General features: G+C 63.1%; 58 protein-coding genes and 4 pseudogenes (2 of these 62 running past the window's edge). 28 read left to right on the forward strand and 34 right to left on the reverse strand.

The genetic code is table 11. From position 1 onward, the window contains the following. The 4 genes and pseudogenes from OJF58_RS16735 to msrA form a co-directional block, all read right to left on the reverse strand. Window positions 1–1,531, reverse strand: partial view of a glycoside hydrolase family 15 protein gene (locus OJF58_RS16735; RefSeq protein ID WP_300778856.1) — the 5' portion only. It extends 320 nt beyond the left edge of the window; the window shows 1,531 of its 1,851 coding nt (coding positions 1–1,531); the start codon lies at window positions 1,529–1,531; the stop codon falls past the left edge of the window. Beyond that, the gene (locus OJF58_RS16740) at window positions 1,515–1,856 is read right to left on the reverse strand and encodes a JAB domain-containing protein (RefSeq protein WP_300778857.1); all 342 of its coding nucleotides are present in this window, start codon (window positions 1,854–1,856) and stop codon (window positions 1,515–1,517) included. Before OJF58_RS16740 ends, OJF58_RS16735 begins: the two co-directional genes overlap by 17 nt. Before the next feature lie 14 nt (window positions 1,857–1,870). Beyond that, window positions 1,871–2,359 (reverse strand): TlpA family protein disulfide reductase, encoded by a 489-nt coding sequence (locus OJF58_RS16745; protein ID WP_300778858.1) that lies wholly within the window; start codon window positions 2,357–2,359, stop codon window positions 1,871–1,873. Between the two features lie 49 nt (window positions 2,360–2,408). Next, window positions 2,409–2,789, reverse strand: a pseudogene (gene msrA, locus OJF58_RS16750) (peptide-methionine (S)-S-oxide reductase MsrA); the annotation flags it as partial. On the opposite strand from msrA, the pseudogene OJF58_RS16755 reads away from it, so the two are divergent. Continuing rightward, window positions 2,767–3,546, forward strand: a pseudogene (locus OJF58_RS16755) (NADP-dependent oxidoreductase); the annotation flags it as partial. The pseudogenes msrA and OJF58_RS16755 sit on opposite strands and share 23 nt — an antisense overlap. 147 nt (window positions 3,547–3,693) lie before the next feature. On the opposite strand, the pseudogene OJF58_RS16760 reads toward OJF58_RS16755, so the two are convergent. Both OJF58_RS16760 and OJF58_RS16765 read right to left on the reverse strand, forming a co-directional pair. Beyond that, window positions 3,694–3,861: pseudogene (locus tag OJF58_RS16760) on the reverse strand (JAB domain-containing protein); the annotation flags it as partial. Window positions 3,862–3,970: 109 nt separating this feature from the next. Then, window positions 3,971–4,195 (reverse strand): helix-turn-helix domain-containing protein, encoded by a 225-nt coding sequence (locus OJF58_RS16765; RefSeq protein WP_300778859.1) that lies wholly within the window; start codon window positions 4,193–4,195, stop codon window positions 3,971–3,973. A gap of 275 nt (window positions 4,196–4,470) precedes the next feature. On the opposite strand from OJF58_RS16765, the gene OJF58_RS16770 reads away from it, so the two are divergent. After that, the gene (locus OJF58_RS16770; RefSeq protein ID WP_300778860.1) at window positions 4,471–4,956 is read left to right on the forward strand and encodes a hypothetical protein; all 486 of its coding nucleotides are present in this window, start codon (window positions 4,471–4,473) and stop codon (window positions 4,954–4,956) included. 46 nt (window positions 4,957–5,002) lie between these two features. Here OJF58_RS16770 and OJF58_RS16775 read toward each other — a convergent pair whose 3' ends face one another. Genes OJF58_RS16775 through OJF58_RS16790 form a run of 4 tightly spaced genes read right to left on the reverse strand, consistent with a single transcriptional unit; the run spans window position 5,003 to window position 7,053 of the window. Next, window positions 5,003–5,536, reverse strand: a complete 534-nt coding sequence (locus tag OJF58_RS16775) for an AAA family ATPase (RefSeq protein ID WP_300778861.1) — start codon at window positions 5,534–5,536, stop codon at window positions 5,003–5,005. Window positions 5,537–5,551: 15 nt separating this feature from the next. Next, window positions 5,552–6,019: an SRPBCC domain-containing protein gene (locus OJF58_RS16780; protein WP_366526778.1), complete on the reverse strand. Its 468-nt coding sequence runs from the start codon at window positions 6,017–6,019 to the stop codon at window positions 5,552–5,554. Beyond that, window positions 6,016–6,327 carry a metalloregulator ArsR/SmtB family transcription factor gene (locus OJF58_RS16785; RefSeq protein WP_300778862.1) on the reverse strand — a complete coding sequence of 104 codons (312 nt, stop codon included), beginning with the start codon at window positions 6,325–6,327 and terminating at the stop codon, window positions 6,016–6,018. The genes OJF58_RS16780 and OJF58_RS16785 overlap by 4 nt, the downstream gene beginning before the upstream one ends. A 6-nt stretch (window positions 6,328–6,333) precedes the next feature. Then, window positions 6,334–7,053 carry an SDR family NAD(P)-dependent oxidoreductase gene (locus OJF58_RS16790; protein WP_300778863.1) on the reverse strand — a complete coding sequence of 240 codons (720 nt, stop codon included), beginning with the start codon at window positions 7,051–7,053 and terminating at the stop codon, window positions 6,334–6,336. 1,208 nt (window positions 7,054–8,261) lie between these two features. Between OJF58_RS16790 and OJF58_RS16795 the strand changes: the two genes are divergently transcribed. The 5 genes from OJF58_RS16795 (at window position 8,262) to OJF58_RS16815 (ending at window position 11,800) form a co-directional block, all read left to right on the forward strand. After that, a complete protein-coding gene (locus OJF58_RS16795; RefSeq protein WP_300778864.1) occupies window positions 8,262–8,615 on the forward strand; it encodes a metalloregulator ArsR/SmtB family transcription factor in 354 nt (117 codons plus the stop codon). Between the two features lie 119 nt (window positions 8,616–8,734). Beyond that, window positions 8,735–9,235 carry an SRPBCC family protein gene (locus tag OJF58_RS16800; RefSeq protein ID WP_300778865.1) on the forward strand — a complete coding sequence of 167 codons (501 nt, stop codon included), beginning with the start codon at window positions 8,735–8,737 and terminating at the stop codon, window positions 9,233–9,235. A gap of 129 nt (window positions 9,236–9,364) precedes the next feature. Beyond that, complete coding sequence (locus OJF58_RS16805) at window positions 9,365–9,931, forward strand: dihydrofolate reductase family protein (RefSeq protein ID WP_300778866.1); 567 nt, start codon at window positions 9,365–9,367, stop codon at window positions 9,929–9,931. 16 nt (window positions 9,932–9,947) lie between these two features. Then, window positions 9,948–10,847 (forward strand): LysR family transcriptional regulator, encoded by a 900-nt coding sequence (locus OJF58_RS16810; protein WP_300778867.1) that lies wholly within the window; start codon window positions 9,948–9,950, stop codon window positions 10,845–10,847. Further along, window positions 10,844–11,800: a LysR family transcriptional regulator gene (locus OJF58_RS16815; protein ID WP_300778868.1), complete on the forward strand. Its 957-nt coding sequence runs from the start codon at window positions 10,844–10,846 to the stop codon at window positions 11,798–11,800. The genes OJF58_RS16810 and OJF58_RS16815 overlap by 4 nt, the downstream gene beginning before the upstream one ends. Before the next feature lie 265 nt (window positions 11,801–12,065). On the opposite strand, the gene OJF58_RS16820 is transcribed toward OJF58_RS16815, so the two are convergent. The 5 genes from OJF58_RS16820 to OJF58_RS16840 form a co-directional block, all read right to left on the reverse strand. Next, window positions 12,066–12,857 (reverse strand): phosphodiesterase, encoded by a 792-nt coding sequence (locus tag OJF58_RS16820; RefSeq protein WP_300778869.1) that lies wholly within the window; start codon window positions 12,855–12,857, stop codon window positions 12,066–12,068. A 177-nt stretch (window positions 12,858–13,034) separates the two neighbouring features. Beyond that, complete coding sequence (locus tag OJF58_RS16825) at window positions 13,035–13,448, reverse strand: DoxX family protein (protein WP_300778870.1); 414 nt, start codon at window positions 13,446–13,448, stop codon at window positions 13,035–13,037. 45 nt (window positions 13,449–13,493) lie between these two features. Next, complete coding sequence (locus OJF58_RS16830) at window positions 13,494–13,982, reverse strand: SRPBCC domain-containing protein (RefSeq protein ID WP_300778871.1); 489 nt, start codon at window positions 13,980–13,982, stop codon at window positions 13,494–13,496. Between the two features lie 46 nt (window positions 13,983–14,028). Then, window positions 14,029–14,364 (reverse strand): metalloregulator ArsR/SmtB family transcription factor, encoded by a 336-nt coding sequence (locus OJF58_RS16835; RefSeq protein WP_300778872.1) that lies wholly within the window; start codon window positions 14,362–14,364, stop codon window positions 14,029–14,031. A 211-nt stretch (window positions 14,365–14,575) separates the two neighbouring features. Continuing rightward, window positions 14,576–15,295: a class I SAM-dependent methyltransferase gene (locus OJF58_RS16840; RefSeq protein ID WP_300778873.1), complete on the reverse strand. Its 720-nt coding sequence runs from the start codon at window positions 15,293–15,295 to the stop codon at window positions 14,576–14,578. A 145-nt stretch (window positions 15,296–15,440) separates the two neighbouring features. Here OJF58_RS16840 and OJF58_RS16845 point away from each other — a divergent pair, with 145 nt between their 5' ends. Continuing rightward, on the forward strand, window positions 15,441–15,860 hold the full coding sequence (locus tag OJF58_RS16845) for a hypothetical protein (RefSeq protein ID WP_300778874.1): 420 nt from the start codon (window positions 15,441–15,443) through the stop codon (window positions 15,858–15,860). Window positions 15,861–15,911: 51 nt separating this feature from the next. On the opposite strand, the gene OJF58_RS16850 is transcribed toward OJF58_RS16845, so the two are convergent. From OJF58_RS16850 to OJF58_RS16890, 9 genes and pseudogenes are all read right to left on the reverse strand, one after another. Further along, a complete protein-coding gene (locus OJF58_RS16850) occupies window positions 15,912–16,145 on the reverse strand; it encodes a DUF2274 domain-containing protein (protein WP_300778875.1) in 234 nt (77 codons plus the stop codon). 2 nt (window positions 16,146–16,147) lie between these two features. Next, window positions 16,148–17,350 (reverse strand): TrbI/VirB10 family protein, encoded by a 1,203-nt coding sequence (locus OJF58_RS16855; protein ID WP_300778876.1) that lies wholly within the window; start codon window positions 17,348–17,350, stop codon window positions 16,148–16,150. Then, window positions 17,350–18,327 carry a P-type conjugative transfer protein TrbG gene (gene trbG, locus OJF58_RS16860; protein WP_300778877.1) on the reverse strand — a complete coding sequence of 326 codons (978 nt, stop codon included), beginning with the start codon at window positions 18,325–18,327 and terminating at the stop codon, window positions 17,350–17,352. Before trbG ends, OJF58_RS16855 begins: the two co-directional genes overlap by 1 nt. Continuing rightward, window positions 18,327–19,007, reverse strand: a complete 681-nt coding sequence (gene trbF / locus OJF58_RS16865) for a conjugal transfer protein TrbF (protein WP_300778878.1) — start codon at window positions 19,005–19,007, stop codon at window positions 18,327–18,329. The genes trbG and trbF overlap by 1 nt, the downstream gene beginning before the upstream one ends. Continuing rightward, window positions 19,007–20,359 (reverse strand): P-type conjugative transfer protein TrbL, encoded by a 1,353-nt coding sequence (trbL, locus tag OJF58_RS16870; protein WP_300778879.1) that lies wholly within the window; start codon window positions 20,357–20,359, stop codon window positions 19,007–19,009. Before trbL ends, trbF begins: the two co-directional genes overlap by 1 nt. 4 nt (window positions 20,360–20,363) lie before the next feature. Continuing rightward, complete coding sequence (gene trbK-alt / locus OJF58_RS16875) at window positions 20,364–20,690, reverse strand: putative entry exclusion protein TrbK-alt (protein ID WP_300778880.1); 327 nt, start codon at window positions 20,688–20,690, stop codon at window positions 20,364–20,366. A gap of 10 nt (window positions 20,691–20,700) precedes the next feature. Continuing rightward, window positions 20,701–21,465 carry a P-type conjugative transfer protein TrbJ gene (trbJ, locus tag OJF58_RS16880; protein ID WP_300778881.1) on the reverse strand — a complete coding sequence of 255 codons (765 nt, stop codon included), beginning with the start codon at window positions 21,463–21,465 and terminating at the stop codon, window positions 20,701–20,703. Next, a pseudogene (locus tag OJF58_RS16885) lies at window positions 21,462–22,433 on the reverse strand (ArdC-like ssDNA-binding domain-containing protein); the annotation flags it as partial. The gene trbJ and the pseudogene OJF58_RS16885, both read right to left, overlap by 4 nt. Window positions 22,434–22,672: 239 nt before the next feature. Further along, window positions 22,673–23,179: an SOS response-associated peptidase gene (locus OJF58_RS16890; RefSeq protein ID WP_300778882.1), complete on the reverse strand. Its 507-nt coding sequence runs from the start codon at window positions 23,177–23,179 to the stop codon at window positions 22,673–22,675. Between the two features lie 61 nt (window positions 23,180–23,240). Here OJF58_RS16890 and OJF58_RS16895 point away from each other — a divergent pair, with 61 nt between their 5' ends. Further along, a complete protein-coding gene (locus tag OJF58_RS16895; protein ID WP_300778883.1) occupies window positions 23,241–23,831 on the forward strand; it encodes an SOS response-associated peptidase in 591 nt (196 codons plus the stop codon). 24 nt (window positions 23,832–23,855) lie between these two features. Here the strand turns inward: OJF58_RS16895 and ligD are convergent, their stop codons facing one another. The 4 genes from ligD to OJF58_RS16915 all read right to left on the reverse strand — a co-directional run bounded on the left by ligD (window position 23,856) and on the right by OJF58_RS16915 (window position 30,417). Then, window positions 23,856–24,863, reverse strand: coding sequence for a non-homologous end-joining DNA ligase (gene ligD, locus OJF58_RS16900; protein WP_300778884.1), 1,008 nt, complete (start codon window positions 24,861–24,863; stop codon window positions 23,856–23,858). Window positions 24,864–24,960: 97 nt separating this feature from the next. Then, a complete protein-coding gene (locus OJF58_RS16905; protein ID WP_300778885.1) occupies window positions 24,961–28,230 on the reverse strand; it encodes an error-prone DNA polymerase in 3,270 nt (1,089 codons plus the stop codon). Then, complete coding sequence (locus tag OJF58_RS16910) at window positions 28,227–29,750, reverse strand: DUF6504 family protein (protein WP_300778886.1); 1,524 nt, start codon at window positions 29,748–29,750, stop codon at window positions 28,227–28,229. Before OJF58_RS16910 ends, OJF58_RS16905 begins: the two co-directional genes overlap by 4 nt. After that, window positions 29,665–30,417, reverse strand: a complete 753-nt coding sequence (locus tag OJF58_RS16915) for an ImuA family protein (protein WP_300785302.1) — start codon at window positions 30,415–30,417, stop codon at window positions 29,665–29,667. Before OJF58_RS16915 ends, OJF58_RS16910 begins: the two co-directional genes overlap by 86 nt. A 117-nt stretch (window positions 30,418–30,534) precedes the next feature. On the opposite strand from OJF58_RS16915, the gene OJF58_RS16920 reads away from it, so the two are divergent. The 8 genes from OJF58_RS16920 to OJF58_RS16955 all read left to right on the forward strand — a co-directional run bounded on the left by OJF58_RS16920 (window position 30,535) and on the right by OJF58_RS16955 (window position 39,456). Beyond that, window positions 30,535–30,825, forward strand: a complete 291-nt coding sequence (locus OJF58_RS16920; protein WP_300778887.1) for a CopG family transcriptional regulator — start codon at window positions 30,535–30,537, stop codon at window positions 30,823–30,825. Then, the gene (locus OJF58_RS16925) at window positions 30,822–32,321 is read left to right on the forward strand and encodes a DNA cytosine methyltransferase (RefSeq protein ID WP_300778888.1); all 1,500 of its coding nucleotides are present in this window, start codon (window positions 30,822–30,824) and stop codon (window positions 32,319–32,321) included. Before OJF58_RS16920 ends, OJF58_RS16925 begins: the two co-directional genes overlap by 4 nt. Further along, window positions 32,290–33,948, forward strand: a complete 1,659-nt coding sequence (locus OJF58_RS16930; RefSeq protein ID WP_300778889.1) for a hypothetical protein — start codon at window positions 32,290–32,292, stop codon at window positions 33,946–33,948. Before OJF58_RS16925 ends, OJF58_RS16930 begins: the two co-directional genes overlap by 32 nt. 9 nt (window positions 33,949–33,957) lie before the next feature. Then, on the forward strand, window positions 33,958–35,616 hold the full coding sequence (locus OJF58_RS16935) for a DUF2357 domain-containing protein (protein ID WP_300778890.1): 1,659 nt from the start codon (window positions 33,958–33,960) through the stop codon (window positions 35,614–35,616). Between the two features lies 1 nt (window position 35,617). Further along, on the forward strand, window positions 35,618–36,076 hold the full coding sequence (locus OJF58_RS16940) for a very short patch repair endonuclease (protein ID WP_300778891.1): 459 nt from the start codon (window positions 35,618–35,620) through the stop codon (window positions 36,074–36,076). Next, a complete protein-coding gene (locus OJF58_RS16945; RefSeq protein ID WP_300778892.1) occupies window positions 36,076–36,963 on the forward strand; it encodes a hypothetical protein in 888 nt (295 codons plus the stop codon). The genes OJF58_RS16940 and OJF58_RS16945 overlap by 1 nt, the downstream gene beginning before the upstream one ends. A 73-nt stretch (window positions 36,964–37,036) precedes the next feature. Next, entirely contained in the window at window positions 37,037–38,983 is a 1,947-nt protein-coding gene (locus tag OJF58_RS16950) for a HEAT repeat domain-containing protein (RefSeq protein WP_300778893.1), read from the forward strand. After that, entirely contained in the window at window positions 38,980–39,456 is a 477-nt protein-coding gene (locus OJF58_RS16955; RefSeq protein WP_300778894.1) for a dCMP deaminase family protein, read from the forward strand. The genes OJF58_RS16950 and OJF58_RS16955 overlap by 4 nt, the downstream gene beginning before the upstream one ends. A 327-nt stretch (window positions 39,457–39,783) precedes the next feature. On the opposite strand, the gene OJF58_RS16960 is transcribed toward OJF58_RS16955, so the two are convergent. Both OJF58_RS16960 and OJF58_RS16965 read right to left on the reverse strand, forming a co-directional pair. Beyond that, window positions 39,784–40,659 (reverse strand): ImmA/IrrE family metallo-endopeptidase, encoded by an 876-nt coding sequence (locus OJF58_RS16960; protein ID WP_300778895.1) that lies wholly within the window; start codon window positions 40,657–40,659, stop codon window positions 39,784–39,786. After that, window positions 40,656–41,012: a helix-turn-helix transcriptional regulator gene (locus OJF58_RS16965; protein WP_300778896.1), complete on the reverse strand. Its 357-nt coding sequence runs from the start codon at window positions 41,010–41,012 to the stop codon at window positions 40,656–40,658. The genes OJF58_RS16960 and OJF58_RS16965 overlap by 4 nt, the downstream gene beginning before the upstream one ends. A gap of 143 nt (window positions 41,013–41,155) precedes the next feature. On the opposite strand from OJF58_RS16965, the gene OJF58_RS16970 reads away from it, so the two are divergent. Genes OJF58_RS16970 through OJF58_RS16980 form a run of 3 tightly spaced genes read left to right on the forward strand, consistent with a single transcriptional unit; the run spans window position 41,156 to window position 43,962 of the window. Further along, entirely contained in the window at window positions 41,156–42,445 is a 1,290-nt protein-coding gene (locus OJF58_RS16970; protein ID WP_300778897.1) for a nucleotidyltransferase, read from the forward strand. Further along, entirely contained in the window at window positions 42,435–42,935 is a 501-nt protein-coding gene (locus OJF58_RS16975; RefSeq protein ID WP_300778898.1) for a hypothetical protein, read from the forward strand. Before OJF58_RS16970 ends, OJF58_RS16975 begins: the two co-directional genes overlap by 11 nt. Beyond that, window positions 42,925–43,962 (forward strand): CBASS cGAMP-activated phospholipase, encoded by a 1,038-nt coding sequence (locus OJF58_RS16980; RefSeq protein ID WP_300778899.1) that lies wholly within the window; start codon window positions 42,925–42,927, stop codon window positions 43,960–43,962. Before OJF58_RS16975 ends, OJF58_RS16980 begins: the two co-directional genes overlap by 11 nt. Here OJF58_RS16980 and OJF58_RS16985 read toward each other — a convergent pair. The 4 genes from OJF58_RS16985 to map form a co-directional block, all read right to left on the reverse strand. Beyond that, the gene (locus tag OJF58_RS16985) at window positions 43,935–44,333 is read right to left on the reverse strand and encodes a hypothetical protein (RefSeq protein ID WP_300778900.1); all 399 of its coding nucleotides are present in this window, start codon (window positions 44,331–44,333) and stop codon (window positions 43,935–43,937) included. The two genes, OJF58_RS16980 and OJF58_RS16985, sit on opposite strands and share 28 nt — an antisense overlap. Next, window positions 44,330–45,580 carry a site-specific integrase gene (locus OJF58_RS16990; RefSeq protein WP_300778901.1) on the reverse strand — a complete coding sequence of 417 codons (1,251 nt, stop codon included), beginning with the start codon at window positions 45,578–45,580 and terminating at the stop codon, window positions 44,330–44,332. The genes OJF58_RS16985 and OJF58_RS16990 overlap by 4 nt, the downstream gene beginning before the upstream one ends. A gap of 146 nt (window positions 45,581–45,726) precedes the next feature. Then, on the reverse strand, window positions 45,727–46,578 hold the full coding sequence (gene radC, locus OJF58_RS16995; RefSeq protein ID WP_300778902.1) for a DNA repair protein RadC: 852 nt from the start codon (window positions 46,576–46,578) through the stop codon (window positions 45,727–45,729). 3 nt (window positions 46,579–46,581) lie between these two features. After that, window positions 46,582–47,463, reverse strand: coding sequence for a type I methionyl aminopeptidase (gene map / locus OJF58_RS17000; RefSeq protein ID WP_300778903.1), 882 nt, complete (start codon window positions 47,461–47,463; stop codon window positions 46,582–46,584). Window positions 47,464–47,571: 108 nt separating this feature from the next. On the opposite strand from map, the gene OJF58_RS17005 reads away from it, so the two are divergent. From OJF58_RS17005 to OJF58_RS17040, 8 genes are all read left to right on the forward strand, one after another. Then, a complete protein-coding gene (locus OJF58_RS17005; protein ID WP_300778904.1) occupies window positions 47,572–48,345 on the forward strand; it encodes a molybdopterin-binding protein in 774 nt (257 codons plus the stop codon). 3 nt (window positions 48,346–48,348) lie between these two features. Beyond that, window positions 48,349–49,434 (forward strand): AbrB family transcriptional regulator, encoded by a 1,086-nt coding sequence (locus OJF58_RS17010; protein ID WP_300778905.1) that lies wholly within the window; start codon window positions 48,349–48,351, stop codon window positions 49,432–49,434. Window positions 49,435–49,496: 62 nt separating this feature from the next. Then, window positions 49,497–50,885, forward strand: a complete 1,389-nt coding sequence (locus OJF58_RS17015; RefSeq protein WP_300778906.1) for an amidase — start codon at window positions 49,497–49,499, stop codon at window positions 50,883–50,885. 6 nt (window positions 50,886–50,891) lie between these two features. Beyond that, window positions 50,892–51,569: an aspartate/glutamate racemase family protein gene (locus tag OJF58_RS17020; RefSeq protein ID WP_300778907.1), complete on the forward strand. Its 678-nt coding sequence runs from the start codon at window positions 50,892–50,894 to the stop codon at window positions 51,567–51,569. A 75-nt stretch (window positions 51,570–51,644) separates the two neighbouring features. Continuing rightward, entirely contained in the window at window positions 51,645–52,817 is a 1,173-nt protein-coding gene (locus tag OJF58_RS17025; protein WP_300778908.1) for an ABC transporter substrate-binding protein, read from the forward strand. A gap of 26 nt (window positions 52,818–52,843) precedes the next feature. Continuing rightward, window positions 52,844–53,737: a branched-chain amino acid ABC transporter permease gene (locus OJF58_RS17030; protein WP_300778909.1), complete on the forward strand. Its 894-nt coding sequence runs from the start codon at window positions 52,844–52,846 to the stop codon at window positions 53,735–53,737. Next, window positions 53,737–54,465: an ATP-binding cassette domain-containing protein gene (locus OJF58_RS17035; protein WP_300778910.1), complete on the forward strand. Its 729-nt coding sequence runs from the start codon at window positions 53,737–53,739 to the stop codon at window positions 54,463–54,465. The genes OJF58_RS17030 and OJF58_RS17035 overlap by 1 nt, the downstream gene beginning before the upstream one ends. Next, a protein-coding gene (locus OJF58_RS17040; protein ID WP_300778911.1) for an ABC transporter ATP-binding protein crosses the window boundary here: on the forward strand, window positions 54,462–55,154 show its 5' portion. It continues 39 nt past the right edge of the window; only the first 693 of its 732 coding nucleotides appear in the window; it begins with the start codon at window positions 54,462–54,464; the stop codon falls past the right edge of the window. The genes OJF58_RS17035 and OJF58_RS17040 overlap by 4 nt, the downstream gene beginning before the upstream one ends.

Here is a 55,154-nt window from a genome sequence, read left to right on the forward strand (position 1 = left end):
GCAGGCCGTCGAGGCCGTCGTCGGTCTCGTATCGGAGGACGAATTCGTCGTCGATCAGCAGCCTGCTCTCGATCGCCTCGACGGTGCCACGCATGCGCGGATCGTCGGCCGGCAGAAAGCCGACCAGCGGCATCAGGAGCAGGCTGGCATCGAGCTGCTTCGAGCCGAACGCCTGGACGAAGCTGTTCAGTTCGGGATCGAAGCCGTGCCTGCAGATTTCAGCGTGAATTTCGTCGGCAATGCGGCGCCAGCGTCGACCGTCCTCGGCGAAGACCTTCGTCGCGACCTCGTCGGCCGCGCGATCGAAGGCGACCCATGCCATCATCTTCGAATGAACGAAATGTTGCCGGCCGCCGCGCACCTCCCAGATCCCTTCGTCCGGCTGCCGCCATGTGACCGCCAGATGTTCGAGGAACTCCTGTCGGATCGCATAGCCTCGCCTGGGGGGAGCGAGACCGGCCTTGAGGGCCTGGAACATGGCATCGGCGACCTCGCCGAAGACGTCGATCTGCAATTGTTGCGAGGCGTCGTTGCCGATGCGCACCGGTGCCGATCCTTCGTAGCCCGGCAGCCACGGCACGATCCACTCCGGCAATCGCCGTTCGCCTCCGACGCCGTACATGATCTGCGCCTGGCGCGGACTTCCGGCGATGGCCCGCAGGAGCCAGTCGCGCCAGGCCCGTGCTTCCTCGTAGTAGCCGAGATTCATGAGCGCGAGCAGGGTGAAGGTGGCGTCGCGCAGCCAGCAGAAACGATAGTCCCAGTTGCGTGTCCCGCCCAATTGCTCGGGCAGCGACGTGGTGGCGGCAGCGACGATCCCGCCCGTGCGACGGTAGGTCAACGCCTTCAGCGTGATGAGCGAACGCTTGACCGCTTCCGTATAGGGGCCGACCTCGGGGCACCGGTCGCTCCACGCGCGCCAGAAGGCCTCCGTGCGGGCAAGCGCGTCGAACGGATCGACCGCCGGAGGAGGCCGCTCGAACGAAGGGCCATGCGACAGGACAAAAGGAATGGTTTCGCCTGCCCGGACCTCGAATTCGCCCACGGTCTTCAGATCCTCGCCGTGCAGCGACACGGGCGTGCGCAGTGCCAGCCTTTCGGGCCCGGCAATCGCGTCGATGACCCCGTCCTTTAGCCGCGAGACCCAGGGCACGGTCGCGCCGTAGTCGAACCGGACGACGAGCTCGGTGTGAAAACGGACCCGGCCGGCGTGGCCGACGACGAGGCGGACGAGATCGGCCGTGCCGTCCGCCGGTGGCATGAAGTCGACGACCGCGGCGGTGCCGGTCGCGGTCTGGAATTCCGTCTCGAGCACCAGCGTGCCAGGACGATAGCGGCGGCTCGTCCGCAAGGGCGCCTCCTTGGGCGCGATCAGCCAGCGACCGTTCTCCGGCTTGCCGAGCAGGTTGGCGAAGCAGGCCGGCGAATCGAAGCGCGGCCAGCACAGCCAGTCGATCGAGCCGTCGAGACCGACGAGCGCCGCGGTCTCGCAGTCGCCGATCATCGCATACTCTTCAATCCGCAGCGCCATTCCAACCTCTACAGCAAACCGGGGTTCCTGAAGCTCGCGTGACCCTTGCGGCGATCGCGAGATGGTCGTGAATCGAGATCCCGAGCGCCTCGGCCGCACGGCGGATTTCCTTGGTCATCCCGATGTCGTCGCGCGATGGCTCCGGGTCGCCGGAAGGATGATTGTGCACCAGTAGACCGGAAGCCTGAATGTCAAGCAAGGACAAGGGGTTGTGGCTGCGAAACCGCTCGTGCATCGGGCCATAGGCGATCGGGAAACCGAGCTTGTGCTTTTTGACGAGCGCTTCCGTAAGCGCAGATAGCGAGTCCGCAGGCGGCGTGTCCAAACACTCCCTCTGGTTCAGGCGGCAAGTGTCGGAAGTGTCTGGACGAGGCTCTCCGCATCGAGCCGAAACCCGTCGTACACGACGCGGCCATTGGGCGCGATCACAACGAACCAGGGGGTTCCGCCGGAGCGGTATGCCTCCATGATCGCGGGCACAGCGCCCACTGAGGCCGAGCCGGCGACAGCATGTCCGAAGGGAACACGCAGTCCATATCGTCGTTGATTTTCCCGCAGACGATCGAAGGTGTTGACTTCCGACCCCTCGAACACGGTCTGGATGGCTGCCAAGCCAACTCCCTTGTCGCGAAGCTCGTCGGCAAGTGTCACGAATGTGGGAAAGCCATGTGCGTGACAGCCCGCACACCAATCCTGAAAGAAGTACAGGATGGTGAAACCCTGTCCCAACTCGGCCAAGGTCAAGGGGCTACGCTCGTCGCCATTTTCATCGATCCACCGGACATGCTCGAGCGGAGGGGCAGGCAGACCCACAATTCCCGTCTTCATGAAATCCTCCAATGGCGCTCGCGGTGTCGTGCGGCGAGCGGCGAGGTTGCTAGGCGGCAGCATCGGTTCGGTGCGGCAATACCCAGTCCGGACGTGGAAAATGGCAGGTATAGCCGTGCGGAATACGTTCGAGATAGTCCTGGTGCTCGGGCTCGGCCTCCCAGAAGTCACTGACCGGCTCGACCTCGGTGACAACCTTGCCGGGCCATAGTCCCGACGCATCAACGTCTGCGATCGTGTCGAGCGCGACGGCCTTCTGCTGGTCGCTGGTGAAGTAGATCGCCGAACGATAGCTTGTACCCCAGTCATTCCCCTGACGGTTGAGCGTCGTCGGATCGTGAATCTGGAAAAAGAATTCGAGCAATCGGCGATAGGTGGTCTGCAAGGGATCGAAGATGATCTCGATCGCCTCGGCATGGGTGCCGTGGTTGACCGAGACGACGTGGCCCTCGACCTGGACCGATCGCCTCGACCATGACCGAACACCGTCGATTCCCGGCCACGAGCTGGCCGGCGTGGTCACCGCTCTCGGTTACGGCACGACGGGACTGTCGGTAGGACAGCGAGTGTTCGGCCTCGCGGACTGGTATCGCGACGGCACCCTGGCCGAGTATGTGGCGATCGAGGCGCGCAACCTCGCGCCGCTGCCGGGCGAGGTCGACTTCACGGTGGGCGCCAGTCTGCCGATCTCGGGCCTCACCGCATGGCAGGGACTGTTCCAGCACGGCCGCCTTCAGGCAGGGCAGAGCGTCCTCGCGCACGGCGCGGCCGGCGCAGTCGGCTCGATGGTGACGCAGCTCGCACGCGAGTTCCGGGCCTACGTCATCGGCACCGGACGCGCCGCCGATCGTCAGAAGGTGCTCGACTTCGGCGCGCAGGAGTTCGTCGATCTCGGGAACGACGCGCTCGAAGACGTCGGCGGCGTCGATCTGGTGTTCGATGTCATCGGCGGCGACATCCAGAAGCGGTCCGCGGGCCTGATTCGAGCCGGAGGAACACTGGTATCCATCGTCGGGCCGACCGAAGCGCGGCCCGCCGACGGCCTGGCGGTCGACTTCGTTGTCGAGGCCGATCGTGCCCAGCTGAGTGAGATCGTACAGCGGGCGCGTGACGGACGACTGCGGACGAACATCGACAGCATCGCGACCCTCGACGGAGCCGTCGCCGCGTTGAACCCGATCGAGTGACGCAAGGGGAAGCCGATCATCCGCGTTCGTCCATGAGAACCCGGGGAGGGCGCGTGGTTCTGCTATCCCTCGAAAGTCCGATGCCGAGCGCATCTCTTCCGCAATGCCTCGATGACGGACGTTCGTTGGAGGTCCGCGTCGAGAGCGCTACGACAGCAGCCCCAGGCTCCTGAAGCTCGCGTGGCCCTTGCGGCCGATCACGAGATGGTCGTGGATCGAGATCCCGAGCGCCTCGGCGGCACGGCGGATCTCCTTGGTCATCTCGATGTCGTCGCGCGATGGCTTCGGATCGCCGGAAGGGTGATTGTGGAGGAGGCGAGGTCTGCGGACAAGTGATTGATTTGACACACGAATCAGCGCAGCGTGGCCGAACTGGTGCCGATAACTGGGAGAGGTAGCCAGTGCGCCAACGGGAGCATCACGGTCAATCACGCGAGCTCTCCATGAGTCGGTTCGACGCACGACAAGAGACGCGATTCTGTTCGTCCCACTCGTCGAGCTCGGCGATCGGGTAGAGAACGGCCTTTCCGATCTTTATGAAGCCAGGTCCGACTCGCATCGAACGCCAGTTTCTTAACGTACCGACAGAGACTTCGCCACGGTAGCGTTCTGCGACTTCTTCGGGGGTCAGGAATTTGACCGAATCCATGAGCGACTCCGTTCCATTTTAAGGCCACCCGCGACTTGGGGGCTTTGTGCTCCGAGCGGGACCTGGTCACGTGCGCTTCACGGGTGCCCCGCGGCACACGTCCACTCACGCTCGTTCACGAAATGAAATGCCGCGCATTTGGTGGTGGTGGAAGTGGTCTCCGATCGTGGTCGTAAAAATGGATATTAGCGGCGCCAAATCGGTCGGAATGAAAATCGGCCGCGATGAGAACTCGCGTCACTCTCTGGCCAAACGAGCGTCGCATCGGAGTTGCCATGAACGGCAAACCCAGAAGGACGAGCCAAATGCCAACTACCAAGAGGAAGAAGCCCACCCTCAACCTGCCGGAGATACAGCCGGGCAACTGGCGCGGCGAGATTCTTGGTAGCTGCACGCTCAGTTTTGGACAGGTCGTTCAGCCCGGTCCGCCACGGCGGTCGGTCGAGTTCACCTATATGATAATGCCTGGAGCTCTTACCATGCCGGAGGCTCGGTTCACTTGGCCGGGTGTCATTATGATTATGACTCCCACTCCCATGAAAACCGAAGTTCCGGATGCGGGCCGCTTGTTCCGAACCGAGCATTTTCCCTCGCTGAACCTGTCACTTGAGGTCACGCGCGGGCAGTTTTCGGACATGTTACGGATGCTGGAGGCAAAGCGCCTGACGGATTTTCACTTCACTTTGGAGGATGAAGCCGAAGACTCGTGGCCGATCTACAGCTGGGGTATGTCTGCCGCTCTTCTCAATGCAATGAGATAACTTCTCTCCTCACATGGGTGCCCGTTGTCCCGCATAAGCGGAGACCTCACCAAGTCTTCAATTTTAGCCAACACCGCTTCCAGTCCCTGCTCACGGCCCGCGGGGTGCTAATTCGAATAATCTCATCCACTGTTGCGCCAACGGATCTCGCCGTGTCGATTTCATGATTGGATGATTTTCTCAGCAATGGCTCAACCAGCGCAATGAGCTCTCGAACTTTGCTCCGATCTTCTTCGTTGTTGCCATAACCGCCAGAGGAACGTGCCTCGAGCCGTTCCATGACCGTTCCAACCGGAGCGGAGAGGAGAATGATTTTGTCAATCAACGGGAATAGGCGAGCCATGTTTTGCGCGCACCCTCCGATGAACAACGTGCCTTGCGTATGCGCTAAGAGAAGCGCTCTGACCTTCCCTTCGCGCCAGACCCAATCTTTTCCCTTCTGCGGAGTGAGCGTGTCAGAGGCGTCAAAGTCGATCCATTCGGACCACTCCGGCGAATCGAGATCTATGGCCGCGTAGCCTCGTCTCGCAAGTTCCTCTATGACTGCCGATTTTCCGGCCCCGGACATGCCGGTGATCAATACGCGCGCCATAGTTTAGGAGCGTAAGCCGCTGTGCCGATCCACTGAGCCTCCGCTCAGCTCATCGACGATACTCTCAAGGGAATGTAATATCCTCTCCCATCCGAGACTGGGTCCTTTGGCTTCCCCTTCTGATCGAAAGCCCGTTTGCTCTACTTGCACGCGCGTACCGCCCTGGGCAGGAGTAATTGTCCAAGTGACGACCGTCTCGAGACGCCGCCGCTCCGCATTGGGCGCCGTGGTCCATGTATAAGATAACTTCCGTTCTGGCTCGACGCACAAGACCTCACCGTCGACGATGCCGTTCCAGTGCGGTCGTGGCTTACCCCGAAGCTGGAATCGGTTGCCCACGATGGGGCGAAAGTCATTTTCGTAGAGCCATTTGGAAATGAGGCTGGACTCAACGAGCGCGCGCCAGACGTCTGCGAGTGGGTATGCCATTGTCCGTTCGCGAGAAACGGATTGCGAAGTCGGCTCGATCATATGTCCTTCCTTTTCTTAGCATTGCAGGGCTGAAGTCTGTGCTGATGGACAGCATGAACAGCCACCCAGCTGATCATCGGCGCGAGAGCCTGCGGCTTTGCTCGATAATGCGTCTGCCGGCCCTCTTTGCGGTGGCCGACGAGGCCAACTTCTTTGAGGACGCCTAGATGCTTAGAAACTGCTGGCTGGGAGATCCCAGCGTAGTTGGTTAAGGCACGCACATTCTGCTCGCCTATGCAACAAAGGCGCTCGAACAGGGTCCGGCGCGTCGGATCCGATAAAGCGTTGAAGATTTGGTTCAGCGGCAATGGCGCTTATGCCGCCTGTTGAGCGGGATAGAGCGTAAGGATGTTGACGTTGACTCTCTTTGGTTGGGTGACCGCGTAAATGATGGCGGCCGCGACGTCCTGGGCTTCAAGGAGTTCCATGTCGCCAAGACGCTTCTCGACGGCGTCGCGGACATCGGGTCGCATTTGAGAGATGAACTCTGTACTTACGGCACCAGGCTCCACAGAGGTCACTCGGATGCCATCTGTGCAGACTTCACGCCGCAGCGATTCCGCGATCGCGGTGGCCGCGTGTTTAGAGGCCGAATAGACCGTTGAGGGGTGAATGTAACGGCCCGTACCTGACGACAAGATTACAACATGGCCATCACGCTGAGCTTTCATAATCGGCAACGACGCAGCAATAGAATAGAGCAAACCGAAAACGTTGACATCGAACATTTGCCGATACTCGCTGGTCGTAGTGCCTTGAAATGGCGCAGCCACCCCGACGCCCGCGATGGCGAGCAACATGTCCAAGCGTCCAAATTCGTCCACGACCCGGTCAACCGCCGCGGACACCTGCGTCTCTGCAGCAACATCGGTCTGGATAGGCAGCGCCTCGCTACCGTTCTCGCGGATTCGGTCAGCCAACCTGTCGAGGCGATCGAGCCGGCGCGCGATGATCGCTACTCTAGCCCCCTCCGACGCAAGCGCGAGTGCGGTGGCCTCGCCGATCCCCGAGGAGGCACCGGTTACCAAGGCCACCCTTCCGTGAAGTCTGCGTGCCTCCATACTTCGCCAATTCCTCTTTGAACTAGGTAGTGCTTGGATCAGAAGTCCCGAGTCCGACGTGACTCCCGTCGAGCAGGAGGGGACACCTGCGTGCGAGGTCGTGCATGAATGACCGAAATTCCGTCACCCTTTAGCTAGGACTATTTCCGTCCGGTTAGAACGTGCGCGGCGCGCACCAAAGCCTGCGTCGGCTGCAACGAAACTCACGGTCCGAATTTGCTAAGAACCGCGTCTACGCCAGAGGCATGAGCACAGGCAAACCCGTCCTCACTGCCGTTTGGAGCACATCTTACAAATGCCTGATCTGCTTCATCCTTGCCTCGCAGAGATTCGCGCCAAGGCCCATCAGACGCGCAGGGCGTTCGAGTCAGGTTGCTTCGACGTGTCAGTTGCACGACGAGCGTATACCGATTACGCCCCAGACATTGATGTCGATCTCTTCCTGTCGCACTCTCGCAGGCTCTTCCCGGCTCTAAATTGTGGGCTCTGCTCAACTTACTTGCGTGCTGTGCTCCACTGCGGAACCGTCCGGCGCGGTCGCTACAACGCCGAGCACCATACGGTGTTGATAGTCGGCTCGACGGTCATTGATGTCACAGCAGATCAATTCGTAGGCCCTTCTGTATATATTGGGCCGCTAAGGCAGCCGTGGACTTTGCCGTCGCGCTCAAGGGCCATGAGTTTGTTCTCGTCCAAGCAACAGTGATGCCGCGAGAGACGCCTTATGCGATGCACACGATCCTGACGCCAAGCCCAGTCGTTTCCTTCGCGCGCAGCAGTCATCGGGATCAGCGAGCGCCATTCGAGGGTTTCTAAGTGAATGGCTAGGTAGCTCGCGCGGAGAGTTCCTGAGCGAGGCCCATTCACCGGCTCCCGAGCAGCCTGCGATCAGCACGCGGCGACGTGCTGCTCGGGCAGGCGGAGGAAATTGAGCTCCTGGGCGCTGGCGCACGGGTGGGTAAGTCGGCGAGCACTCAATTTGATGTTGTCACAGCCCCACGACGCTCCGGACGACGCCGGCCTATACAGACGCGCCTGACAGAATCACTTAGGAAAAAACCTAAGGCAGTTAGGTCGCGAATGGCGGAATTTGCGAGAAAAATCGAAACATCACTTAGGCCTTGCCCTAAGCGATGCTCGCCCTTAGTATCGCTGCAAATCCTCTAGTGAGAGAGCATTTGATGATCGCCACCGCCGCGCTTGAACCCATCGACACCGTATTCCGGGCGCTGGCGGATCCCACCCGGCGGCGGGTGCTCGAACGCCTGAGCCAAAGCCCGGCCAGTGCGAGCGAGCTTGCTGCGCCGTTTGGCATGGCCCTGCCGTCGTTCGTCGAGCATCTCGGCGTGCTCGAACGATGCGGTTTGGTGAGCTCGCAAAAGGCAGGGCGCGTTCGAATGTATCGCTTAGCCCCGAAACGGCTGCGGCTTGCAGAGGAGTGGCTCGGCCGGCAGCGCGAACTATGGGAGCGACGGCTCGATCAGCTGGATGAGTACGTCATTCAGTTGAAGAACGATCGGAAGAACACGCCATGAGGTGTGCGGACGCGGCGGTCCTGACCAGCCTCATTGGTCCCGAGCGACATCGACCGGTCTCACGCATTTCGGGCGATTGCCGTGATGCTGAAATTCCATCAAGAAGAAGGCTAGTATGTATGAAGAAGTCGGTGCTGCAGAAGCCAGACCCTCAACTCGACCTCGTCCTCGACAGGGTCGTTGAGGTCCCGCGGGAGTTGGTCTGGAAGGCTTGGACCCAACCGGAGCACCTCAAAGCGTGGTACACGCCGAGGCCGTGGCGCACGATACACTGCGAGATCGACCTCCAACCAGGAGGCATTTTCCGAACGGTGATGCAAGCCCCCGAAGGTGGCGCGACAGTCGATAATGTCGGCTGCTACCTTGAGGTCGTTCTTGGCGAGCGGCTTGTTTGGACGGACACCTTGCTTCCGGGTTGGCGCCCGGCGGACGGCACTCGGTTTGGGATGACCGTCGTGCTGGAGCTGCAGTCGATTGGCGAGAGCACCCGCTACGTCGCCACGGCTCTCCATAAAAACGAGAAGGGCCGGCAGCGGCACGAGCAGATGGGCTTTCATAATGGCTGGGCGACAGCGCTCGACCAGCTCATCAAGCACATCAAAGCGACAACTGCGACCTAGGCCGGCGCGGCCGGTCCGGCCCCATGATGTCGGAGCCGGGCTCGGCCATCTTTGGCATCCTCGCATCGGAAAGCGGACGCCGCAGGCAGCGATCACGGGAAACCAAATGCACTTTGAAGGGAGAAGATTGTGAGAAAGCTAATACTCTCGGCTTTTGTAACACTCGACGGGGTTATGGAGGCACCATCGCCTGAGCCGGACCGCTCTTGGAGTGGATGGGTTACACCTTACCAAAGCCCCGAGCAATTCGCTTACAAGTTCAATGAGGTCGAAGAAGCAGAGACATTGCTTCTTGGCCGCGTAACTTATGAGACATTCGCTGCCGCGTGGCCGTCTCGATCCGGGCCGTTCGCAGAGAAGATGAATGCAATGCCAAAGCTCGTCGCATCACGTACGATCAGCGAGCCGCATTGGAACAATAGCCGGGTCATTCAAGGGGACCTAGCGACCGAGATCACCAGCCTCAAGCAGCAGGATGGCGGTCCGATCCTTATCGCCGGCAGCCGGCGTTTGTCCCACGCCTTAGCAGGGGCCAAGCTGATCGACGAGTATCGCCTCATGGTTATGCCCCTTGCTCTTGGGGTCGGAGGCCGGCTGTTTCCTGACGCGGAGCAAAAGATAGAGATGGACCTGGTTGAGACGCAGACATTTCCAATGGGCGTGACAGTTCTAACTTACCATCGAGCGGCAGCCTAAGTCTTCTGGCTGATCGATGGAACTGATCGATCTGCAATACGTGGCGGCAACGGTTGATGCCGGAAATTTCGGCGAGGCCGCGAAGCGGCTTGGCATTTACGCGTCGACTGTAAGTCGCGGCGTCACCCGGGTCGAGGATGAGCTGGGACTCACGATTTTTGAAAGGGGCCGCTTCGGCGTCCGACTGACCGCCGGCGGGAGGGCCATCATGGTCCATGTCCGCCGCGCGCTCGGAGACTTTCATGCAATCAGACGCGCTGCGCAATGTAATGCGAATGGTGAGTTAGGAGAGATCAGGCTTGGCGTGAAGGTGCCGCCCGCTGGGGAACTGATTTGCGAGCTACTTCGAGACTGGCGGGTTGCTCACCCAATGGTCAGTCTCGTGCTCCACGAACTGCACGAGCAGGAAATTGCACCTGCACTGCAGGAGCGTTGGCTCGACGCGGCGCTCGTGCCGCGGCACCTATTATGGCCGAAGGCGGTAGCTGTCCCCATCTATCGCGAGCCGATCGTCGCTGCCTTACCAGTGCGGCACAGGCTTGCCGCCAGCAATTCCGTAACTTGGGATGAGCTCCGCGAAGAAGTAGTGCTCGTTCACGAAAGCGGTGCGGATTCACTTTCGGGAGAATTCATCAGTTCGCTCTTAGGCGCGGGATCATCGCTGCACTCCCACCCGGTGAGCAGGCAAGGCTTGTTGACCCTGGTTTCCGCAGGCTTCGGCGTCACCTTAATCGCGGAAAGTCGGACCGACTTTTCCTGTCCCGGAGTGACCTTCAAACCCGTGGCCGAGAGCGATGCATGGGTGGACGTCGATCTCACTTGGACACCCGACAGGGAAGAAGCGGTGGTCGGCAGATTCGTTGCCTTTCTCCGGGACGAAGCTCGAGCACGGTCTGTGTCTCGAGGCGCCCCGTGACGGTGGAATTGCGCCACCTGAGATATGCGATCGCAGCGGCCGACCATGGCAGCTTTCGGCGCGCGGCGAGGACACTTTCGGTTGAGGAATCTACGCTCAGCCGTCGGATTCGGGACCTCGAGGATGAACTTGGGGCAGCTCTATTCGTGCGACGCGCTAGCGGCGTCCAGCTCACCTACGCGGGGGAACGTTTCCTCGATCACGCCCGTCGTGCCATGGGAGAGGTGACGCATGCCGTGGTCGAAGTTGGCGCTATAGGGCGCGGGGAAGCTGGCGCGGTGCGCGTTGGGATATTCTCGTCACTCGCCTCAGGCTTCTTGGCGGATCTGCTGCGTGAGTACCTGATCAAGCATCCTGACGTGCGGACTGATGTATTCGAAGGAAGTCCGAGCGGACATCTCTCGGCCGTCCGGCATCATCAGACCGACATCGCCTTCCTAACGGGTGAGCAGGAAGTCGATGGTTGTGATCGGCTTCATCTTTGGGACGAGCGGGTTCTCGTTGCGATGCCCCGGCTGCACAGGTTGGCGGACTTTGCCGCGCTCTCATGGGAAGATCTCCACGCCGAGCGGTTCATTGTCAGCGAAGCGGATCCTGGTCCCGAGATCCATGACTACCTCGTGAAGCATTTAGCCGGGCTGGGCCACCATCCTAGTATCGAACGCCATCGTGTAAGCAGAGACAACCTTATGAATTTGGTCTCGATCGGCGGAGGTCTGACGCTGACCAGCGAAGCAACCGTGGGAGCGAACTTTCCAGGGGTTGTTTACAAGCCTCTCGCGGGGGAGCTGTTGCCATTTTGCGCATTTTGGTCGCCGCGAAACGACAATCCGGCTCTTCGCCGCATGCTTAGCCTCGCGAGAATAATGTCGAATCGCTCTGGGGTGCTCCAGCAGCGCAGTCGGCACAAGCCGGCGGCTGGCAATCAGGGGTCGATCCTACCCCATCCGTAAGCGCATTCGCCAAGAGCAAGAGCTGCATCCGCGTTCCGCCGGGAGGCGTCTCCGCCGGTGCATCTTGCTGGTGGCAGTGAAAACTGACGACGTCCGGTACTAGCGACCGAGCCGCCTATTCGTTTAAGCGTGGTCGGGCCGTGGCAATGCCACCCAACAATTTTTGTCGTTCGGCCTCGACATCGGGCTCAGCCCCGCATCGCAGTCGGCGCAGGACGCGCTGGATGCCGCGCGCAAGACTGTTCAGCACAGTGCGGATGGGGCATTAGAACGAATGAGGCCCACTGAACGGTCCGATAAAGCTCAGATGTGAGACAAGTCCGGTTGGCGGCATCCACTGATGAAGCCCGACCGCCGGGGGATCCATCATAAAAGTAAGTTCGGCGCCGGGCGCCAAATCCAGGGTCGCTTGATGCGCGCTGCTGGGGGCAACGCAGACCGTAGTGCCTGCCCAACGAAAGGAGATGGGGCGATGGACATGGCCGCAGAGGATTCGCTCAACGTTTCGGTGGCGTAGCACAATTTCGGCGAGCCGCTCGGCGCCAACGCGCAATCCCATCTCGTCGATGGCGTCGAGGCCGGTCGCAGCAGGAGGATGGTGCATGAACAAGATGACCGGCTTGTCAGCTTGGGCGAGTCGAGCATCGAGCCAGTCCAACCGTTCCTGGCACAGCTCTCCATGGCCGTGGCCTTCTGCTAGGGTATCGAGACCAATCAATTGAAGGGGCAAATGCGACACGAGGTATTGAATATAGCCTGATCGCGGGAGGTACTGATGATGCTGAAATACCTCTCGCAGCGCCTCGCGCTTATCGTGATTGCCCGGAATGATGAATGATGGGATCGAAAGCTGATCCAGCGCTTCGCGAACAAATCGATATTCTTCCTGCGAGCCTGTGTCCGCGAGGTCGCCGGTCAAGACGAGCAGGTCAGGCAAGGGCGAAATTCCGCGTAGGTGGTCGATGGCTCTTCGGAAGTGCCCGCGAGTGTCGACGCGCCCGAACAAAGGCGCGGAGGTCGATGCCACGTGAAGGTCGGTGATCTGAGCGATGATCAATTTGAATCTCCTGACGCGGATAGTCGTCCCAGGAAGCGGCCGTCGCCGGCCTAGCATCGATGATCGGGCATGAGCGGGACTTGGGGAAAGGGAGATGGCGAACGTTCAAGCGGCCGGCCGTATCCGGACGGGCCGCTCGGCGACGCGTCGCCAGCGACGGAAACAGTGAATGCTTAGCTAAGGTAGACCCCGCCACGGCATTAGTTGGCGAACTCGGGGTTCGCGGAAGTAAAGCGCGCCCCAGACGAAAAATCCCATGTAAACGCCGAAGAGTACGTGCGTAATCATTGGATCGCCCACGCGCAGTTTCAGGGCGACGGTCGCGCCAAGCAGCGCTGTTTCCAACACCGCGCCGAGAACCGCGGTGCGAGGGAGCAGAAAGAGCGCAAGGCAGATCAGCTCGATCACGCCCACTGTGAAGTCGAGGTGAGCTGGCCAGCCGAGGCCCGACAGGGTTTGTCGAACCTCGGGCACAGCCACGAGCTTGATCACGGATGAGAAGCCGAGTAGTGCGCTGATTAGGACGGTGAAAATCCATCCGATTAGACGCTGGACCTTCGAATTGATGAGACCGTCGATCGGTGTGTTCATCGATTTCCCCCCTGCCATGCCAAATGCTGGGCTTGGGACTTACAGTCAGACACGTTCAGCAGCTGCGAGGTGCTTCGCTAGGCGATCGAGGCCTTGCGTCACCATGCCCGCAAAGCCCATACGAGCCGCGATATCTCGTTGCTCGAACGACTCAGCCAAGGCCACCAAGTCCCACTTGGTTCGGCCATCGCCGAGATCCTCGAACGATAGAGTTTGAAGCAGGGACGGCGGACCGTTCGGCTGCGTCACCGCGTTACGCCAGGACAGGCGCTTTGGGGGATCGACCTCGGTGTAGACGAAGTCCATCGTAATCTTGGTGCCGTCAGGGAACTGCATGATCTGATGCCATGCGCCACCCACGCGGACGTCCATCTCGCACACGGGGCTGGTGAAACCTTCGCCGCCCCACCATTGCGTTACATGCTTTGGATCCGTCCAAGCCTTCCAAACCACGTCACGCGGCGCATCGAAGACGCGGCTCATCGTGATCACCGGCTTTTCTGTAGAGTTCTGGTCTATTTGCGTCGTCATCATGATGCCTTTCTTAGCTATGGAAAATGGGAGCGGGTCCAATCACCGGTCAGTCGGTCGAGGTCACATGGACTGTCCTCAGATATTCCGTGAGCCTATCGAGGCTGCGGTCCCAGAAGTGCCGGTAGTCCGCCAGCCAATCGTCTGCGGCTTGGAGTGCTGCGGGATTGAAGTGGCATGGGCGAAACTGAGCATCCTTGCGTCGCGAGATGAGGCCAGCGCTCTCCAAGACCTTGAGGTGCTTGGAAACGGCCGCGAGGCTGATGTCGTAGGGCTCGGCCAGTTCTTTGACGGTTGCGTCGCGGGCGGCAAGCCGTGTCAGAACATCGCGTCTCGTTCTGGCGGACAGCGCGAAGAAGATGTTGCTTAGTCGATCGTCCGTCATCGTATCCAACCGATTGGTTGCCAACGTGTTGGTTGAACAGTGACGAATTGCTCACGCCGCGAATAGGCGCGCTGCACGCAACAAAAGGCGCGTGTCACGCAATGAATTGACGCGAAACGGCCGCGCCTCAATATCGGCGCAAGCCGGTGGGCGCCAAGCTTGTCATCGCTGCCCTTGCACCAAAAACTCCACCCAGCTGGGTGTGCGTCTGTTAAGGGCGCTTTCGCCACGCAATCCATGCGTTCCAAAACAGGCTCGAAAAGAAGCTTTCCGGTTGCTCAAAACCTGCCCGGTCAAGTAGGTCAAATACCGCTTCTGAAGAGTGGGGCGGATCGGCACCTTGTAGAATCTTGCCGAGCTTTTGCTTCACTTCTTCGCTCGCCGCGCCATGCATTCGCCAACGTTCTCCCCACGCAGCAAGAAGTAGCGGCTTACTGGCGTAGGCATAGCGATTACCGGCTAGAATTAGAGGAGCGCCCGGCGCGATTCGGTCTGCAATTGCCTTCAGAATGGCGCTCTTCGCGTCATCGCCTGGCAAATGATGCAGCACCCCGAGCATCATGGCGGCGTCAAAATCTTGGTCTCTCGCGAGACTATCTAAGGTCCCGATATGCAGCATGGTTTTGTCGCTTAGCCCGTGCGCCTCAAGCCGTTCCGCGGCGAGCGCGAGCATTGGCTGCGAAGGGTCCACGCCGGTAAATTTCCACGTCGGCTCAATTCGGGAAATCGAAATCACCTCTTGGGCGTTGCCACCTATACCGACGATAAGAATCCGCCGATTTCCGCCAGTTCCAAGCGCAGCAGCCAAGATGCAGGCCGCGAGTTCATGACAAGCGTCATAACCTGCCAGAGCTATTCGACTCTGACTCTCATATTCTGCGGCTCGGGAGGCATCGAACTTTTTCGTGGGCTCGTTCACGTCGTCGTTCATGCCGAAGAACCTCTCCATACTGACCACCGCAAGTCGTTCCCAAGAAGTCGGGAATGGGTAGGCGCGTCAGATGCAATGCAGGGTGCGCCTTGCGCACGAAAGAGAGGCTAGGAAAAACCGGCTCTCTACCTTCCGAGTTCAGAGCATGACAGCACGCCATCTGACCGTCTTGCATTACCCGCCGCGAAAACACTGGCATTGTGTGGAAATTCGAGAGCCGGTCTGGGAAGAGGTCTCGGCTGCGATTCGGCAGATGGACGATGCAGAATTCCCCATCGTCCAATTGAGCTGGAACGATGTAGACTCGTGCTTCGATGACGAGGCGTCGTTCAATATTATCGGTGGCCCCGCTACTGGGTTCGCCTTGTTCGAATTTTTCCCGGGATGGAAGTTTGATGACCCTGGGGGCGGCGACGAGGACGTCCGCCTTTGGCAAAGTGATCAGGGCTATTTCTGCAAACGCAGGAATATCATCGTTGACATTGCCCTCGTGCTAAAACTGAGCAAGGTCTATTTCGAGACCGGCTCCTACGATGAGGTTCGGCACGCTTGCTCGAGCAGGTGATCACCGGCGCGGGCGGTGGCGGGCGGAGTAGATCGCGCTTCGAAAATGGGTTTACGTAGGAGTGGTGCCATGCTGGCGACGCGCTTTCGCGAATCCCCGATCTGTCGCCATGAATCGCTGGATCATGTGAGGAAGGAGCTTCACAGGATCGGAAACTGGCTTGCCTGTCTCCCTTGCCAGGATTTCCGCATACGCGATGAGCTGCCGATGGACGTCTGCGGGAAGTTCGAATGACACTTTGACGGGCTTATCGTCTTCGAGTGCGGCGAGCTTGAGCTTTGTCATCGTTATCCCCGATACGGTTCGAGCACGAGGTCGCGGGTGACGATCACGCGGACTGGAAAGCCGGGCCGGATGGTGAGCGTCGGCGCGACGTTCAACTGTCGGCGGACGATTTCCTGACCGGCATCGTTGATCGTGTCCTGGCCGCCGTTTCGGATAGCCCTAAGCAATCGGTCGTCGTCGTCGACTGCCAGCTCGGCGCCCACGCTGAGCAGCGTGGAGAGGCCGGCGGCCTTGGCGAGGTCCCACCAGTGATAATCGACGCCATCCTCGAGGCCTGCATATCCCGCTGCGTCCGCACCCGGCTGGCGCTCCAGGACGATGGAACGGCCGTTGGGCAAGATCAGACGATTCCACACCAGCAGCACGCGACGCTGGCCGAACTGCACGGCATTATCGTACTGGCCGATGATCCGGGTGCCCTGTGGCACGAGGAGTAGTCGGCCAGTCGGGCTGTCATAGATGTTCTCGGTCACCTGAGCCGTGATCTGTCCGGGAAGGTCGGAGCGAATGCCGGTGATCAATGCGGCGGGGATCACCGCTCCGGCTTGCAGGACGTAGGGCGATGCCGGCGCCATGACGCGATCCGGAGCGACGGTGCGGCGATCGGTGGCGGCATTGAGGAAGGCTAGTTGCCGATCCTGGGCGCGCTCTTGCGCCGTCGGCGTGTTGAACTGGCCGGGAAGCCCGAGGCCGGTCAGGTTCGCGTTGGTGGTGCCGGCGCCAGGTGCGGGTGAGGCGGCAATCGACCGCGCTTCCGCCTGGAAGAAGACCCGGCTCGTGCGCGCGGCCTCCTGCTCGGCGAGTCGACGCTGCTCCGCCGCATCCACGGTTGGCTGGACGGTTGGCGGTACGACCGGTTGTCCGCGATCCTGCGCGCTCAGGATGGGACGGCCCAAGTCGCCCGGCAGCGGCGGCCCCAGGCGCGGGCCAGTATAGTCGCGTGGCAGGCCGGCGAGTCCATCGGCCGTGGGTCTATTCGTGGTGGAGTAGAGTTCCTCGTTCCGAGGTCCGACGCTACGGGTTTGGAGCGCATAGATCAGGGCTCCGCCGAGGCCGATTGAGGCTACCAAACCGATCCCTGCCAAGGCTCTCCGGGATAGCCGGGTGACCCGGGGCGGATCGCCGCGCAGCCGCATGGGCGCTGCGGCGTCACTCGGGTCTTGCTCCGTCTCGGGGCCGCGGCCAGGGTTTTCAGAGTCAGTCATTACGATGGCCTCCCGTCGCTGCGCGAGATCCGGACAGTTTGCTGGTGGTCGCCGCTGCCGAGGCGAAGCTCGGCGGCGCCGAAGAGGCGATCGACGATCAGGATGTTCTGGTAGATGCGGCTGTTGACGATCTGGAGTTCGCCTTCCGAGCCGATGACGAAGACCGGCGGCATCTCGCCCTGGACGATGCCGCGCGGGAACTCGATGTAGACGCGCCGGCCATCGTCATAGATGGCAGTCGGCCGCCACGGTGGATTGTCGCCGCTCAACGCGTAGCGATAGTTGCGCGCAGCGGCGGCAGGAATGACTGGTGTCGCCGGGACACCTTGGCGCTCCGAGGCGGGAAGTTGCGGATAGGCCCACGCGACGGCCGGCATGTACGGATTGGCGCCGGCGCGGAGCTCGAGCATGTAGATGCGGTGGTCCGTGGTGATGACCAGGTTCGTCGTGATGTCGGCGCGTGTCGGCTTCACCAGCACGTGGACGCGACGGGTGATCCCTGATCCGCTTTCGGTGTCGCCGATGATCCACCGCGCGGTATCGCCGGCTGCAATCGGGCCGGCGCCGGTCAGGCTTTCGCCAGGTTCGAGCGCGATGTCCGTGATCTGTCCCGGCGACGTGTAGACCTGATAGAGCGCGCCTTCTGACCACGGATAAATCTGGATGGCGTTGTAGTAGCCTTCCCGGCGCGGTTCGACGCGGGCGGCGGCGTTGGCATTCGCCACCCGAAGCGTCGGAGCGTTCGCGACCGCGCCGCCATGGCTCGGCGACCAGACTGGTGGGACGTGCAGCGGCCGCGGCCGCTCGTCGACGATTGCCGCCGGAACAGCCGGCAATGGCGGGACATCGGAATCATAGCTGATCTGCGGCGGCCTTTGCGTGGCGCATGCGCTCAGCAGCGTTGCCGAAAGAAGTGCGGCAGGGATTGCGGATTTGCGGAAAGCCGCCTTTGCGGCGCAGATGTTCTCTCGGTTCATTACCCCAGCTCCCGCGACCAGTTGATCGCATTGACGTAGATGCCGAGCGGATTAGCCCGCAGCCGCTCCGCGTCTCGCGGCGGTTGCACGACGATGGTGACGATGGCGGTCCAGCGTTCGGTCGATGCGAGCTGGCCATTGTCGTAATGACGCTCGGTCCAGGCCACGCGGAAGCTGTCGGGCGACGCTCGAATGACGCTCGAGACGTCGACCGCGACTTGCTGCTTGCCGACCTTGGTGAAGGGGTCGTTGGCGCGCGCGTAGTCGTTCAGGGCCGCCGCGCCACGGTCGGTCGTGAAGTCGTAAGCACGAAGCCAATTCTGCCGCACGACGATCGGATCGGAGGGGATCGAGCGGACCTGCTCGACGAATCGCGCGAGATGGAAGGCGATCTGCGGATCGGTCGGGCGATAGTCGGCAACCGCGGGCGCGACGGCCTGGGCTTGGCCGAGATTGTCGACCTGCACCACCCACGGCACGATCGACCCGCGCGCCGATTGCCACACCAAGGCGCCGGCGAAGGCGGCTGACAAGGCCAGCGAGCCGAAAGCCATCAGCCGCCAGTTCTTCGCCTGCACGCGCGCCGAGCCAATGCGCTCGTCCCAGACCTGTGCGGCGCGTTGATAGGGAGTCTCGGGCTCGGGTGTCTTGCCGTAGTGCGTGGTGGGTCGCTTGAACATCACTGGTCTCGCTGCGAAAGGTTGACGGAGCTGCCGCCGCCGTGGCTGTCACCGGCGCGGATAGCGTGCGCGGTGGCCATGACGCCGTGATTGAGTTGCTGCGAGCGCTGAATGCGGCGCGCCCAGGCGGGCGGACCTTCTGTCCCAGCGCTGGCGGATGTAGCGGAGTCACCGCCGCCGACCGTGCCCATGGTTGAAGTGCCGCCCGTCGCCTCGAAAGCGGCGCGACCGCCCGCGGAGAAGCTCTCTTTCATGCTGTCTGCCGCTCCGGTGGCGGCGCGGCGAAGCGGTGAGGTGGTTGCGCCGCCAGCGGCACGCGCGACGCCTCCAAGCCCCGATGCGACGCCGGCAGCGCCTGACTGTCCGGCCGCTCCCAGGCTGTAAGCCGTGGCGGCGCCGCCCGCGAGCGTTGCCCCGCCGCGTGCCGCGGCCGCGGTGCCTGAGATCGCGGCTGCGCCACCGCGTAAGGCGAGTCCGCCGGCCGCACCTGCGGCGACCATCGCTCCGCCCGCGGCGACGCCGGTACCGACCGCCGCGCCGGCGCTGAGCTGCGGACCGCCGCTGACCAGGCCATTGGCGATTCCGGGCCCGAAGATTCCGAGGCCCAGGAGCGAGAGCGCCGCCAGGACGACCGCCATGGCATCGTCAATTGTCGGACTGGCGCCCCCAAAGCCGGCCGTAAACTCGGAGAAGAGGGTCGAGCCGATGCCGATGATGACGGCGAGCACCAACACCTTGATGCCAGAGCTGATCACGTTGCCGAGCACGCGCTCGGCCATGAACGCGCTCTGCCCGAAGAGACCGAACGGAATGAGGACGAAGCCCGCCAGAGTCGACAGTTTGAATTCGATCAGGGTGACGAAGAGCTGAACCGCAAGAATGAAGAACGCCAGCAGCACCAGAGCCCAAGCGAGAAAGAGGCAGGCGATCTGGATGAAGTTCTCGAAGAAGGACCAGTAGCCCATGAGGCCGCTGATTGAATCCAGCAGCGGTCGACCGGCATCAAGGCCGGTCTGCGCGACCTTGCCCGGGCGCAAGAGATCGGCCGTCGTGAAGCCGGTCCCGCTGGCCTTCAATCCCAAGCCGGCGAACGACTCGAAGACGATCCGGGCGAGGTTGTTCCAGTTGCCAATTAGGTAGGCGAACACGCCGACGAACAGCGTTTTCTTGACGAGGCGAGCGAGGATGTCGTCGTCGGCGCCCCAACTCCAGAACAGGGCGGCAAGCGTCACGTCGATCACGATCAGCGTGGTCGCAACGAACGCGACTTCCCCGCCGAGGAGCCCGAAGCCGCTATCGATGTAGCGCGTGAAGACCTCGAGGAAATGGTCGATGACGCCCGTGCCGCCCATGATGCTACTCGCCGCTCGGCGGGGCGCTTTCGCCCCGCGGCTCGCCGCTCGATCCGGCTGATCCCGGCAAAGGCGTCGTGCGCGGCATCAGGAACCGTCGGCGGCTTTCTGCCCATGCGCGCAGGCACGCCGGATCGCGCGGGCCGGCCTCGCCGATGCCCTGGCATCGCAACAGCTCGGCCCGCAGCGGGTCGGCCGCGCCCACCTGTGCCGATGGCGCCGGCCGCATTTCGAGCCACTCTTCCTTCCGGGTCAGCTGGATAACCGTCGCGGTAATCGCGACCGCGACGAACGCGACTGCGCCGAACCGGGCGAGGAGTTTGGCGTCCATCGCGCCGCCCTCAGTTGCCGCTGCCCGGGAACATGCGCGCGTTGCCGGGTTGATAGCCGGCGCCGGGCGTCAGGAAGCGCCGGCGCTGTTCGCGTCCTTGGTCGGCCGCAGCCGCGCGCTCGGCATCGGCAAGGGCGCGCGCGCGTCCATCCGCCGCCACGACGGCGGTCAGGTCTGCGAGCTGCTGCGCCTGGAGCGCAAGGATCTGGTTGCCGGCCTGCGTTGCCTGTAGCGCGCCGGTGGCGCCCTGGCTCTGGCCGACCAGGGCCGACATCTCCGTCCGGTTCGTGTCGATATTGCCGACTACACTGGCCTGGACACGCATCGCGTCCTGGAGTCCACCAATCGTGTTCTGCCAGCGCGTGCGCGCATCGGCGATCAACTGCTGGTCGGATGCCGACAGCGAGGCGTTGCCGTAAGTGGTCTGGAAGGCGCGATCGACCTGCTGGACGTCGAAGGCGACGTTCTGCGCCTGGCCGAGGAGCTGCTGCGTGCGCTGGATGGACTGCTGAAGGCGCTGCAACGACGAGTACGGCAAGCTCGCAAGATTGCGGGCCTGGTTGATCAGCATCTGCGCCTCGTTCTGAAGCGAGGTGATCTGGTTGTTGATCTGCTCCAGAGCGCGCGCCGCCTGCAGCACGTTCTGTGCGTAGTTGGTCGGGTCGTAGACGATCCACTGGGCGGAAGCAGGCGCGACTAGGGCGGGCGAAAACGAGAGCGGAAGCGAAAGAGCCGTGGCGGCAAGAAGCGCCACGCGCGAGCGACGGACAATCATGAGGGTGTTTCCATGTTGGTCAGGCTTGGGATGAGGTCGGCGGCCCACGCGACGCCGCGCAGGCGCAGCCATGCCGGCAGAAAGCCGTCGCGGCCGTGCTCAGCGACAATGCGGTCGATGGCGGCTTGATCGGTTTTGGAAGACGCGGCGCACAGAGCGAGCGCGACATCGGAGAGGCCGAGTTCAAAGAGCCGATTGCCGCGCCGCGACTGGCAGTAGTAATCGCGTTTCGGCATGGCGCGGGCGAGGATTTCGATCTGGCGATCGTTCAAGCCGAATCTGCGGTAGATCGCGGTGATCTGCGGCTCGATCGCCCGCTCGTTCGGGAGCAGCAATCGCGTCGGGCAGCTTTCGATGATGGCCGGCGCGATCGGCGAATTGTCGATGTCGGAGAGCGACTGCGTGGCAAAGATGACGCTGGCGTTTTTCTTCCGCAGCGTCTTCAGCCACTCCCGCAATTGTCCGGCGAAGCCTTCGTCGTCGAGCGCCAGCCAGCCTTCGTCGACAATCAGCAAGGTCGGTCGTCCGTCGAGTCGATCCTCGATGCGGTGAAACAGATAGGCGAGCACGGCCGGCGCGGCGCCGGTCCCGATAAGGCCTTCGGTTTCGAAGGCCTGGACGGACGCTTCGCCGAGATGCTCGTGTTCGGCGTCGAGCAGCCGGCCATACGCTCCGCCGACGCAGAACGGCCGTAACGCCTGCTTGAGATCGTTGGATTGCAGGAGCACCGCGAGGCCGGTGATCGTGCGTTCGACCAACCAACTCTGCGCTGGAAAGCCATGTTCGATCACAGCGCCCCAGAGGATCAGCACGTTGATCCCGGAATACTGCCGGCGGGTCGCGGCATTCGCCGGCATGGCGAGCGGCGCCTTCGCCGCCGTGCCCCACGGCTGGACCCACGGCACGCGCCCTGCCTCGAGCTCAGCGATGATCTTGTCGGTGATGTCGTCGTAAAGGTTTGTCCGATCGGCGCCGGAACGAGCGTTGCGGTCATGTCTGGACATCGCGGTTCTCCGCGACGGGCGCCGGAGGCCTCTCCTCCAGCCCTCAACCCGTCACGGAAATCCGGTCCGCACTCTCACTCTCTGTCGGGGGCGTTGCGGGGTCTCCCCGCAGAAGGGGTCGGCCGAGACCTTGGCTCGGCCGCAGGGGAAGGCTTTCCCCTCAAAGCCTCAAACCCGCGGATATGCAAAGCGTAAGTCAGATTTCAGAATGTGAGCTCGGCCTGCCGCGGCTCATCCCGCAGTCGCGAAACCTTGAAGCTGCCGGCGGGCAGCGGTCGAAGGAGCTGATCTTCGCGGCAAGTCCGATCGAGCCAAGCCATGCGTTGCTTGCGGCGAACAACCGCCATCTGGCGATCGTGGAAGGGCGCGACGTCCTCATTCGCCTCGATCGTAAGGATCACGTAGGCTTCCGGCCACTCGCGCGTCGCGGGCCGCCAGATACCCGCGAAATAGAACCAGTCGCCGTCCGCGAGCGAGAAGCCGTAGCGCTTGCCGCGGCTCCGATGGCGGAACTCGGAGGCTGGCACGAGGCAGCGGTGGTCGGGAAAGGTGCGCCCTTCCGCGCGGATGACGGTGAGGGCGCGACCACCCGGCTCGCGGGGTTGAAGGCCCCAGGGCAGCTCGACCATTTCAACGTCGCTGCCGTTACGTCGGACGACGACGCGCCGCTGCCCGATCGATACTACGGAATCGAAAACGCTTGCGATCATGACGATGTGAACATAACAAGAACGGTAAAATCCTGCAAATAGGAAAGGGAGACCTCGGACGATGTGCAACGATTATCGCCTACACGTGGACGTCGCCTCCATCGTCGAGGACTTCGCCGACCTCAAGATCAAGGTCCGCTTCGCCGAGGGCCGACCCAATATCGAGGCGCGCGACGACATCAAGATTACCGATGTGGGACCGATCATCCGGACGGTCGAGGGCGTGCGCGACGAAGGCGATATGGTGCAACGGCGATGGAGCTGGCCTGGACCGAACAAGCGGCCGGTCTATAACTTCCGGTCCGAGGGTCGGGAGTTCTCATCGAACCGCTGCCTGATCGTCGCGGACGGATTCTACGAGTTCACCGATCCCAAGGACCCGAAGAAGAAGCGCAAGGACAAGTGGCTCTTCACGAAGAAGGACGAGCCGCTCTTTTGCATCGCCGGCATATGGCGGAAGACGCCCGAGGTCGGCGAGGCCTTCACCATGCTCACGATGGAGCCCGGCCCTGACATCGCGCCATATCACGATCGGCAAATCGTGATCCTTGAACGCGATGCCTGGGCAGATTGGCTCGATCCATCCGTGCCGGCGAAATCGCTGATCAGGTCGCTCGCGCCAGGAACGCTCCTTGTCGAGCACGTCGGGTAAGCCGCGCTAAAGAGCTGCCACCGATCAGGGATACGGCACGGCGCGCACGACCTGGCGGGCGGGCTTGTCTTGCCGCTCGCCCTGATAAGAGACCTGGCGCAAGAGGTTGTCTTCCGTCCAGGTAAGATAGGTCACTTCGACGACGAGTTCGGGTTTGACCCAATGCACGCGCGACACCTCAAGCGGTGAGCCGAAACGGCTCTCGCGGGGCGGCGGGGCGTCGAGCGGCATGGGTGACGTCTTCAGCGGTCCGAGCCTGCGGGCAAGTCGTTTGAGCTCGGCGACCGTAATCCCGGTGCCGACCCGGCCCGCGTATCGTAACGTCCCGTCGTCGGTGTAGTAGCCGAGAAGCAGCGCGCCGATATGCGGGCGGCTGCCGGTGGGGTCGGTCCATCCGACGACGACAAATTCCTCACGGTTGAGGCATTTCGACTTTACCCAGAGACCGCGGTCGCCCGGCGCGTATGGCCGGTCGCTCCGTTTGGAAATGGCGCCCTCGAGTCCCAGCCGGCAAGCGTGCTCGCGAAAGCCGGGTCCGCTGCCTGTCATGTGTTCGCTGAACCGGAGACCCGGTGTCGATTTCGAGAGCACCGCTTCCAGGTGGGCCTTGCGCTCAACGAGGGGCAGCTTCGCCGTGTCACCTCCATTGAAAAACAGCAGGTCGAACGCAAAAAAAACGAGGTCGCCGGTGCGACCCTCGTCCATCGCCGCTTGTAGGCGGCTGAAGGAGGTTATGCCATCAGGCCGAACCGCACAGAGCTCCCCGTCGAGATATGCGCTCTCGACCTGGAGTGCGCGGAGCGCCGAAATCGTGGCTTGGTAGCGATGGCTCCAGTCAAGGCCCGTGCGGGTCAGCAGCCGGATATCGTCGCCATCGATGCGCGCGTGAATCCGATATCCGTCATACTTGATTTCGTGAAGCCAGTCGGGACCGTCAGGGGCTTCGTCAACGAGGCGCGTGAGCTGCGGCATGATCCAGGCTGGCGGATGCTTTGCGGCCGCTTTGTCGCTCCTCTTTATTCTTCGCGCCATTCCGCCGTCCCTCTGCGGAGCTGGCCGACAAGTCGACAGATCGCCCGCACTCAATCGATACCCGTTTCACGCGCCAACTATTGCCGCCCAGGGCACATCAGTGAAAATCCCTGGTCTTCACTCTGATCGTATCGATGTGTAGGTCCGGAATATAGATGTCTCGGGTGCGCAGCCCCTTGGGCGGCAGCTCGCGCGGATCCGGACCGCCCGCGTGAGTGACCTGATCGCCGCGACCATGCGGCACCGGAAACGGCGCGCTGCGCTCGCCCACGCTGGCCAGCTCGGCCGAGAGATCCGTGAACCGCTGTGCGACGAGATGAACGACCTCGCCCTCGCGTTGGATTCTGCCGCGTACGGCGATCATGCCGGCGGAGAGGACGGTACGGCGGTTGGCCTCGAACACCTGCGGCCAGACGACGAGGTTGGCGATCCCCGTCTCGTCCTCGAGTGTGATGAACATGACGCCCTTGGCTGAGCCTGGCCTTTGCCGCACAAGCACGATCCCGGCGGCTTCGAGCCAGCGGCCGTCGCGCGTCTGCATTGCTTCGTAACAAGAGACGATCCGACGCCGGCGCAAATCATCGCGAAGGAAGATCACGGGATGATCGCGCAGCGAAAGTCCGACATGGCCATAGTCCTCAACTACCTCGCGGCCGGCCGTCATCGGCCGTAGCGCCACAGTGGGTTCCTTGATCTCTGGGACGCTATCGTTCTCGCGCATGGATGCGGCGGCGAAGAGCGGCAGGGGCTCGTCGCGCAAGGCCCTGATCGCCCAGAGTGCCTCGCGACGGGCCAGGTCGAAGGATGCACGGAACCCATCCGCCTCAGCGATCTGCGTCAGCGCGGCGACCGGAACGCCGGCCCGGCGCCACAGGTCGTCCACCGAGGAGAACGGCCGGTCCGCCCGGCACGCGACGATCGCGGCCGCATGAGCATTGGCGAGGCCTTTGACCATGCGCAGCCCGAGACGGACGGCGAAGCGATCCTCATTCTCGGTCGATTCCAGCGTGCAGTCCCAACGCGATGCGTTGATGCAGACGGGGCGCACTTCGACGCAGTGCGCGACCGCATCGCGGACGATTTGCGCTGGCGCATAGAATCCCATGGGCTGGCTGTTGAGCAAGGACGCGCAGAAGACATCGGGGTGCCAGCATTTGAGCCAGGCGCTGGCATAGGCGATAAGCGCAAAAGAGGCTGCGTGGCTTTCCGGAAATCCGTAAGAGCCGAAGCCTTCGAGCTGGCGGAATGTCGCCTCGGCAAAAATGCGATCGTAGCCGTTGGCCACCATGCCTTCGATGAGCTTGGTCCTGAATGAGCTGACGCCGCCCGTGTGCTTGAAAGTCGCCATCGACTTGCGCAGCAAGTCGGCCTCGCCGGGCGTGAAGCCGGCGCACTCGATCGCGACGCGCATCGCCTGTTCCTGAAAGAGCGGGACGCCGAGCGTCTTGCCCAGGACCTTCTCGAGCTCCGGCTTGGGATAGTGGACTGGCTCCAGTCCCTCGCGTCGTCGCAGATAGGGGTGCACCATGTCGCCCTGGATCGGCCCGGGTCGAACGATAGCGACTTGAACGACCAGGTCGTAATAGGTCCGCGGCTTCAGGCGCGGGAGCATCGACATCTGCGCGCGGGATTCGATCTGGAAAGTGCCGAGCGTGTCGGCTTTGCGGATCATCGCGTAAGTGCGCGGATCTTCGGCCGGAATGGTTGCCAGGTCGAGGTTGACGCCTTTGTGCTCGGCGAGGAGATCGAGGCCGCGCTTCATGCAGGTCAGCATGCCCAGCGCCAGGACGTCGACCTTCATGAAGCGCAGGGCGTCGATGTCGTCCTTGTCCCACTCGATCACCTGGCGATCGACCATCGCGGCGGGCTCGATCGGCACCAGGTCATCAAGGCGGTCGTGCGTGAGCACGAAGCCGCCCGGATGCTGGCTCAAGTGGCGAGGCGCACCCATCAGCTGGCGGGCAAGGTCGAGCGCGAGGCGCAAGCGCCGGTCCGAGGGATTGAGATTCAACTCGGCGACGTGCCGGTCGGCGACGCCTTCCTCGGACCACCCCCACACCTGGCCGGAAAGCGAGCGGATGAGGTCCTCCGGTAAACCAAGCGCCTTGCCGACATCTCTTATAGCGCCCTTGGTCCGATAGCGGATCACGGTCGAGCACAGTGCGGCGTGATCGCGACCGTAGGTGTCGAACACCCACTGCATGACGATTTCGCGCCGCTCATGTTCGAAGTCCACGTCAATGTCGGGCGGCTCGCGCCGTTCTTCCGAGACGAAGCGCTCGAAGAGCAGGTCGTTGCGGCCTGGATCGATGCTGGTGATGCCAAGGACGAAGCACACGGCGCTGTTCGCAGCCGACCCGCGGCCCTGGCACAGGATGTCGCGCGAGCGTGCGAACCTCACGATGCTGTTGACCGTGAGAAAGTACGGCGCATAGCCGAGCTTCTCGATCAGCCGCAGCTCATGCTCGAGGGTCGCGCGCACGCTATCGGGAAGCCCGTCGGGGTATCGCTCGACAGCGCCGGCCCAGGTGAGCTTTGCCAGCGCCTGTTGCGGAGTCAGCGATGGGTCATCGCGCTCCTCAGGATATTGATAGGCGAGCTCGTTGAGCGAGAAGCGGCAGTGCTCGACGATTTCCAGTGTGCGGGCCAGGGCCTCGGGATAGCGGCTGAACAGCCGGTGCATTTCTTCGGGTGGCTTGAGATAGCGATCGGCGTGACGCTCGCGGCGATCGCCGAGGTCATCGATCGTGACGTTGTGGCGGATGCAGGTCACGACGTCCTGCAGCATGCGCCGGCCGGGTTCGTGGAAGAGGACGTCATTGGTGACGACGGTAGGCACGCGCAACTGCGTGGCGAGGTTCGAGAGCTCGTGGAGCCGGAGCTGATCGTTCGGCCTACGCCGCAGCGTGAGGGCCAGATAGGCGCGATCGCCGAAGGCCTCGCGCAGGCGGCGTAGGCGAAGCGCGCATTCATTGTCAGCGAGGTCCGGCACCAGGACCGCGATCAGCCCGTCGCCATAGGCGACGAGGTCGCTCCATTCGAGATGGCACTTGGCCTTGCCGGCGCGCTTCTTGCCGAGCGAAAGCAGGCGGCACAAGCGTGAATAGGACGGCCGGTCTGTCGGATAGACCAGGACCGAGATGCCGCCTGCGAGATCCAGACGACATCCGACGACGAGGCGCACGCCCGTTACCTTCGCCGCTTCATGGGCCCGCACGATGCCGGCGAGCGAATTGCGATCTACCACGGCAAGCGCGTCGATTCCGAGCAAGGCAGCCTGGGAAAACAATTCCTCGGCCGATGACGCGCCGCGGAGGAAGCTGAAGTGCGAGGTGACCTGAAGTTCGGCGTAGCGTTGGGTGCTCATCCGAACACCCCGTGGAGATACCAGCGATGCGAGCCGGTCGACGCATCCTCGCCGTCACCGGAACGATAAACCCAGTAGCGCTCGCCGGCGTCGTCCTCGATACGGAAGTAGTCACGGACGGCGGCGAGCTCGGCGTCTCGCCGCCACCACTCACCAAACACACGCTCGGGACCGTCGGCGCGCTTCACCCGGCGACGGATGCCGCGCCAGGTGAAGGAGACCGGCGGATGGTCCGGCAGGAGCGCGACCGTCTCGATCGGCTCCGGCCGGGCGAGCAGGCGTGCAGGCCTCGGCCAGTGGTTCGGCCACGTCGTGTCGCTGCCGGGCGCCATAGCAGGTATGCGGCGCACCGAACGCTCGGGCACGTCGCTCGACACGGGCGCAATCCGGTAGATCGCATGCTCGCCGACGCGATTGGCGAGCGTGTCTACGAGGTCCGAGATATCAGGCGCAGTTTTCTCGACCAGTGAGCTGATGAGCTGCCGGCGCACAAAAGGCTCGGCGATGGTCGCCGTCAGCGTGATCACCTCGATGCCGAAGCCCGGATCGATTGTCTCGACGCGATCGCAAAGCAGCCGGGTCAGGCGCTTGCTGTCCCGCACCGGCTGCGCGGTGCCGACCCGCACAGCTTGCATGCGATTATCGACGCGGTGACACAGGAGATCCAGTCGTCGTGCGCCGAGGCCTTTATCCTCGAGCGCGGCGCAGAGATCGACAACGAGCTTGCCGATGTACCGAGCAATCGTCTCGGCCGCGCCGATCGGCTCAGCGAAGGCGCGTCTCACCTCGATGAGATCGGGCGGTCGGATGGGCTCGATCGGTTCGGCGCTCCGGCCGAGAGCCTGCTCGAGGCGCCGCCCGAGCTCGGGCCCGAACCGTAAGGTCAGCGGGGCGCGCGGCTGCGCCACAAGGTCTTCGACGCGCTCGAAACCGAGAATGCGCAGGTCTGCGGATATGGGAGTCGGAAGGCGCAGCGCTTCCAGCGGCAACCGAGCAATGGCGGATGCGCCGTGTCCGGGCGGTGCGACCAAGGTTGGTCGTGCGACATAGCGCGCCAGCGCATGAGCCGCGCCCCAGCTATCGGCGACGGCTGCGCGCGCCGCGACGCCCGACATCGCCAGCCGACCTATGAGCGCGTCGAGCATCGCCGGCTCACCGCCATGAAGATGATCGGCGCCGGTCGAGTCGATAACGATTCCGTCCGGCGGGTCGGCTGCGGCGATCGGCGCGAAGCGCTGCAGAATCCACACAGCGAGACGCTCCAAAGCTTCGGCATCTGCTGCAGGATCGGCGTCCTGGATGATGAGGCCGGGAACGAGAACCTGAGCTTTCGTGACCGGCATGCCGACCCGAAGCCCCGCGGCGTGAGCGGCGGCGTCCGCCGCCAGCACCACCCGCCTGCTTCCTTCGCGGCCGATCAGGACGAGCGGCGCCTCAGCGGGAGGCGCCGCGTCGCCAGCCTTCCGCCGCAGCCGGTCGGTGGACCAGGTCGGCAGGAAGAGCGAGACGACCCGTGTCATCGCACGCCTCCAACTCGAAATCTGCACTTTCACCCGCGCGTGCGCGGATGAGTTCGACAAGCCAGCGATGCCGGCCAACGCCCGGCACGGGTAGCGGTGACGACGGCAGGACCGAGACGCGCCATCGCGTTGTCGCCGCGGTCGGCTGGCCGAAATCGGACGCCTCAGTCTGCCGGCGCCAACGGCGCAGGGCGATGCCGATCGTCTCTGTGCCTTCGGCGGCCAGCTGGAGCCGGCGCGAGGCAGTCATCGACAGGCGAGCGGTCTCCGCTATGACTGCACCCAAACCGCCGTGCCGTAAGCCTTCCTCCATGCAGGCCAGAACCGTCTTGTCGTCACCAACCTCCGCGTAGATCACGCGGTCCGGTGAAAGACCGGCCTGGGCGAGCGCCGGCGCGAAAAGATCGGCCTTGGTGATGCACCAGAGCACCTTGCTCTTAGTCCGCGAAGCAATCCCAGCTGCGAAGAGCGCCGCGGCCGCGCCATCGATCGTGCCATTCCCGCCGCCAGCGACCTCGTGAAGCGCACCAAGAGTGAGGCCCCCGCCGGGAAGTCGTGAATCGATCTCGGCGATCCCGAACGGGAGGACCGATTTGGAGCGCCTGCTTCGGCATTCGAGCTTCTCGATCTGCGCGCGCAGGGCTTCTATGGCGGGCTTCGGCCGCACCGTCGTCACTGACCTCCATGGACGGACTAACGATCATGTTCCCTATTTGTTCTCTTTCCGCTAAGATGAGTCAAGCGTGGGACGTGAGCGCGATCTGGCCGGGGCGAAGGAGAGAAGGTGATAACTGAGGTCAGAGCCGATTTTGTGGTGCACCTTGCACCCAACCAGCATATGTTGGGTGCATGGTGCATCAGGAAGCGATTCATGGCGGCCGCATCTAAGAAGTCAGTCCGGACGTCTGTCATCCTGCCTGAGTCCGCTCATGCCCGTATTCAGGCGCTTGCGGACAACAATAATGTTTCGGCGGCATGGGTTATCCGGGCGGCCATCATGCAGTTTCTTGAGGAGCATGGCGAGGAGACACAGCTCCCGTTAAAGCTGCCGAAAATGAAGAAGGGGGCGGGATGAGCTCAGAAGCGATTCGAAGGAAGGTCGCTCGGATCCGCGCGGGTGCGAAGCCGAGAGTGCTGGATCTGTTTGCGGGTTGCGGTGGGCTTTCGCTTGGGTTTCAGGCTGCGGGGTATGCGCTGCAGGCTGCGGTCGAGTTCGATCCTGATGCTGCACGTTCGCATGGACTGAACTTTCACGGGGGCGATCCAAAGCACAGTCGCGCTCGCGATATAATCACGACACATCCAGAGCAAATCGTGGCAGAGCTGGAGCTTGGTCCCGTAGCAAACGCCGTCGATGTTATTGTCGGGGGTCCGCCATGTCAGGCCTTTGCACGGGTTGGCCGGCCGAAGCTGCGTGAGATCGACGCCCATCCGCAAGCATTCCGGCATGATCCGCGAGCGCGTCTTTATCAGGAATATCTGAGATACGTGGACGCTTTCCAGCCTCTCGCAGTCCTGGTCGAGAACGTGCCCGATGTTCTCAATCACGGCGGCCAGAACATCGCGGAAGAAATCGGCGAAGTGCTTGAGGATAAGGGCTATGTCTGCGGTTATACGCTGCTGAATGCCGCCTTTTATGGCGTCCCGCAAATGCGGGAGCGCATGTTCCTCGTCGCTTATCGCCGAGAGATCGCCGACAGAGTGTCGTTCCCCGAGCCTTCAAACTGGCTGGTGCTACCGCCCGGCTACGAAGGTTCGCGCGCCGTCGCACTGAAGGTGCTGAACGGACACCTCGAAGAGGCGCACGACTACCATGAGCCGCCAATCGCGAGTCCGAAACTGCCCCCGGCGGTGACGGCCGAAGAGGCCCTTGGAGACCTGCCACCGATTTACGCCCGGGATCAGCTTGCGGCGGGTGACCTGCGCCGTGGTGCCCGCCGCTTCGATCAAAACGTGCCCTATGACGGCAGGCGCAAAATCTCGGCGTATGCGCGCCTGTTGCGCTCCTGGCCGGGATTCGAAGCTCCGGAGGAAGGCTTGCGGGATCACGTCATCCGTTACCTGCCACGCGACTACGAGCTGTTCGCGCGTCTCAATCCAGGCGATCAATATCCGCAGGCGTGGCAGCACGCCATGAACATGCTGGCCGAGAAGATCACTGAATTGCGGCGCAAGGGTAAAGTAGTGCGCCAAGGCTCCGCTGAATATGACCGTTTGCGCGATGCCATCGTACCTCCTTACGACGCCACAAAGTTCCCGAACAAATGGCGGAAGATGTGGCGTGACCAGCCCGCCCGCACTTTGATGGCGCATCTCGGCAAGGACAGTTACAGCCACATTCATTACGACAGCGAGCAGGCGCGCACGATCTCCGTGCGCGAGGCGGCCCGGCTGCAGTCCTTTCCTGATGGCTTTGTCTTCTGCGGAACGATGAATCCGGCATTCCGGCAAATTGGCAACGCCGTGCCGCCTCTTATGGCGAAAGCGCTCGCAGAAACGATGATGATCGCCCTCAGGGGCAGGGAGGAGCGGGACGATCATGTCAGCAGAAGAGCGGCAGCAGCAGTTTGAGGTCGCAATTCGCGCTCAGCCGGGCATCCGGCCGGAAGCACGGATTGCGAAGAACTTCGGCTTCTCAAACAGCGCCCGCGTGATTGAGGGCGGGCTCTTTGCCTGCACGAACAATCTGGAGGCCTACTCGGCCGGTTTGGCTGCGGGTCGTACTGCGCCAATTGAGCAGTTCATCTTCCTGTGCGTTCTGACGTTCCCACCGCAGGACGAGGTTTATTTCGCGGTCACGGTCACCGCTGAGGCCGATCGGATTAACAAGGGTTTGCTGAAGCTGTTCCACGAAGGCGAGGAGCGTAACAAGCAGCTCGTCGCCGCATCGAAGAAGGCCGGCAGCATCAGCAACAATGTCAAATTCTACATAACCGACACCGGAGACATCTTTTTTCACAACCACGACTTTCGGGAATCACTGCGAAGTGCCCCTGGAGAACCGGCGCTCGATCCGGATTGCATGGCGAAAGTCGATTCCATTCTCTTCGCCATCTGGCCTCCGGCAGCTTCCGCCCGCCGGAGCCTGCTTGCACGTGAGTTCGTCGGCTATCTCGGAAGCCTGATCGGGCGCGAAAAGGTCCACGAGTTACACGTGTGGGCCGATGCCGGTGCCGTCAGCCCGGGTATGCAGCGGTTGCCTGCTACAATTCCAGTTGCCGAAATCGAGACGGCAGTGACGTCGCTCGGCGGACACTATCCCGGTGGAGAGGTACGGCGGTTTCACGCCGCGATGAATTTCCTCCCGCACAAACACTTCGTGATTCTCGCTGGACTCTCGGGTACCGGGAAGACCCAGCTTGCGCTGAAATATGCGCGAGCGGTCCATGGCCTGGCAGCGAACAACATTCCGGATCCCTTTCTGTTCGTTTGCCCTGTCCGACCGGAGTGGACCGATCCGACGGGGCTCACCGGTTACTACGACGTGTTGTCGAACCGCTATGTTGTCCCGCCGTTTCTGGAAGCGGTTCTTCTTGCAACGGCGCACCGCGACTCGCCCGTGTTCGTCGTGCTCGATGAGATGAACCTGGCGCGGGTGGAATATTACTTCTCTGACGTTCTGTCCGCGGTCGAGACGGGTGAGGAACTGCAGCTTCACTCAAGCGGCGTTCCGCTTGAGGGCTCAACCGGCACATCGGTGCCCGCCGCCCTGCCGCTGCCGCCCAACCTCTACATTGCGGGTACGATCAACATCGACGAGACGACGAATCCGGTCAGCGACAAGGTTCTGGATCGTGCCATTGTCATCGATATGTCAGCGGTCGATCTGGCGGGATTTCTTTCGGCCCTGGCAGGGCGTGAGCCGACGCTGAAGGATGCATGGGCGGCGTGTGAGGAGCGTCTCGTCGCCGCCCAGACCGTCATGGCGACTCATAGCCTGGGATTTGGCTACCGGGTCGCGGAGGAGGTTGTCCGCTATCACGCATTTGCGACGGATCATCTGAAGGCGGATGGCGCGGCCATCATCGACGATCTGATGGTGCAGAAAGTGCTTGTGAAGCTGCGGGGTGGCGAACGGCAGCGACCATTACTGACGGGCTTAGCCAAAGCGCTGGACGGGCTGCAGCGTTCGCAGGCGTTCCTCGGCAAGCTGACAGCGGACCTGGACGAGTTCGGCTCATTCCAGGCCAGCCGGTAGGGTTTGCTGATGACCGCCTTGCTCATGCGCAGCGAAACGACGGGCGAGGCATGGAGGGTGTGGCCAGAGCCGGAGACCGTCGAACCAGGTATTGTGCACGAGACAGGAAGCTATCTCTTCGAACTGCAGAGCAGCGGTGCGGCTACTGCCGATCTGCTGATAGATGACCTTCCGCTGGAAGCTCTGCGGGCGCAGACACCGGATACGGCACGCTGGCGCTGGTCGCCCGGCTTTCATGCTGGCACCGTCGAGGCGGAGTTGCGGCTGGCCGGGCAGGCGCCGCGTCGCTTTGAGCTCATCACCGATCCGGACCGACGCAAGCTGACCCGCGACGATTTCGACGCGATGGTGCGTGAGATTCTTGACGATACTTTCGCTCTGTTCTCCCTCAGCAGTTTCCGCAAATCTGTAGCCCGTGGCACGGGTGGTCGCCCGCCGGCAATCGCGCGTCTCGAATTTCTGCGCTCCAGAGTGGACGAGCTGGAGGCTGTTGTTGCTACCATCGTGCGCAGCCCCCGGCGCATACTGGTCGCCGACGAAGCGATCCTTCCCTATCACCGCGCGAGTCGGGCGACCGGACCCGAAGTGCTCCGCTCCTTTCGTTCGGGGCGCATTCTTCAGGAGAGCATGAAGCCCTCGCGACTTCCGGCGCCGCTCAAAGGCTTTCTCCCGGAGCGCATCCGGGTGCGTCAGCGCCTGAGCTCGCTCGATCTGCCGGAGCACCGTCAGATGGCAGCGTGCTTGCGGTCGTGGGTCGCTTGGTTGGGTGCGGCTGCGGAGCTGCTCGAGCGAACCCGGCCGGAGGGCGATGCCGAACTGCGTCACGGCGCGGCCGCGTGGGCACAGCGCTGCCGGCGCTTGTCGCGCCGCATAAGCAACCTTTGTGCGGCGGCTCCATTCGTCGAGGCAGGGGAGGCACCGGCGCGTCTCGTGCTTTCTGCGCTGTTCCGCAACGATCCCTCATATCGCCGGTTCTACCGAGTGTGGCAGGACATAAATCTCGGCATCGCCGCGGTGTTCGGCGAGTTTCTGAACCTGCCTCTGGCCCGCACTTTCGAATTGTATGAGCTGTGGTGCTTCCTGCGTCTCGTCAGGGCTGGCGCGGAAGAGTACGGTCCGGCTGGACTTGATGTGCGGGACCTTTTCATCAGCGACGCCGCCGGCGGCGTGACCCTCGCGGCGGGTGCAGTAACAGTTCCGGTCGGCTCCGGTTGGAAGCTGTGTTTTCAGAAGCAGTATCGTGAGTTCTGGATCGAGCCAGATCGTCGCGGCTCTTACAGCCGTGCGATGACTCCTGATGTCGTAGCCAGCCACGAGTCAGCAGGTCCGGATGACAGCAGGCTGATCGTGCTGGATGCAAAATACCGGATCGACGAAGGGCTTAACGATGCGCTCAGCTCGATCCATACTTACCGCGATGCATTAGTGCAGGAGGCGGATTCCGGTCGAACGAAAGGCATCGTCACCGCCGCTTATCTGTTGACGCCGCATGTGCCAGTGCTCGAATCCGGTTACCGCGATACACCAATGCCGGGACGGCTGTTCCACCCGAGCTACCGTTCCGGCTTCCGGTTTGGTGCCGTCACCCTGCGCCCGGGAATGACAGCCGCGGCGATCGCGGCCACGCTCCGGCTGGTGGTTGCCGACGCGACAACGGGGATCTCCTGATATGGACGTCCTTACGCCTCAACAGCGCCAGCACAACATGAGCCGCATCCGGGGGCGCGATACAAAGCCGGAAATGCTGCTGCGTCGCCATCTTCATGCGGCCGGCCTTCGATTCCGGTTACACGCATCTGGCCTCCCGGGGCGACCTGACATGGTCTTTCCGCGGCACCGTGCAGCGATCTTTGTGCATGGGTGTTTCTGGCACGGACACGACTGCCCGCTTTTTAAATTGCCCAGCACGCGGCCGGAGTTCTGGGCGGCCAAAATCTCCGGCAATCGCGATCGCGATTGCCGCACGCTCGCGGCTTTGCGTGATGCAGGCTGGCGCGTGTTGATCGTCTGGGAATGCAGCTTGAAAGGACCGGGACGCCTGACGGTGGCGGAAGTAATTGATTTCTGCGTGGGCTTTATCAAAGGAGAAAAGCCTCGTGCCGATTTGCTCGGAAACCAGCGAAATTGATGGGGGAATGGGGTCAGGATATGGAAGGATTAACAAAAGCGCCGATCAAGGCGGAAGATGATGCTGTGATTCCGAGTTGGGTCCGATTGAACGGGCGGACTGGAAACGCACTCGTCGCGATCATCACCATCGTCGAGGAGGAGCATGAGGCAGTGCGTGCTCTTGGCGGTTTCACAAAACTGGTGGGGAATACACCTTACACTTGTCGGAGCCAACTTGCTGAGAGCGTTTACGACGTGATTCTCGCTAAGAGCCCGGACCGGAGCAACACGCCCTGTAGTCAGCTCGTTCGTAATATTGCGGAACAGTTTCGCCCGGAGTTTATCGTCCTTTCGGGGATTGCGGGCGGGGTGACTGGCCGCGACGAAATCGCACTAGGCGACGTTGTCGTAGCCGATCACGTGGACTGGTACGAGATGCGCAAGATTGCCGACGGTACAGACGTCATCCGAAAGCAGGCGTTTGATCATCCGTCAATGTATCTCCGAGAGACAATTACGCAACGCGCCAAAATTAGAGGGAAGTGGCTTGAGCTCATCTCCGCCGAGCGGCCCGAGCCGGGCACGCCGAAGATCCTTGAAGGAAACCTCATCGCCGGTGACAAGATCCTCGGAGACAAGGAGAACGAGTACCAGCGGAGTATTTTGAAGGAGTTCGACAAGGCCCTTGCCGTCGACATGGAATCTTATGGGCTTGCTCGTGGCGTGTACAACGCCCGAAGCACACGGCACTACAATCTGAATTATTTGGTCGTGCGCGGGATATCCGATCTGGTCGATCAAGTAGGGAATAATGAGCAGCGGATTAAGTGGCGGGCCTATGCCGCGGCCACGGCTGCCGCCTTCACTGTATCAGTTTGTGATGAGATCGTTGCGTTATGCGGTTAGAAGCCTGTTTTTATCGCAGACGCGGAACGTCGCGTTACCGCTGTGAGTCCGGCGACATCGAGAAGGGCGGCAAATGAATCCAATAATCGTTCAAGCGGAGCAATATCTGAACGGCCTTGGACCAGCGATCGATCTCTCGGTCGCGGTGTGCGACGACTATTCTCGCCTGCTGCGCGGCGAGCATGGAAAGTCGCTGCCTCATTCCGGTCTGCTCACACTCGCGGCGAGCCGCGGAAGGGTCTTGCTTTCCGGAAGGGGCGGCGCCGGCAAGAGCACCATTATGCGCCGGCTGGTGCTGGACGGCGCGGCAGCAGGATATGCCGTTGCGCTGATCGATTTGTCACAATGGGATCATGCCGCCACGGCGGAGTGGAAATTTCGCCGTGATGGAGTCCGCGAACCAATCGATTTCCTGCTCCGCCGTTTTGGGGGCGGGTCAACAGACATCGCTGACCTGGAATTTCTGCCGGCCGGACAGGGGAAGCTAATTCTCATCGACGGGCTGAACGAAACCCCCGGTTCGATCGCGGATGACATACTGTCGAGCGCCGACCAGATCGCGTCCCTCATTGTCAATTGCTCTGTCGTGATATCGGATCGCTTAGTCAGGCGCCGGACGAATGGCGATGAGCGCTGGTACTTCACGATGCCTCTCAATGTCGATAGCGAGGTCGTTCGGAAACTGGTCGATGTCGAAAAGCTCACCCCGCAAGCGCAGCGTCTTCTCGACAGCCCCTTCTTTGTGGACAAGGCAATCAAGGGCGAGCTGAAGAACTCACCGCTCGCGACCATACGCGATTTCGTCGAGCATCGCGGAAAGCTCGACGCGAAGGGCCTTGCTGCAGCAGCAGAAGGAGCATTCGCAGCCTATCGCGAGGATGCGTCTCGAACCTTTGACCGCAACAGGTTCCCGGCGGAGGCCGGCATTCGGGCAGCGGAGACCCTGATCGAAGGCGGGGTGCTATTGGAGCTCGCCGATGGCAGAGTCGCATTCAACCATCATTGGATCCATGATTACCTAGCATCCCGCCACGTTGCGTCGCACAGTGATCTCTGGGCGTTTGCTCGTCGGCATGCTTCGCTCGACGCCCTTACCTTCAAGGCAAATTCGTTCGACGCGATAGCATTTGTCCTCGAGCAACTCTCAGCGGAATCGAAGGATGAGTTTCTAAGAGCAGTCTTTGATTGGAACCCGTACGCTGCTGGATACGCTCTGGCGGAAGCCGAGGAAATTGCACCTTCCAACATTTCAGATACGCTTCGGACGATCATTCTGGCGATGCTCGCGGAAAAAAAGTTCGACCGGCATTTTCTCTCTGCTCAGAAGGCAGTGGACGCACTTGAGTTATTCTCAGATGACAGCGCGGTGAGCCTTCGCAATGCGAACGACCTTTCGGAGCTGGTCGCGATAATTAAAGACAATCCATTACATTCGGAGGTGTTCGATCGTTGGCGATCAGTTTTCGCGATCGGGGGCGGCGAAGCAGCTCCTGAAGCGCTCGTGAATGCGGTGAAGGAAGAGGACTCCATTATCGGATGGACCGCGGCAAACGTCTTGAAGCGACTGGAATTGTCCCCTGACCAAGTTATGGCGATCGTCGATATGGGGCGTCATGAGCAAGCAGTTGTCCGATGGCGCGCGGTTCATGTCATGGGCAGCTTAACTGACGATCAAGTTCGCAATGCACTCCTTGACCGTCTAAAGAACGATGAGGATGAGAATGTACGTTATGGCTCGATTCGCTCCTTGGTAGAGCAAGGATCCCGCTCCAGCGATCTTGCCACCCGTCTGGTTGGGGACATTCGCCCTCTGCTGGACGTGATCGCCCAGTGGCCGCGGGTGATGACGGAATTAACACGGGCCGTGTTCTTATCCCGCGGCTGCATCCCCGAAAACTGGTCAAGCGAGATCGCGAAGCTGTTCTATGCACGACTAGATGCGGCATCCGAGACAACAGAAATTGAGGCGTGGTCGAAGCTTGCATCAGACCTGCGCCAGCATGATCGGCTTGCCGCGTGATCCCGCAGCCGACAGAACGGTGGGACCGCCGTTTCCTTGAACTCGCGAGCCTCATCGGCGGGTGGAGCAAGGATCGGTCGGCTGGAACAGGCTGCGTGATTGTTGGGAGTGATCGCCTGCTGCGATCATCGGGGTACAATGGCTTTGTCCGTGGCATCGATGACAACATCGCCGAAAGACACGAGCGACCTGCAAAATATTCCTGGACCGAGCACGCAGAGCGGAACGCTATCTACAACGCCGCACGACTTGGCATTTCGCTGGAGGGATGCACTGCCTACGTCAATTGGTTTCCCTGTATCGATTGCGCCCGCGCGCTCGTCCAAGCGGGGATTGTCCGCTTGGTAGGTCTGGAATCTAATCACCTAGACAGCCGATGGGGTGCGGAGTTCACGTTTGCCACGGAAATGCTTCGAGAAAGCGGCGTGGAGATCAAGCTGTATGATTTTCCCGACTTAGCCGCGCGCCGGTAGTGCGGTTATCGTCGCGCTGTCGCCGCTTTCGCGATATCCCGTCAATGCTGAACGTCCAGTGTCACTTGCCACCCTCGGCCACACCAGCACGGCGGAGTTGGTCGCCAAGGCGAAAGAAGTTTTTGTTCTTTAGCCCACACGCTACAGTGGCGCCCGTGGTTCGAATTCGGCTTTGCAAGCCCAGTCCTGCTGGATTGCTGGAGAGCGCCTCCGTCCGGTGCCGCTCTAGCAACTGACAACCCCTTTAATGCGCGCCTGTAGGCGCGCCGTCTCGGACGTCCATACTCTTTGCGATCCAATGGTGAACCGTCTCGTGCGACCCTGTTGTCATCGAAACCGCGGCGTCCATCGCTCAAGGAGATCGTCCTCGTCTTCTTCATCGTCTTCTTCTTCGCGGCCGATCGCGCCCGAACAAAGGACGGTCAGGACCTTGCCGTATCCGCCGAGGCCGACCGACTCCTCGGAGACCGACGCCTTCGTGGTCCCGCCCAGCCAGTCGCGTACGTCCGCCTCGTGGGCGACAGTTGCGCCGGCGCGCACTTGGTCCGGGTCATCGGCGAGCCGCGCGGTGGCCGTACCGATGGGAAGCTTCGTTCCTTTTCTCAGCCATGAGAGTTTCGGCAGGGTCTTCATCGCGTCCGACATGAAGCAATAGTCGATGACGCCGCCGGTACTGACGATGATCGCGACGGCGGCGCGGGTCAGTTCGGCATAGCGGATCGCGGTCGCAGTGCGCGAGGTGATGCAGCGGGCGGCAAGGGCGTCCACGGCGGCGAGGCCCGGCTCGTGATTTTCCATCTCCATACGGAAGGGCGTTTCAGGCATCAGCAGGCCGGCGGCGAAGTGATCCGCCTCCAACTCATAAGGGTCTGCCGTGACGAAGCCGGCCCGCGAGACATGCACGCCCGTCTTCAGAAGCTGGTCGATGTGGCCCTCGAGGAAATAATGCCCCAGCTCGTGGCTCACGCTGAAACGCTGAAAGCCTTCGTTGGCGATATGCGTTGCGTAGAAGATGCCGAAGTTGTTGCCGTGGCGCAGCAGCATGCCCGATACCCCGTCATGCCCTGCGGACTTGCCCTGGACCGTGATGTCCCGGCTGGCGGCTAGGGCGAACGGATCCACCGGAAGGTTCGTGATGCCCTCCTCCCTGAGCAACGCCTCGGCGCCGCGGCGCGCGATCATGAGGCGGAACGGCCGGCTCAAGAACGCTTGTCCTTCTTGCTGCTGCGCTCCGCGAGCATCTTCAGGAAGTCTTTCGCGATCTCCCGGTCGTTCCCGCTTAATTTCGCCACGTCGCGAAACAGAGGATCGCCGGCCTCGGCAAGTTCGGGATCATCGACGCGGCCCATCAGGTAGTCCGTGGTAATCTCCAGCGCGATGGCGAGCTTGCGCAGTGAGTCGAAGGATGGCTTGCGCGTGCCCGCCTCGAAATGGGCGACGGTGGTTGCGGGCATTTTCGCTCGTTCTGCCAGTTGCTCTTGTTTGTAGCCCCTCATCTCGCGCGCTTCCCGAAGGCGCTGGCGGAAAATGTCCGAGGGGGACGGCTCGTTATTCATGTCGACTCCGGCAAGTGGAACTTGACGGGTTTTTTGCCCGTCCTATATAATGCGAGTCAAGTTTCTCATGTCGCCCCCGACATGTGCAAGCAAAACCCTCGCCGGCCGGGCGTCCGGCCGGGGCAGCGCCAAGGAGCGACGCCATGAATAAGCACGTGAATCCCTTCCAGCAGACCGATGCCCTCGATGAAGTGCTTCTCGACGTCGCGGCGCTGATCGAGCTAAGCCCCCGCGACCGCCGCGTGGCGGATAACCGCTACCGCGTTCTCAAGGAGCATCTGGAGCGCAAGGGCAGCCCGCTGGCACCTTATCTCGTGGACGGCGTCAGCCTGATCTACGCACAGGGCTCGATCGCCACGAGCACGACGATCGTCAGCGGCACCGAGGACGACCGCTTCGACGTCGACGCCATCGTCGAGATCGACGTGCCGGCACATTGGGACAACGACAGGGCACTCGATCTTCTTGAGGAGTCGTTGCAGGGCTTTCCTGGCGTCGTGAAGATCGTTCGCTGCACGCGCTGCGTCCAGCTTCAGTTCGCCTTCATGCATATGGACGTGACCATCATGGACCGCAGCGCCCGCCTCGCGGTTGAGCGGGCGGGCGAAATTTTCCACTCGCCCGACAAGGGCGAATCGTCCCGCGTCCCGTCCAATCCTTGGGGCTTCACGTCGTGGTTCCGCCGCACGGTCGGCATCGGGCAGGAGGCGTTCAAGGAAATCCTGCGCCGTCACCGCGGCGCTGCCGGGCGGGACCGGCTGCCGCTCCTCAACGAGCACGAGCGGCTCGTCGTCGCCAAGGCCGACCAAGTCGACCTGCCGCCGATGATCCCGAGCGCCATCGACGCGCAGGAGGCCGTGGCGCTGAAGCTTCTGAAGCGTTTCCTCAACTTGCGCTACGAGGGCCTGCCGATGAAGCGGCCGCCTTCGATCTACCTGACCAAGCGGGCCGGCGACGTGGGCTATATTCCGCAGGGTCTCACGGCGCAGCTTTTCGCGCTCGCCGATTCAACGGCCAAGATGATGCGCGGCCACGTCGCCGCCGGCACGCGCCCCCGCGAACTCAATCCCTCATATCATCCCGACCGCATAAACGACCGCTGGCCGGCTGACGGCGCGGCGGGCGTCAAGGACATGAAGATGTTCGCCGAGCATCTTGAATATCTCTGCGCCCAGCTCGAGCAGATGGCGATCGCGCCGCTCGACGACATGGCGAAGACCATCGACGAGCTGTTCGGCGAGCGGGTCGGCAAGGCGCAGCGCGAGGCGATGGCTGCCCGCTATGACCGCCGCGAGGAGCCGGGCCGGCTCTTCGCCGCGCGGCGCAGCGGCGCCATCGCCGCCCCGGCCATCGTGCCCGCGCCGCAGACCTACCGCGAGGTCCCGCGCCACAACTTCCACCCCATGATCCTCGGTGGTGAGGATGAAGGCTAAGCCAGCCCTCCGGCGTTCGCCCGACGCGCAGCTGACGGCGATGCGTCGTCAGTGGCCAGACTTTGAGGGGCGGCGGCTGGGCGACGGTACGCTCGTCTGGCAGGGACCGCTGCGGCCGAAAGCGCAGCTCTATATGGTCTTCATCTGCTGGCATCCCGTCACGATGTCGCTGCCTTACGTTATCGTGGACGATCCGCCGCTGCGGCCGCGCCGGGGCGGCGCCTTCGCGGAAATCCCGCACCTCATCTTCTATGCTGACAAGCCTGAACAGTCGGGCCTGTGCCTTTTCGATCCCGAGGGCCGTGAATGGTCGCCGGCCGACCTAATCGCGGACACCACGGTGCTGTGGACCGCCGAATGGCTGACCTACTATGAGCTGTGGCACATGACCGGCGAATGGCTCGCGCCGGGCGTGGGTTACGAGAGCGTGGCGCGGATGATGCGGACCGATGCGGAGGCCGTGAAGGCGGTGCTGGACGATGTTCACTGACCGCCGCGCAAACAGCCGGGGAACCCGCCGGCGCAAGCAGTCCTGGCCCGCGGACCGACCGTTCAGAATTCTGGCGCTCGACGGCGGCGGCATCAAGGGCGTCTACACTGCCGAACTGATGCGGCTATGCGAAGAACATTTCGGAAGGCCGGTGGCGTCGGTGTTCGACATGATCGCCGGCACCTCGACCGGCGGCATCATCGCGCTGGGCCTTGGCCTCGGCAAATCCGCCGCCGAAATAGCCGCCTTCTACCGCGACGACGGGCGGTATATCTTTCCCCCGCTGCCGCGGCACAGCCTGAAGCGGTGGTGGAAGCTCTGGTGCGCCCTGCGCGGCCCCAAGCTGAACCACGAGGAGCTGGAGCGCGCCCTCAAGCGGCGGTTCGAGGATCATCTCCTCGGCGAGTCGACATGCCGCCTCGTTATCCCCGCCTTCATGATGCCGAAGACGGAGATCGCCGTCTTCAAGACCGACCATCACGAGGATTTCCGAAACGACCACAAGACGCCGATGTGGAAGGTGGCACGGGCGACATCGGCAGCCCCGACCTATCTCAAGGGGCTTGAGCACGAGGAAAGCGGCCGCATCTTCATCGACGGCGGCGTGTGGGCGAACAATCCCGTCATGGTCGCGCTGGTGGACGCGCTGACCGCCTACGATATAACGCCCGATCAGGTGCGGATCCTCAGCATCGGCACCGGCAACGCGCCGTTCTCCCTCGGCAGGGACAAGGTCATGAGCGGCCTTATCGCTTGGCGCGAAGCCATCAAGGCCGCGATGTTCCTGACCACCGACAACGCCACCGCGCAGGTCAAGCTCCTGCTCGGTCCGGAACGCTGCCTGCGGATCGAACCGACGGGCGATGACGCGGCGGTCGAGATGGACGACTATGACGCGGCGTTCGCCCGCCTTCCGGCGCTGGCCGCCACGGATTTCGCCGTCCACGAGGAGACCGTCGCGCCATTTTTCGCGCAGGACGCCGCGCCGCGCGAACGGCACTATACAAGCGCGCCGCACGGAGATTGAGGAGAGCCGTCAGGCTCGGTGTTCTCAATGGGATGGTCTACGCGTGACCTCACGCGCGCGCTCTCCGCAATGACAAGCTGCGGGACCTGGACGCCGTGATAGAGCATGTAACCGATTTTATCGACGTAGAGCTGGAAGGCCTCGCCGTTGATCGGGCCGTCGAAGACGAAGGGCGCATCGATCCGGTCGCACCCTGGGATCGGCCGTCTTACCGACGCAAAGGCCGTCTCCATCACCGGCGTATCGGACGACTCCGAAAAAGCGGACGCCGGCCTACTCGGCAGTGTCGCCTTGCATGGGTCGGCGTGCACGGGCGCGACGGGGTGTAGCAGTCCGAGCGGGCGGACGACGATGAGGGTGTGGCAGTTCACGCGGCCTGCTTCAACGGGTTGTTGGCCTTCTTCTTGAGCAGCGCTCGAACGAACCTGTCCCACTTGGCCATGCCGGCGCGCTTTTCGACCATATAGTGCCAGCGGTCGTAGTGCTTGGAGCTGACGTCCTGGAGGGCGTGGTTTTGGAGACGATCGCGAATTTCCTTCGATACGCCAGCCTTGCCGGCGAGCGTTTTGAAAGTCCGGCGGAGATCGCGGTTCGTCGCATACGGGATCACGCCGCGGTCCCGCTGTCGCCAGACGAAGCTATATAGCGTGCCGTGGCTGACGGGCTTGTTCGGGTCTTTCGCCGAAGGGAAAAACCAGCCGTATTCGTTTGGCTTGATCGACTCGATCAGTTCGGCAGCGAGCAAGGGCACTGGGACGGCGTGGGGCTGTTCGTTCTTGGTTTTGGACCAGTCGATGATCCGCTCCTTGGCGTCCCATTGGTCGATATGGAGTCGCGCAATCTCCTCGACGCGCTGGCCCGTCAGCATGATGAGTTGCACGGCGCGCGGATAGGAGGGATGGACCGGCGTATCGGGGCACTCCAACCAGCGATAGAGCTGAACGAACTCGTCTTCGTCGAGCCAGCGAGTGCCCTTGACCTTGGGTTCGGTCGGGATGCCCGTTGCGGGATTGAAGGGAAGACGGAAGCGACGAGAGGATTGTTGCCGATAATCGTTGTCGGATTTCATGCCCCAGCTAAAGGCAGCATGAAGGTAGGAGCGCACATGGTCGGCCATCGACTTTGCGCCGCGCTCGTAGATCGGGCGAATCAGCTCGATGATTTCCTCGGCCTCGATCTCGCGGGCGAGACGGTTGCGCCCGAGCGTGTCCGCGATCTTGTTGAGGCCCTTTTCCGTTTCCTTCCAGGATGGCTTACCGGCTTCCTTGAGCGCGGTCACATAACCCTCGAACAAATCGGCGACCGTGCCGGGGCGGGTGTCAGTTGCTATCTTGATGCTTCGGCCCTTCTGGATGACGTCGGCAAAGTCGCGCTTGTAGATCTCGCGGGCCTGCGCGAGCGACATCGACGGATACGCGCCGATCTTCTTCTTAGTGCGCTTGCCGTCGCGCCACTGCTGCGCCATCCAGTCGGCGGTGACACGTTTAGGCATCGGCTTGAGAACGAGGACAAGACGGCCGGTGCCGCGTCCTTCGCCATCGGCGAGGTTTTCTTGTTTACGGCTGAGCTCAACGCGCTTCAGCGCATGTCGGATCGCGGTGTCGGTTAGGCTAGGCATGACGTTTCCGGAACTGGGATCGGTCGAGGAGAAACAGGGATCGCTAGCTGGGAGCGGAAGGCCGTTTTCTACCCCATTTACAGCCCCCAATTTGCCAAAACCGCCCCCACTACGCAATGCGAAAAAAGCTCAATATTTGCAGTGTTTCAACGTGCTTGCGCGTGACTCAGCGTGACTGAAGAGCATTGAGTGGGGTGGTTGTGGACGAGAATCAGGGCCGCGGCGCCGAGCTCCAGTGCCCGCTTCACCACCTCGCGCGGATAGACCGGCGTATGATCGATGGTGCCGCGCTGCTGCACCTCGTCGGCGATCAGCACGTTCTTGCGGTCGAGGAAGAGGATGCGGAACTGCTCGGTCTTCTCGTGCGCCAGCGCGGCATGGCAGTAGTCGAGAAGCTGTTGCCAGTTGGTCAGGACCGGCATGTCCTTGACCTTGCGTTCGGCGAGCCGCCGTCCGGCCTCGCGCACGGCGCGGAAGAGGACGAGGGTGCGCTGATCGATCTCGAACTCGCGAAGCTGCGCGGCTTCGGCCGCGAACACGTCGCCCAACGTGCCGAAACGCTCCAGCAGCTTCTTGGCCAGCGGCTTGGTGTCGATGCGCTCGATGGAATAGAAGAGCAGCAGCTCGAGCAGCTCATAGTCCGCCAGCGGCTCGACGCCGGCCTTCAGGACGCGCTCGCGCACGCGGCCGCGGTGGCCCCAATAGTGCGGCTTCCCGGACGCCGCCTCGGCGCTGCTATTGTGGCCAGCCGACGGCGGCGCGGCGACGAGGGCAGCGGCGAGCTTCGCGGTCGGATCCTCGCCGCTGAATTCCCAGCATTGGGTGAGCCTGTTCCAGGCGCCGCCGCAGTCGCGCAGCAACCCACGGTGAGGGAGTGTATTGCCGCTCACGCGCCAGATGTCGTCGCTCCCCTGAAGCCGCAGCCCGGCGGCCACGAGGGCAAGCAGGGCATCGTCGGCTGCGCGTGACTCGGCGGCTTCGGCCTTGCGCCGCGCCATCGATCAGGCCGAAGCGGTCTGGCGCAGCTCGGCCGGTCCCGCTTGGCCGAGATCGTAGGGCGGCTTGGCGAGTCCCGTGGGCGAGAGGGTGAAGAACTCGACTCCCGTCTCGGTGATCCCGACCGAATGCTCGAACTGGGCCGAAAGCTGCTTGTCGCGTGTCACCGCAGTCCAGCCGTCGCTCAGGATCTTCACCTGCCAGGTGCCCGCATTCACCATCGGCTCGACGGTGAAGAACATGCCGGGCTTCAGGACCGGGCCGGTTCCTGGCTTGCCGTAGTGCAGGATGTTGGGCGCGTCGTGGAAGATGCGGCCGAGCCCATGGCCCGAGAAGTCCCGGACGACGGAGAAGCGCTGGCTTTCGACATAGGTCTGGATGGCATGGCCGATGTCGCCCACATGACCGCCCGGCCTGGCTGCAGCGATACCGCGCATCATCGCCTCGTAGGTGACGTCGCACAGCCGGCGCGCCTTCACGCTCACCTCACCGGCAAAGTACATGCGACTCGAATCGCCGTACCAGCCGTCGAGAATCGGCGTCACGTCGATGTTGACGATGTCGCCATTCTGCAGCCTCTTCTCGCCGGGAATGCCATGGCACACGACATGGTTGATCGAGGTGCAGATCGACTTCGGAAAGCCGCGATAGCCGAGCGGCGCCGACACCGCGCCATGGTCGCGAATGAACTGGTCGCACAGCCGGTCGAGCTCCTCCGTCGTCACACCGGGCTGGACATGGGGCGTGATGAAGTCGAGTGTCTCGGCCGCCAGGCGGCCGGCGCGCCGCATGCCCTCAAAACCTTCCGGCCCGTGCAGCTTGATGGTCCGCTCGTCGCGGCGCCAATAGTCGACGCTGTCGTCATGGATATCGCGGGGGCTGCTCATGGTCCCTATTTGGCACGCGATACCGCCCCTAACAAGGCCGCCGCGTTCGCTTGGCCCCTCCGGCCCTGTCCATTAAAGTGCTGAAATCCAACGGAAATGAGCGTCTCGATGTCCGAAGCCAGCACCGCACCGAGCAAAATCGTCACTGCCTGCATCGTCGTGATCGGCAACGAGATCCTGAGCGGCCGGACCAAGGACGCCAACATCGCCTACCTGGCAACCGAGCTCGGCAAGCTTGGTGTGCGAGTCATGGAATGCCGCGTGATTCCCGACATCGAGGAGAGGATCGTGGCCACCATCAACGAGGTGCGGGCCAAGTTCGACTATGTCTTTACCACCGGCGGCATCGGCCCGACGCACGACGACATCACCGCCGATTCCATCGCCAGGGCCTTCGGGGTCGGCATCTCGGAGCATTCCGAGGCGGTGGCGCGGATGAGCCGGCACTACGGCGATCCGGCGCTCTTTACCCCGGCGCGCCGCCGCATGGCGCGCATCCCGCACGGCGCCACCCTGATCGACAACCCGATCTCGGTGGCCCCCGGCTTCCAGATGGAGAACGTGTTTACCTTCGCCGGCATCCCCATGATCGTCGAGAGCATGTTCCGGTCGATGAGGCACCGGCTGGTGGGAGGCGAGCCGGTTTTGTCGCGCACCGTGCGGACGAACCTGCCCGAGGGGGTCATCGCCGAGCCGCTGGGCGCGCTGCAGAAGCGGTTCGAGGATCTCGATATCGGCAGCTACCCGGGCTTTCGTGCCGGCAAGGTGAGCGTCTCGCTCGTGCTCCGCGGCACGAACGACGACCGGCTGGTGGCGGCTGCCAACGAGCTGATCGACACGATCCATCGGATGAACGGCGAGGCCGAGGAACTGGTGCAATAGTCCATGGCCGGCCAGCCCGCGCGGAGCGTCATGCGATGGGGTGTCGGGTCCGCGTCGGCGCGGCAATGGCTCAAGCTCGTCGTCCTGTCGGTCGTGATCTGCGGCTTTCTCCTGTGGATGCATGCGCCGGCCGCGCTCTTGCTGGGGCCGCTGCTGGCCGGCGTCATCCTGGCCGCCAACGGCGGCAAGGTGGTCTTTCCGGTGAGCCTGTTCGTCGTTTCCCAGGGCGTGATCGGCTGCCTCATCGCGCGCATGGTGCCGGTCTCGATCGTGGGCGACATCCTGGGGCATTGGCCGCTGTTCACCGTGGGCGTCCTGGCGGTGGTCGCCGCCAGCAGCCTGCTGGGCTGGGTGATGGGGCGGCTGCGCCTGCTGCCGGGCACCACGGCCTTGTGGGGATCGAGCCCGGGCGCGGCGTCGATCATGACCATCATGGCCGAGGACTACGGCGCCGACGTGCGGCTCGTCGCCTTCATGCAATATTTCCGCGTCCTCGCGGTCGCTGCCGCCGCTGCGCTGGTGGCGCATCTGTTCGGTGTCGATACGTCGGCGCATGCGCCGTCGGCCATCGTCTGGTTCCCGCCGGTGGATGCATGGCCGCTGGCCGAGACGGCGGCGCTGGCGATCGCCGCTCCCTATCTCGCCAAGGTCCTGCGGATTCCCGCCGGCGCCTTCCTGGTGCCCATGGTGATCGGCATCGTGCTGGTGCATTTCGGCCTGATGAGGATCGAGCTGCCGACCTGGCTTCTGGCTGGCGCCTATGCGTTCGTGGGCTGGAATATCGGACTGCGATTCACCAAGCCGCTGCTCGTCCATGCCGCGCGGTCCCTGCCGGTCGTGGTCGCCTCGACCTTGATCCTGATCGCGCTGTGTGGCGCCGTGGCCGGCCTGCTGGTCCTGGGCGCCGGTGTCGATCCGCTGACGGCCTATCTCGCGACCAGCCCCGGCGGCATCGACTCGGTCGCCATCATCTCGGCCGCGAGCGGCGGCGATGTCTCGTTCGTCATGGCGATGCAGACCGTGCGCCTGCTCGCCGTTCTGTTCCTCGGCCCGCCGCTCACCAGGTTCCTTGCCATGCGGGCGACATGAACCGGTGCGTGCGAGCACGCGATCCGAATGGCCTGCGCTCGGGCCGCGGTGTAGGTTGCGGCATGAACATCCACGACATGACGGCGGCGGACCTGGTTGCCGCCTACAAGAGCAGGAAGCTTTCGCCCGTCGAGGCAATCGATGCCGTCATCGCCCATATCGAGCGATGGGAGCCCAGGCTGAAGGCGCTGTACGCGCCGGATTTCGGCAATGCCCGCAAGGCCGCGCGGGAATCGGAGAAGCGCTGGCAGACCGGCCGGCCGCTGGGCGCACTGGACGGCGTGCCGATCACCATCAAGGAGAACATCGCCACCAGGGGCGTGCCGATGCCGCTCGGTACGGCGGCGACGGAACTGGTGCCGGCCCAGGCCGACGCGCCGGCGGCGGCACGGGTGCGGGAGGCGGGCGCGATCATTCTCGCCAAGACCACCATGCCGGACTACGGCATGCTCTCCTCGGGGCGCAGTTCCTTCCATCCCCTGACCCGAAATCCCTGGAACCTGGCCTGGAATCCGGGCGGATCGAGTGCCGGCGCGGGCGCCGCGGCGGCGGCAGGCTACGGGCCGCTGCATCTCGGCACCGACATCGGCGGATCGGTGCGCCTGCCCGCGAGCTGGAACGGCATCTTCACGCTCAAGCCCAGCCTCGGCCGCGTGCCCGTGGATCCGCCCTTCCTCGGCCGCGTGGTCGGGCCGATGACGCGCACCGTCGGCGACGCCGCGCTGCTGATGGCCGAGCTGGCCAAGCCCGACACGCGCGATCACATGAGCCTGCCGCCGGCGGCGATCGACTGGCCGGCCGGGCCGCTCGAGCCCAAAGGCCTCAGGATCGGCCTGCATCTCGATGCCGGATCGGGTCTGCCGGTCGATCCGGAGGTGAAGGAAGCGGCCGAGAAGGCGGCCCGGCTGTTCGCCGATGCCGGCGCGGCGGTCGAGCCGCTGGAAGGGTTCCTGTCGCCCGAGATGCTGCATCTGCAGGATCTGTTCTGGCGCGTGCGGAGCTGGGTCGACTTCTCGGCGCTGAGCCACGCCCGGAAGGCGGCCGTGCTGCCCTTCATCGCCGACTGGTGCCGTGGCGGCGCCGACGTCTCGGGCGCCACCGTGATCCGCGGCCTCAACAACTACATGGCGATCCGGGCCGCGACCACGCGCGCCACGCAGCCCTACGATTTCGTGCTGTCGCCGGTGTCGCCGGTCCCGACCTATCCCGCCGAATGGGAGACGCCGACCAACGACGTGAACCGGCCGCTGGAGCATATTTCCTTCACCATGCCCTACAATATGAGCGAGCAGCCGGCGGCCTCGATCAATTGCGGCTATACGCGGGAAGGCAAGACGATCGGCTTGCAGATCGCCGGCCGGCGTTTCGATGATCTCGGCGTCCTGCAGCTCTCGCGCTGGTTCGAAGAGGCGCGCGGTCCGCAGAAGCCCTGGCCGGAGCCGCCGAAGTAGGAGCGCGTGAAAGCGCTCGGCATCCTGATGCTCGATACGCGCTTCCCGCGGATCGAGGGCGATATCGGCAATCCGGCGTCCTTCGACTTTCCGGTGATCTACCGGCGGCTGGAGGGAGTGGGTCCGGCCGACGCGGTCGCGGCCCGTCCGGACGAGCCGCGCCTCATGGCGGCGCTCGAGGCCAATGCACGGGAGCTCGCCGCCGCCGGCGCCGCCGGCATCTCGACGAGCTGCGGCTTCCTGGCCTTGTTCCAGAAGGAGCTGGAGGCGATGTCGCCGGTTCCGGTCGCGACATCGGCGTTGCTGCTCATTGCCGGTCTGAAAGGCCGCAAGGTCGGCGTCGTCACCGCGTCGGTCCGCAATCTCACGCATCGGCACCTCGCCGCTGTCGACGCGCCAGCGGATACGCCGATCGAGGGAATGCCCGAAGGCGGCGCGTTTGCCGCCACCTTTCTGGCCGACGGGCTCGATCTCGACCGCGCCGCCGTGGAGCGTGAGACGATCGAGGCCGGCCGCGCCTTGATGCGAAAGAACCCCGGAATCGATGCGATCGTGCTCGAATGCACCAACCTGCCGCCCTATCGACGGGCGCTCGAGGCGGCGCTCGGTGTCGAGGTCTACGATGTGCTGGACCTGCTGCGCGACTTTTGGAAGCGGCTGGATCCGGACGTCGAACCCGGCTGACGGGCATCGAGATTGCTGCGTATAGTTGCGGCCTAAAGCAAACGACAGGGGGTGGGCATGCGGGGACATGGACTGATGTTGGCCGGCGCGATCGTCGCCGGCTTGTTGGCGTCGGGCCTGCCCGTGGCGGCGCAAGATGTGGGGATCGGCCTTGTCGTGCCGCTGTCGCCGCCGGGTGATCCGGTCGGCGGCCAGCTCATCCGCCGCGGCGCTGAGATGGGGATCGACATGGTGAACGCCGCGGGCGGCGTCCTGGGCGGCCGGAAGCTCAAGCTTTACGTCGAGGACTCGCAGGGCAAGCCCGAAGCAGGTGTCGCCGCCTACCGGCGCCTGGTGAGCGAGGACAAGGTCGTGTTCGTGCCGGGCTTCTTCCACAGCTCGGTCGCCATCGCCGCCAACGAGGTCGCCAAGGAGATGGGTGTGCCGACCATGTCCTTGCAGGCGTCGGCGGCCGATATCACGGCGAAGCACTACGAGGTCGCCTTCCGGACCCACGTGGTCGATCCGGTGCGCGTCTCGGCCTTCATGGAGTTCATCAGGAAAAAGGGCTTCAAGCGCATCTCGATGATCGCCGAGACCACGGACTACGGCATCGGCATTGCCGACGAGACCATCGCCCAGGCCAAGAAGATGGGCGGCATCGAGGTCCAGAAGGTGCCGTTCGACCGTACGGTGACCGATCTCACACCGCAGCTTCTGCAGATCAAGGCATTCAAGCCCGATCTCGTGATCAATATCGGCGTCGGTCAGCCGCTCGATCTGATCATCGATCAGGCGACCACGATCGGGCTGTTGCCCGGCACGCCGATGCTGGTCTCCTATGACGCTCCGGTGCGGCCGCAGTACTGGAAGCTGCATCCCAAGAACGGCGCTGGCATCTATTTCATCGCCTACTTCTCGCCCAAGAGCCCGCTGTCGGACATCGGCGCGAAGTTCAGCAAGGCCTATGCCGAGAAGTACAAGGAGGATCCGGTCTACGGCGCGCTGAACGGCTTCGGCGCGATCGAGATCATCTCGCAGGCGATCAACGAGGCCAAGAGCACCGACCCCAAGGCGCTGATCAAGACGCTGGAGACCGGAACCTTCAAGAGCTGGCCGTCCAATCCGGTCACCTTCCCCCGCGCCAAGGGCGTCTACTGGCACAACTGGTCGGCGCCGGTGCTGATCCTGCACTACACGAAACCGATGGAGGACTGGAAGGAGGCCGAGGTGGCGGTCCAGTACGCGCCGGTCGCGCCCAAGGACTGATCGCGCCGTCGCCGCGCGACAGACGGATGTTCTCGACCGAGCTCGTCGTCCAGACGTTCATCTCGGGGGTGATGATCGGCGTGCTCTACGCCCTGATGGCGCTCGGGATCACGTTCATCTACTCGATCATGCGCATGATCAACTGGGCGATGGGCGAGTTCTACATGATCGGCAGCTACCTGCAGTACGCGCTGGTGGCGTTCCTGCTGGGGCCGGACCTGTGGTGGCTCGCCATCCCGATCTCGGCCGCCGGCGTCTTTGCCTTCGGCCTCGTCGTGCAATGGAGCCTTCTGAAACCGATCTTCCGCAAGCCGCCCGAGGCCCGCGACGACTATTCCACCGTCGTGACGCTCGCCCTGCTGCTGCTGCTGCGCAGCCTCGCCACCGGCCTTGCCGGGCCCAACCAGTTCTCGCCGGGCTCCAACCTGCCGGTCGTCATGGTCGGGCCCATGCCCATGGCCGGGGCGCGTCTGGCGGCGTTCGTGTTCGCGCTGGTGGCGCTCGCGCTTTTCTACCTGCTGCTGCGCTATAGCTGGTACGGGCTGGCGCTGCGGGCGACGTCGCAGAGCCGGGTCGGCGTGCAGACGGCGGGCATCGACGTGCTCGGCGTCGATCGCATCGCCTTCGGCATCGGTGTCGCGCTCGCGGGTCTTGCCGGCGCGCTGCTGGCGCCGGTGTTCCTGGTCTATCCGACCAACGGCCTGATCACCACGGTGAAGGGCTTCGAGATCGTGGTGATCGGCGGTCTCGGCTCGATTCCCGGCGCGCTGATCGCCGGCGTGCTGCTCGGGCTGATCGAGTCGTTCGGTGCGGCCTTCATCGATTCGGCCTACCAGAACATCTACGGCTTCGCCCTGGTGTTGCTGATCCTGGTGCTTCGTCCGACCGGCCTGTTCGGCGAGCGGGGTCGCGAGGCGTGATGGAACCGGCGCTCGAGACGATCGGCCTCGTCAAGCGCTTCGGCGGCTTGCTGGCAAACAACGACGTGTCTCTGGCCGTCCAGTCGGGCGAGATCCGCGGCCTGATCGGGCCCAACGGTGCCGGCAAGACGACCCTGGTCAATCTCGTCACGGGCGTTCATCCGCCCGACGCGGGCGAGGTGAAGCTCGGCGGGCAGAGCCTGCGCGGCCGCGGCATGCACGAGATCGCCCGACTCGGCCTCGTCCGGTCCTTCCAGGTGACGCGGCTGTTCGGCAACATGACTGTGCGCGAGAACCTGATGACCGCCTTCCTCGCCCGGCGCGACCGCGAGGCCGGCGACGGCACGGCGCAGACCGAGAGCATGATCGCTCTCACCAGGCTCGGCCCGCTTGCCGACACGCAGGCCAAGAAGCTGTCGGGCGGCCAGCGTGCGCTCCTGCAGATGGCTTGCGGCTTCATGGTCCCCGGCACCTGCTACGTGCTCGACGAGCCGTTCGCCGGCATCAATCCGGTGATCAAGGACGCCATCATCGACATGATCCTGGACGTGAACCGGCAGTACGGCGCCACCTTCCTGGTGGTGAGCCACGAGATGGCGATCGTCCGCCGCCTCTGCCGCCAGGTCACGGTGATGATGGAGGGCCGTGTGGCGGCGCAGGGCACGCTCGACGAGGTGGCGCGCCTGCCGGCCGTGATCGCGGGCTATCTCGGGAAAGCGCTGGAATGAGCGCGACGCTGCTTGCCGTCGACGACATCCATGCCGCCTATCAGAGCGGCGTCGACATCCTGCAGGGCATGTCCCTGAAAGTGCCCGTCGGCGGCTTCGTGCTGGTGATCGGCCCGAACGGCGCCGGCAAGTCGACCCTGCTCAAGACGGTGTTCGGTCTGTTGGCGCCGCATCGCGGCGCCATCTCGCTCGGCGGGCAGGCCATCGCGGGCCTTGCGCCGCACGAGGTGAAGCGGCTCGGTGTCAGCTACGTGCCGCAGGAGCTGAACACCTTCCCGCATCTCACCGTCGAGGAGAACCTGCGTGTCGGCGGCTGGACGATCCGCCACGACGTGGCGCGGCTCAGGGCGCGGATTGCGCGGGTCTACGAGATCTTTCCGGCGCTGGCCGAGCGGCGGCGCGACAAGGCCGGCGGCCTGAGCGGCGGGCAGGGGCGCATGCTGTCGGTGGCGCGGGAGATGATCACCGAGCCCAGGCTGATGCTGGTCGACGAGCCGACCGTGGGCCTTGCGCCCAACCTCGCCGAGCAGGTCTACGAGCTCCTGCAGACGGCACGAAGGGCGATCCCGACCACCATCCTGCTGGTGGACCAGAACGTTTCCGACGCGCTGCGCCATGCCGAGGAGGTGGTGATGATGAATCTCGGCACGGTGAAGGCGGCCGGACCGGTCGCCGAGTTCGCCGAGGCA

This window comes from Enhydrobacter sp. (assembly GCF_030246845.1).
In the GTDB taxonomy this organism is placed as follows: domain Bacteria; phylum Pseudomonadota; class Alphaproteobacteria; order Reyranellales; family Reyranellaceae; genus Reyranella.

Bases quoted from the DNA above. Each gene is read 5' to 3' on its own strand.
- OJF58_RS16810 (WP_300778867.1), top strand. From the start codon at position 9,948: ATGGAACTGATCGATCTGCAATACGTGGCGGCAACGGTTGATGCCGGA.
- trbF (WP_300778878.1), bottom strand. From the start codon at position 19,007: ATGTTCAAGCGACCCACCACGCACTACGGCAAGACACCCGAGCCCGAG.
- OJF58_RS16745 (WP_300778858.1), bottom strand. From the start codon at position 2,359: ATGAAGACGGGAATTGTGGGTCTGCCTGCCCCTCCGCTCGAGCATGTC.
- OJF58_RS16890 (WP_300778882.1), bottom strand. From the start codon at position 23,179: ATGATCGCAAGCGTTTTCGATTCCGTAGTATCGATCGGGCAGCGGCGC.
- OJF58_RS16910 (WP_300778886.1), bottom strand. From the start codon at position 29,750: ATGACACGGGTCGTCTCGCTCTTCCTGCCGACCTGGTCCACCGACCGG.
- OJF58_RS16840 (WP_300778873.1), bottom strand. From the start codon at position 15,295: ATGAACGACGACGTGAACGAGCCCACGAAAAAGTTCGATGCCTCCCGA.
- OJF58_RS17005 (WP_300778904.1), top strand. From the start codon at position 47,572: ATGTCCGAAGCCAGCACCGCACCGAGCAAAATCGTCACTGCCTGCATC.
- OJF58_RS16780 (WP_366526778.1), bottom strand. From the start codon at position 6,019: ATGATCGAGCCGACTTCGCAATCCGTTTCTCGCGAACGGACAATGGCA.
- OJF58_RS16970 (WP_300778897.1), top strand. From the start codon at position 41,156: ATGAATAAGCACGTGAATCCCTTCCAGCAGACCGATGCCCTCGATGAA.
- OJF58_RS16765 (WP_300778859.1), bottom strand. From the start codon at position 4,195: ATGGATTCGGTCAAATTCCTGACCCCCGAAGAAGTCGCAGAACGCTAC.
- OJF58_RS16855 (WP_300778876.1), bottom strand. From the start codon at position 17,350: ATGACTGACTCTGAAAACCCTGGCCGCGGCCCCGAGACGGAGCAAGAC.
- OJF58_RS16980 (WP_300778899.1), top strand. From the start codon at position 42,925: ATGTTCACTGACCGCCGCGCAAACAGCCGGGGAACCCGCCGGCGCAAG.
- trbG (WP_300778877.1), bottom strand. From the start codon at position 18,327: ATGAACCGAGAGAACATCTGCGCCGCAAAGGCGGCTTTCCGCAAATCC.
- trbJ (WP_300778881.1), bottom strand. From the start codon at position 21,465: ATGATTGTCCGTCGCTCGCGCGTGGCGCTTCTTGCCGCCACGGCTCTT.
- OJF58_RS16940 (WP_300778891.1), top strand. From the start codon at position 35,618: ATGGACGTCCTTACGCCTCAACAGCGCCAGCACAACATGAGCCGCATC.
- ligD (WP_300778884.1), bottom strand. From the start codon at position 24,863: ATGGCGCGAAGAATAAAGAGGAGCGACAAAGCGGCCGCAAAGCATCCG.
- OJF58_RS17035 (WP_300778910.1), top strand. From the start codon at position 53,737: ATGGAACCGGCGCTCGAGACGATCGGCCTCGTCAAGCGCTTCGGCGGC.
- trbK-alt (WP_300778880.1), bottom strand. From the start codon at position 20,690: ATGGACGCCAAACTCCTCGCCCGGTTCGGCGCAGTCGCGTTCGTCGCG.
- OJF58_RS17025 (WP_300778908.1), top strand. From the start codon at position 51,645: ATGTTGGCCGGCGCGATCGTCGCCGGCTTGTTGGCGTCGGGCCTGCCC.
- OJF58_RS16950 (WP_300778893.1), top strand. From the start codon at position 37,037: ATGAATCCAATAATCGTTCAAGCGGAGCAATATCTGAACGGCCTTGGA.
- OJF58_RS16935 (WP_300778890.1), top strand. From the start codon at position 33,958: ATGACCGCCTTGCTCATGCGCAGCGAAACGACGGGCGAGGCATGGAGG.
- OJF58_RS16795 (WP_300778864.1), top strand. From the start codon at position 8,262: ATGATCGCCACCGCCGCGCTTGAACCCATCGACACCGTATTCCGGGCG.
- OJF58_RS16825 (WP_300778870.1), bottom strand. From the start codon at position 13,448: ATGAACACACCGATCGACGGTCTCATCAATTCGAAGGTCCAGCGTCTA.
- OJF58_RS16800 (WP_300778865.1), top strand. From the start codon at position 8,735: ATGAAGAAGTCGGTGCTGCAGAAGCCAGACCCTCAACTCGACCTCGTC.
- OJF58_RS16895 (WP_300778883.1), top strand. From the start codon at position 23,241: ATGTGCAACGATTATCGCCTACACGTGGACGTCGCCTCCATCGTCGAG.
- OJF58_RS16905 (WP_300778885.1), bottom strand. From the start codon at position 28,230: ATGAGCACCCAACGCTACGCCGAACTTCAGGTCACCTCGCACTTCAGC.
- map (WP_300778903.1), bottom strand. From the start codon at position 47,463: ATGAGCAGCCCCCGCGATATCCATGACGACAGCGTCGACTATTGGCGC.
- OJF58_RS16975 (WP_300778898.1), top strand. From the start codon at position 42,435: ATGAAGGCTAAGCCAGCCCTCCGGCGTTCGCCCGACGCGCAGCTGACG.
- OJF58_RS16925 (WP_300778888.1), top strand. From the start codon at position 30,822: ATGAGCTCAGAAGCGATTCGAAGGAAGGTCGCTCGGATCCGCGCGGGT.
- OJF58_RS16830 (WP_300778871.1), bottom strand. From the start codon at position 13,982: ATGATGACGACGCAAATAGACCAGAACTCTACAGAAAAGCCGGTGATC.
- OJF58_RS16930 (WP_300778889.1), top strand. From the start codon at position 32,290: ATGTCAGCAGAAGAGCGGCAGCAGCAGTTTGAGGTCGCAATTCGCGCT.
- OJF58_RS16845 (WP_300778874.1), top strand. From the start codon at position 15,441: ATGACAGCACGCCATCTGACCGTCTTGCATTACCCGCCGCGAAAACAC.
- radC (WP_300778902.1), bottom strand. From the start codon at position 46,578: ATGGCGCGGCGCAAGGCCGAAGCCGCCGAGTCACGCGCAGCCGACGAT.
- OJF58_RS16990 (WP_300778901.1), bottom strand. From the start codon at position 45,580: ATGCCTAGCCTAACCGACACCGCGATCCGACATGCGCTGAAGCGCGTT.
- OJF58_RS16835 (WP_300778872.1), bottom strand. From the start codon at position 14,364: ATGACGGACGATCGACTAAGCAACATCTTCTTCGCGCTGTCCGCCAGA.
- OJF58_RS17010 (WP_300778905.1), top strand. From the start codon at position 48,349: ATGGCCGGCCAGCCCGCGCGGAGCGTCATGCGATGGGGTGTCGGGTCC.
- OJF58_RS17030 (WP_300778909.1), top strand. From the start codon at position 52,844: ATGTTCTCGACCGAGCTCGTCGTCCAGACGTTCATCTCGGGGGTGATG.
- OJF58_RS16965 (WP_300778896.1), bottom strand. From the start codon at position 41,012: ATGAATAACGAGCCGTCCCCCTCGGACATTTTCCGCCAGCGCCTTCGG.
- OJF58_RS16850 (WP_300778875.1), bottom strand. From the start codon at position 16,145: ATGACAAAGCTCAAGCTCGCCGCACTCGAAGACGATAAGCCCGTCAAA.
- trbL (WP_300778879.1), bottom strand. From the start codon at position 20,359: ATGGGCGGCACGGGCGTCATCGACCATTTCCTCGAGGTCTTCACGCGC.
- OJF58_RS16945 (WP_300778892.1), top strand. From the start codon at position 36,076: ATGGGGGAATGGGGTCAGGATATGGAAGGATTAACAAAAGCGCCGATC.
- OJF58_RS17015 (WP_300778906.1), top strand. From the start codon at position 49,497: ATGAACATCCACGACATGACGGCGGCGGACCTGGTTGCCGCCTACAAG.
- OJF58_RS16770 (WP_300778860.1), top strand. From the start codon at position 4,471: ATGAACGGCAAACCCAGAAGGACGAGCCAAATGCCAACTACCAAGAGG.